Here is a 56,426-nt window from a genome sequence, read left to right on the forward strand (position 1 = left end):
AGCAGCCAGGCCACCCGCAGCGCGGGCGTGAGGATCTTGGACACCGTCCCGATGTACGCCACGCAATCGCGGCCGTCGTCGATCCCGCGCAACGCGGGCAGCGCGGAAACGTCATAGCGGAACTCGCCGTCATAGTCGTCCTCGATCAGCAGGGCGCCGGTCTTGACCGCCCACTGGACCAGCCGGGCACGGCGGCCCACCGGCAACCGCGCCCCGAGCGGATATTGATGTGCCGGAGTGCAATACACGGCCGCATCGGAATCACGCAGCGATCCAGGATCCAGCCCGTCGCCGTCGACCACCACCGCACGTGTTCGGGCGCCGGACATTTCGAACGTACGCCGGGCTTCGTCATAACCCGGTTCCTCGAACGCCACATCGCGCCCGTTCAGTCCGGCCGCCGCGGAGAGCGTGCGCAGCGCAGCGGCCACGCCGGGCACGATGATCAGATCGTCCGCGTCGGTGACGATCCCGCGGGTGCGACGCAAATGACTCGCCAGGGCCGCGCGGAGTTCAGCATGGCCCTGTGGTCCAGCGGCGGCGGCAGGCACGGGTGCGGCCGCGGCCGTTCGCCAGGCCCGCCGCCAGTCGGTCGTGGAGATCAGGCTGGGATCAGGGTGGCCGGGCGTGAGATCCCAGACGGGTGGTGACGGTCTCGGAGCCGCCGGCACCGAGGTCGTGAGGCCACTCGAGCTGACGTGGGAGGCCGCGCCTGCGTGGGCTGCGGCATCGGCACCGGCCGCGACCCGGGTGCCCGACCCGGGGCGGGCGGTGGCGTAGCCGGCCGCGGCCAGTTCGTCGTAGGCGTCGACCACCGACGAGCGGGCAACCGCGAGTTCTGCGGCCAGGCTGCGGGTCGACGGCAGCGCGTCGCCGGGACACAGCCCGCCCAGCCTGATCTGCTCGATGACGGCCGCAGCGATGCGTTGGCGCAGCGGCGCCCCGTCAGCGGGCAGCTGCCAGACCAGGTGCAGCTCGGGTGCATGGCGTGCCATGTCGCCACAATAGTGGTCTGCACACTATTGCCAGTTCTGGATCTTCCGACCAGGCCGGTATGTCCGCAGAATACGTCGTGTGAAGCAGATCAGGAGAGAACGCGAGCGCGCCCGCACCGACCGGCCCGACCTGGACGCGGTGCTCGACGCCGCCGCCGTAGGCACCCTGGCGACAGTGTTGGATGGACAACCGTGGGTCGTACCGATGCTCTACGCCCGGGACGGTGACCGGATCATCCTGCACGGGTCGACCGGCGCGGGCGCACTGCGGCATGTCGCAGCCGGAGCGCCGGCCGCGTTCTGTGTGACGCTGCTGGACGGAATCGTGGTGGCGGATACGCTTTTCGACTCCTCAGCCAACTACCGGTCGGCCGTCGTGCGCGGCCACCTGACCGTCATCGATCCGTCTGACGCGGCATACGCACTGGATCTGATGAGCGACGCGCTGATTCCCGGCCGCAGCTCTGAGGTGCGGCCCAGCACCACGAAGGAGCTCTCGGCGACACTCGCGATGGCCCTGCCGATCACCCCCGACGGCTGGACGGTCAAGGTGCGGGTCGGGCCGCCATCCCCGCCCGACGAGGCAGCCGACTCCGGCGGATGGGCCGGCGTAGTGCCGTTACGGACCGTGGCCGGCGATCCGATTCCCGCACCGTGGGTCAGTGCGGACGTCGACACTCCCGAGTCGGTTGGCCGCCTGGTCAAGGGCACCTGACGCGGCGCACCGATCCGGCGGTTCTTCGCACTCGCGGCCAGATCAAGCCATACTGGGCAAATGCGATCCATCTGGAAGGGTTCGATCGCCTTCGGCCTGGTGAACGTACCGGTCAAGGTCTACAGCGCGACCGAGGACCACGACATCAAGTTCCATCAGGTCCACGCCAAGGACAACGGGCGCATCCGCTACAAGCGGGTCTGCGAAGTATGCGGCGAGGTCGTCGAGTTCCGCGACATCAACAAGGCGTTCGAGTCCGACGACGGACAGATGGTGGTGATCACCGACGAGGACATCGCCACCCTGCCGGAGGAACGCAGTCGCGAGATCGAGGTGGTCGAGTTCATCCCGGCCGATCAGCTCGACCCGCTGATGTACGACAAGAGCTATTTTCTGGAGCCCGATTCCAAGTCGTCGAAGTCCTATGTGCTGCTGGCCAAGACCCTCGCCGAGACCGAACGGGTCGCGATCGTGCACTTCTCGCTTCGCAACAAGACGCGGCTGGCCGCGCTGCGGGTCAAGGACTTCAGCAAGCGCAACGTCATGATGATCCACACGCTGCTGTGGCCCGACGAGATCCGCGACCCCGACTTCCCGGTGCTGGACAAGGAAGTCGACATCAAACCGGCCGAGTTGAAGATGGCAGGTCAGGTTGTCGAGTCGATGACCGACGATTTCAAACCGGACCAGTTCCGCGACGACTACCAGGAACAGCTACGCGAGCTGGTTCAAGCTAAACTTGAAGGCGGAGAAGCCTTCTCGGTCGAGGAACAGCCGACCGAGCTCGACGAGACCGAGGATGTGTCGGACTTGCTGGCCAAACTCGAGGCCAGCGTGAAGGCACGTGGCGGTTCGGCGAAAGCGCCTGCCAAGAAAGCGCCTGCCAAGAAGGCGGCGACGAAGAAGGCCTCCGCCAAGAAATAGCTCAGCGGCGACAGTCCAGATCCACGTAGACCGTTGTGTACTGCAGATTCTGTCCGGGGTTGAACGACGTGATGCTTGCCGCACCGACAGGTATCTGCGGTGCGGTGACCGTACGGCCTTGCCGGACGGCACTCACCGTGCAGTCGTCCATCGCCTTGGTGCCCACTTTGCTCAATATCACCCGGTAACCCTGGCTTTCGAGTTCGCTGATGGTCTCACTCGCCGACGCGTCGGTCGGTGCTGCGCCGGCCGGCGCAGCCAACGCAGTCCCGAGCCCACACAATCCGACAGCGGCGGCACACGTGCTTGTCAACTTCGGCTTCACTGGATTCAGCCCATCCCTTCGGTTTCGGTGATGTGGGCTAAACCTAGGACGGCGAATTCCGTTGTCGGACAATCTCATACCGAATGCACACCGGTTAACACACAGTGAATACCGCCGCAACACGGCGTTAACATAAGCCCGCCGGGACCGTGGTCAGGCAGGCACGTCGACGCGCAGAGCCTCGTGCTCGTCGAGGATGCGGCGCAGCGCCGCGTCCATCGGGTGGGCCGATTCGAGGTCATGGCTGCAGCGGCGGTCCACCGCGACCACCACGCCAGGACGCAGCGGCGTGTGCTCGATCTGATCGACGAACGCGTCGAACATCGTGCGCGGGGTGGCCAGGTAATACAGGCCGTGACGAGCATCGGCGAACCGGGCGCCGTACATCAGCCCGCATTGGGTGATGACGAACAACTCCGCGGCCGGGTGCGCGCGGCCGGGGTGGCCCAACTCCTCTTCACCCCATACCGAGGCCGCCAGACGGGCCTGAGCCAACCGGTCCTGCAGGTCATCGGTGCAGGCGAGCAAGCGGTGGATGAGGGTGCCGGCCGTCGACGGGTAACGGTCGACGGCGGGGTGGAAATACTCCGCGAAAGCATCGCCGAAGAAGTCGTATCGCTGCTGGGTCATGGCGACTCCCCACCTTGAGCTGACAACTCGATTGTGCTCCCGCCACCAGGGCTGCGGTGGCGATTTGGGCGACCCACCATGTCGGCGCAGTGATCCACAGACCAACTAGAACGTGTTTCAGAAATGCCCCACGAGCGTCTGCTCACCCTGCTAGCGTGGCGCCGAGCAAGCGAACGGAGTGCACGTGATTCTGGATAGATTCCGACTGGACGACAAGGTTGCGGTTGTCACCGGAGCGGGCCGCGGACTGGGCGCAGCCACCGCCCTGGCATTCGCGGAAGCCGGTGCCGACGTGGTCATCGCGGCCCGCACCCAGGCCCAACTCGACGCGGTCGCCGAGCAGATCGCGGCAGTGGGACGCCAGGCTCACGTCGTCGCCGCCGATCTGGCCCATCCCGAGGCCACCGCGGAACTCGCGGCCGCTGCCGTCGACGCGTTCGGGAAACTAGACATCGTCGTCAACAACGTCGGTGGCACCATGCCCGCACCGCTCCTGAACACGTCCACCAAGGACCTGCGCGACGCGTTCACGTTCAATGTGTCCACCGCGCACGCGCTGACGTGTGCGGCGGTACCGCTGATGCTCGAGCACTCCGGCGGCGGCAGCATCATCAACATCACCTCCACCGTGGGCCGCCTGGCCGGACGCGGGTTCGCCGCCTACGGCACCGCCAAGGCCGCCCTCGCGCATTACACCCGACTATCCGCACTCGACCTGAGCCCGCGCATCCGCGTCAACGCGATCGCGCCGGGCTCGATTCTGACCTCAGCCCTCGACATCGTCGCCTCCAACGAGGCGCTGCGCGACCCGATGGAGAAGGCCACCCCGCTGCGTCGCCTCGGCGACCCCGCCGACATCGCCGCCGCCGCGGTGTACCTGTCCTCCCCCGCGGGCAGCTACCTGACCGGCAAGGTGCTCGAAGTGGACGGCGGCCTCAACATGCCCAATCTCGATCTGCCCATCCCTGACCTCTGAGGAGAACAATGACCATTCGGGTAGCCGCGGTCGGTACCGGAAACGTCGGCAAGCACGCCCTGGCGCAGCTCGTCACCAATCCGGACTACGAACTGACCGGTGTGTGGGTGTCCTCGTCGGCCAAGGCCGGCAAGGACGCCGGAGAGCTTGCCGGCCTTGATGTTTCGACCGGCATCCTGGCAACCACCGACCTTGACGCGATCTTGGCCGCCGAGCCGGACTGCGTGGTCTACACCGCGCTCGCCGACAACCGGCTGCCCGAGGCACTCGAGGATTACCGGCGCATCCTGGCCGCCGGCGTCAACGTGGTGGCCAGCTCGGCGGTGTTCCTGCAGTACCCGTGGCAGGTGCTACCGGCCGAGCTGATCGAGCCGATCGCCACTGCTGCCGAAGAGGGATCTTCGTCACTGTTTGTCAATGGCATCGATCCCGGTTTCGCGAATGACCTTCTGCCGCTTGCCCTTGCCGGCACGTGTCAGCAGATCCAGCAGATCCGCTGCATGGAGATCGTCGACTACGCGACCTACGACAGCGCAGCGGTGATGTTCGACGTCATGGGCTTCGGCAAGCCGATCGACGAGACCCCGATGCTGCTGCAGCCAGGAGTGCTGAGCCTGGCGTGGGGTTCGGTGGTGCGTCAGATGGCCGCCGGGCTCGGTATCGAACTCGATGAGGTCACCGAGGAACACACCCGGGTGCCGGCTCCGGAAGACTTCGAGATTGCGGCCGGGCACATCCCCGCCGGCACGACCGCAGCGCTGCGGTTCGAAGTGCGAGGTATGCGCGACGGCAAGGCCGCGGTGGTGCTTGAGCACGTCACGCGGCTGCGCGACGACCTGTGCCCGGACTGGCCGCAGCCCGCGCAGGAGGGCGGCTCCTACCGGGTGGTGGTGACCGGCGAACCGTCTTACACCCTGGACCTGTGCCTGAGCAGCCCTAACGGCGACCACAACCATGCTGGTCTGGTCGCGACGGCGGCGCGGGTGGTCAATGCCATCCCGGCAGTGGTGGACGCCAAGCCGGGCATCCGGACCACACTCGATCTGCCGTTGATCACCGGCCGTGGTCTGTACGTCGCTGCCGGATAAGTCCTCGGCGGAACGAGCTGCGATGAGGTTTCGCCTCACCCCCTGGAATGATGAGTTTTTCGTCCTCTGACCAGCGCTGACAGTAGCGTTTGGACGTAGACTTACTCCACGATCGGAGTAGGTCATGAGCAACACGGTTCGGTGCCTGGCCGCAGGGCTGGCGGTGGCCTGTTCGGCGATTCTGACGGCCCCGGCCGGCGCGGCCGCGCCGAACTGCACCAACACGTCGCCCAACACCACCCAGTGCCAGACCAATGGCAGCACTGCGATCGTGACCTCCCCGCCGGCGATGAACAACTACGGGCCCTGGTACGGACCGGTCTTCGGGTTCGGAGGCGTCGGCTGGTGACGGTCATGTTCGACCCGCGGCTGACGATCACCACAAGGTTTCGGGTACCCTAACTTTTCTATTCGCACACCCGGATAGAAAGCAGGGGCATTGTTACAGGACACCAAGACGCGCGTGACGCCGAGCTGGCTGCTGCTCGGCCCGGCGTTCGTCGCCGCGATCGCCTATGTCGATCCCGGCAACGTCGCCGCCAACGTGAGCGCAGGAGCCCAGTTCGGCTACCTACTGGTCTGGGTCATCGTGGTGGCCAACGCCATGGCGGGCCTGGTGCAGTATCTATCGGCCAAACTCGGATTGGTCACCGGACGATCGCTGCCCGAGGTCGTTGCCGACCACACCCGCACCCCGACACGGATCGTCTACTGGATACAGGCCGAATTGGTGGCTGTAGCAACGGATCTCGCGGAAGTTGTGGGCGGGGCCATCGCGTTGCACCTGCTGTTCGACCTGCCGCTGCTGGTCGGTGGCGTCATCACCGGCGTGGTGTCGCTGCTGCTGCTGAGCGTGCAGAACCGGCGGGGGCAAGGGGTATTCGAGCGGGTCATCACCGGGCTGCTGATGATCATCGCCATCGGGTTTCTCACCAGTCTGTTCGTCAACACTCCCCCGCCGGCCGAGGTTGCCACGGGTCTTATCCCGCGCTTCCAGGGCGCCGAAAGCCTGCTGCTGGCCACCGCGATGCTCGGGGCCACCGTGATGCCACATGCGGTCTACCTGCATTCCGGTCTGGCCCGCGATCGCCACGGTCATCTCCAACCCGGCGCCGTCCGGCGGCGCCTGCTGCGGATCACCCGCTACGACGTCGGCCTGGCGATGCTGCTGGCCGGCGCGGTGAACTTGGCCATGCTGCTCGTCTCGGCCACCAACCTGCAGGGACGCGACAACACCGACTCCATCGAGGGCGCCCACGCCGCGGTGCGCGACACCTTGGGCCCCACGGTTGCCCTAATGTTCGCCATCGGATTACTGGCCTCCGGCCTGGCATCGACCTCCGTCGGCGCGTATGCGGGCGCGATGATCATGCAGGGATTGCTGCGTCGTTCCTACCCGTTGCTGCTGCGGCGGATGGTCACCCTGATCCCAGCGCTGGTCATCCTGGCCATCGGCGTGGACCCCAGTCGCGCCCTGGTCCTGTCCCAGGTGGTGTTGTCCTTCGGCATACCGCTGGCACTGATACCGCTGGTGCGGTTGACCAGCAAAGCGAACCTGATGGGCGAGGACGTCAACCACCGGTTCACCACCGCACTGGGCTGGGGAGTTGCCGGGTTGATTAGTGTGCTCAACGTGGTATTGATCTACCTGACCGTCACGGGCTGAATGCTGCACCCGTACTTCGCCTACGGCTCGAATCTGTGCGTGGCACAGATGGCCCGGCGCTGTCCCGGGGCGGTCGATCCCCGACCGGCCCGCCTCGACGGCCACAATTGGCTGATCAACCAGCGCGGTGTGGCCACGATTGAACCTCTCGACATGACCGCGGTGCACGGTGTGTTGTGGCATGTCACCGACCACGATCTGGCCGCACTCGACAGCGCCGAGGGAGTCCCGGTGCGCTATCGCCGGGACCGGCTGACCGTGCACACGGACGGCGGCCCCGCGCCGGCCTGGGTCTACATCGACCATCGCGTCGAGCCAGGTCCACCGCGGCCGGGCTATCTCGAACGCATCCTCGCCGGTGCGGTGCACCACGAACTTCCGCACACCTGGGTTGATTTCCTGCGCCGCTGGGCGGTTTAGTCACTGGTCACCGCTGACGCCAATTCGCGGATCACATCGGCGATTTCGTTGCGTCGGCGCCAGGCCCGTCGCTGCCGCATCGCGCCGTTACCCTCGGCGGCGATACGTGCGATCTCACCGTGCACCATCTCGTATTCGCCCAACACCTCCAGCGCGGGCCGTACCGTCTCCAGATATCGGTCCAAGAGTTCGCGCACTGAGACTGTCGACTGGTCTCCCAGCAGGTAGATGCCGTCGCCTTCGAGCCCGTCGCGGGCGGCCTTCCAGTGCGCCGCCCGGACCGCGTAATCCGCCAGGACCGGAACGGATTCACCCTCGGCGCGCAGCTGCAGCGCGGTCATCACCCCGGCCCGGATCAAGGTGGCGAGCAGCACCGTCTCGGCCACCGTCGCGGGTACGTCGGAGACCCGCACCTCCACGGTCGGGAAATTCGCCGACGGACGCACATCCCAATAGATCATGCCGTCGTCCAGGGCGGCCCCGGCCCGTTGCAGCATGTCGATGCTTGCCTCGTAGTCCGCGGCCGAATCGAAGTGCGGTGGCGGACCCGAGCACGGCCAGCGCGACCACAGCACACTGCGGAAGCTGGCGTAGCCGCTGTCGGTGTTGCGATAGATCGCCGAGTTGGCGGTCAGCGCCAACAACACATGCAGCCAGGGCCGCAGCCAGTTGCTGACATAGATGGCATGCGGCCGGCTGGGTACCGCGACGTGGACGTGGCAGCCGCAGATGCCCTGCTCATGGGCGACCATGCCGAAGCGGTGGGCGATCCTGCGGTAACGCGCGGTCGGTGTCACCGGGAATTTGTGCGGCACGGTCGGCGGCAGCCCGACCGCCAACAGCTGTGCCCCGTTGGCCGCGGCAGCCTCCGTGGCGATACGGCGCAACCTGGTCAGTTCGCGCCGTAGCGCACTGCTGGTGCCCATCACATCCGTGGTGGTTTCGACCTGACAGCTGGTCAGCTCCAGTTGCAGGTCTACGCCGTGCTCGGCGGCACACGCCGCGACCTGTTTGTTCCGGGCGATCGGCTCGCCGCTCTGCGGGTCGATGAGCAGGAACTCTTCCTCCACGCCCACCGTCGGATGACTTGTCACGGCTCAGAATTGCCCGCCGCCGACGCCCCCAAACCTGCCGGCGCCATGCCTAAGATCGGGTGATGCCCAACGATTTCCGTTTTGGTGTCAGCCTGCGCGCCACCGGATCCCAATCGCAGATCGCCGACGTGGCACGCCGGGCCGAAGATCTCGGCTTCGACGTCCTCAACGTTCCCGACCATCTCGGTGCACCGGCCCCGTTTCCCACTCTGACAGCGGTGGCCGCGGCCACCAGCACACTGCGCGTCGGGACGTTCGTGCTCAATGCCGCCTTCTACAAGCCGGCACTGCTGGCCCGCGACGCCACCGCCCTGTGGGATCTGTCCGAGGGACGCTTCGACCTCGGCCTGGGCGCCGGCTACGTGCGCGAGGAGTTCGAAGCAGCCGAACTTCCGTTCCCCAGCGCGCGCGAGCGCGTCGACTATCTACGCCACACCACCGAGTACCTGAACGAGCACGCGCCCGACATTCCTATCCTCATCGCGGGCAACGGCGACCGGCTGCTGACGGTGGCCGCTCAGACGGCCGACATCGTCGGCCTCACCGGCGGCGACCACGTCGACGGCGACCCACTGGCCGAGCGGATCTCGTTCCTGCGCAAGGCCGCCGGCGACAGGTTCGGCGACCTGGAACTCAATATCGCCATCACGGCGATGCCCGCCCCCGGCACCGAGATGCCGATTCTGAATGTGCCACGCCATTTCCTGCCGGGGCTCAGCGACGACGAGCTGCTCCGCCACCCCGGTGTGCTGTCCGGATCGGTCAGCGCCATGGCCGACCGAATCCGCGGCCTGCGCGCACAGTACGGGATCACCTACATCATCGTGCAGATCGCCCACGCCGAGGCGTTCGGGAAGGTGATCGCCGAACTCCGGTAAAAGTCCTTCCCATCCGGGCCGTGCCCGGCTCCGAATACCGGGTGTGGAGCACACTCATCCTGGCGAGCGCGCCATTGCGGTGATCGGTAGCGGTGTTGCCGGCCTGACGGCTGCCCATGTCCTATCCGCGCGTGACCGTGTCACCCTGCTGGAAGCCGACAGCCGCTTCGGCGGCCACGCCCATACCCAGCAGGTCATAGCAGACGGCCGCACCATTGCGCTCGACACGGCCTTCTTGGTGCACAACGACCGTACCTATCCGACTCTGTGCCGGCTGTTCGACGAACTGGGGATCCGTACGCAGGAGACCGACATGTCGATGTCGGTACGCGATGAAGGAACCGGCCTGGAATACGCGGGCGCGCGGGGCTTGGGCGGGTTGTTCCCTTCCTTGTCCAACCTGACGCGGGCACGCTACCTGTTCATGCTCGCCGAGATCACTCGATTCCACCGGCTGGCAACCCAATTGCTGCGGCGGCCGGCAACACAAGGCGAGGTGACCTTGGACGCGTTCCTCCACCGGCACGGGTTTTCCCGGTATTTCACCGAGCGATTCATGACTCCGCTGGTCGCCGCGGTGTGGTCCTGCCCGCCGGGTGAAGCGCTGCGCTACCCGGCGCGGTATCTGTTCGTCTTCCTGCAGCACCACGGCATGCTTTCGGTGTTCGGCTCGCCGAGATGGCGCACGGTGGTCGGCGGGTCGGCCAACTACGTCGAGGCCATCGTGTCCGGGCTACCCGAGGCGGTCACCGGCGCGCACGTACGGTCCGTGCGGCGGTGCGCCGAGGGCGTTCTGGTCACCGTCGACGGACACCCTCCCCGGAGGTTCGATGCCGCGGTCATCGCCACCCATCCCAATCAGGCGCTGATGATGCTGGACCACCCGACCGAGGCCGAACGGAGCATCCTCGGGGCCATCCCCTACAGCGTCAACCAGGCGCAGTTGCACACCGACGAGTCGGTACTCCCACGCCTGCCGAGAGCGCGCGCTTCCTGGAATTATCTGATCGACCCGATTGATCACGCCGTCACCGTCACCTATGACATCACCAGGCTGATGAGGCTCGGCGGCACTCGGCGCTATCTGGTGACCCTCGGCGGCGCCCACCGCGTGGACCCGTCGAAGGTCCTGGCCGAGATGGTCTATGACCATCCGGTCTACACCTCCGAATCTGTTGCCGCGCAGCAGCTTCTACCTGCGCTCAGCGATGACCGCGTCGTGTTCGCCGGCGCTTACCACGGCTGGGGCTTCCATGAGGACGGCGCCGCCTCGGGACTGCGGGCCGCCGAGCGCCTGGGTGCCCGATGGGCCGAAGGCACGGTTGCGGAGCCGGCGGCATGCTGAGCCCCGCGCTGTACCGCACTGAAATTACCCATGTCCGGCTCGCACCCGTGCGTCATCGCTTCAGTTACCGCGGCTACAGCTGGTTTGTCGATCTCGACCGGATGCCGCGATTGCCGCGTTGGCTCACACCTTTCGCCCGATTCGAGGCCGAAGACCACTTCGCGGGCAAACCGAAAGACTCGCTGCGCCAACGTGTCGACACGTTTCTGTCGACGCACGATGTGGATCTTCGCGGGGGCAGGGTGACCGCGTTGCTGCAGGCGCGAGTGTTCGGATACGTATTCAACCCGCTGAGCCTGTACTGGTGCCACGATGCCGCAGGCACGCTGCGCTGTGTGATCGCCGAGGTTCACAACACCTATGGCCAGCGGCACGCCTATCTGCTGCCCGCCGGACAACCCGCATGCGTGTCCAAGCGCTTGTACGTCTCGCCCTTCAATGACGTCGACGGGCACTACCGCGTCCGCGCACCACAGCCTGATGAACATCTTGACGTGACCATTTCCCTGCACCGCCAAGGGCATCCGGCGTTTGTCGCCACCCTGCGGGGCGAGCGCATGGTGGCGAACGCGCGGCAGTTGCTCCGCCTGCAATTCGTCGCACCGCTGGCCCCGCTGGCCGGGGCCCTCGCAATCCGGGTCGAGGGAATCAAGTTGTGGCTGCGTCGGGTCCCGCTGGTGCCCCGACCCACCGACGAAGCCGTTGAGTTCGTCACCGAGCACCGAGGAAGGGCACTGTGAGCACCCGGACCGGGACCTATCCCGCCATCGACCCGACCCGCTGGCCCGACGTGGCCCATCCACCGCGCGGACCGGTGGCCGCGATCTCCGGCGCGGTGGCCGACCAACTACTGCGACGGGCCGCCGCGACATTGCCGGTACGGCTGGCGTTTCCCGACGGCACCGTGATCGGGGCGGCTGATCCGACCTTGCCCACCATGGTCATCGAACGGCCGGGGGCCGTGGCTCGGCGGATCGGCTGTCACGGCCTGATCGGGTTCGGCGAATCGTATATGGCCGGTGAGTGGCACTCCACCGACCTCGTCGGGTTGCTCACCGAGTTCGGCAGGTCGATGGGCGACCTGGTTCCCGCTGCGCTGCAACGCTTTCGTACTGTGACGCTGCCCCGATCACCACGGTCAGCCCGCAACAACCCGGCGCAGTCCCGGCGCAACATCGCGGCGCACTACGACCTCTCCAATGAGCTGTTCTCGGAGTTTCTCGACGAGACGATGACGTACTCCAGCGCGCTGTTCCCTGAACTTCCGGGCACGGCAGCCGGCCTGGCCGACGCCCAGCGCCGCAAGATCGACCGACTGCTCGACTCGGCGGGCGTGGGGCCGGGCAGCCGCGTCCTGGAGATCGGCACCGGCTGGGGTGAGCTCTGCATCCGCGCCGCACAGCGTGGGGCGCGCGTCCGCTCGATCACCCTGTCGTCCGAACAACAACGGCTGGCCCGGCAACGGGTGGCGGCGGCCGGCCTGTCAGACCGGGTCGGTATCGACCTGCTCGATTACCGCGACGCCGACGGCTGCTACGACGCGGTCGTGTCGGTCGAGATGATCGAAGCCGTGGGATATCGATTCTGGCCCACCTATTTTCGAACACTCGACCGGCTCGTCACTCCTGGAGGCCGGGTCGCGATCCAGGCCATCACCATGCCGCACGATCGCATGCTGGCCTCACGCGGCACACACACCTGGATCCAGAAGTACATCTTCCCCGGCGGTCTGTTGCCGTCGACCGAGGCGATCATCGGACTGACCGAGCACGGAACCCGGCTGCGCACAGTCGATGTGATGTCGCTGCGGCCGCACTACGCCGAGACCTTGCGGCTGTGGCGAGAACAGTTCGTCTCGCGCAGTGACACGGTGGCAGCGCTCGGTTTCGACGATGTATTCGCCCGCATGTGGGAGCTGTACCTGGCGTACTCCGAAGCCGGGTTCGCCTCCGGCTATCTCGACGTCTACCAGTGGACATTCGCACCGATCGGAGGGCACCGGTGAACGTGCTGATCGTTACCGCGGTGTCGCTGGCCGCACTCGCCGTGGTGCACGGGGTGACGTTCCTCATCGGCCGAAGCCTCGGGCGGTACAACGTCGTCGACGTGGCCTGGGGCATCGGGTTCATCGCGGTCGCCGCCGTCAGCGCAGTTCTCGGTGCCGGCGATCTCTTCCGACGCATCCTACTGTTGGTGCTCATCACCGTCTGGGCGGGCCGGCTGTCCTGGCACATGGTGCTCAAGTCCGCGGGCAAGGGCGAGGATCCTCGCTACGAGGAGCTCTTGGGTGGCGACTATTCGGCCGCTCACGTGCTGCGCAAGGTGTTTGTCATCCAGGGGGCGGCAACCTGGTTCGTCGCACTGCCGGTGCAGCTGTCGTCGACGTTGGGGCCGACTCCGAGCGTGCTGCGACCGGTCCTGATCGCGGGCGTGCTGATCTGGGTGGTCGGGCTGGTGTTCGAGGCGGTCGGAGACCATCAGCTGCGCCGGTTCAAATCCGACCCGGCCCACCGGGGAGTGATCATGGATCGCGGGTTGTGGGCCTGGACCCGCCATCCCAACTATTTCGGCGACAGCTGCGTCTGGTGGGGGCTGTGGTTGGTGACCATCTGCGGCTGGCTGTCACTCGCGACGGTGCTGTCCCCGGTCTTGATGACGTACTTCCTGGTGTACGCGACCGGCGCCCGATTGGCCGAGAAGCATATGGCGGGCCGACCGGGGTTCGAGGAATACCGTTCGCGCACTGCGTTTTTCATACCGATGCCACCGAGATCTGGATAAACATGACGGCGCACGCCCCGGTCGCTAGGCTGCTGTGGGTGACCGCCGAACTCGACGCGTTGCTGCGGCGGGTGGCCCGACGCGATGTCGACGCCTTCGCCGAACTGTACGACCATACGCGGTCGCGGGTGTTTGGCCTGGTCACCCGGGTTCTTCGGGACCGGGGATACAGCGAGGAAACCACCCAGGAGATCTACCTGCAGGTGTGGCGCACGGCCGACAGCTACGACCCGACCGCAGGATCTCCGATGGCGTGGCTGATGACACTGGCCCACCGGCGAGCGGTGGACCGGGTCCGCGCCGAGCAAGCTGCCGGCCAACGTGAGTCCCGTTATGGGATGACCAGCATGGAACCGGCCGCCGACTACGTCGCGGACTCGGTGATCACCCAGGACGAACAGCGCAGGGTCGCCGACTGTCTGTCCTCGCTCACCGATGCCCAGCGCGAATGCATCCACCTCGCCTACTACGACGGTCTGACCTACAGCCAGGTGTCGCAGCGGCTGGCGGCCAATCTGGCCACCATCAAGTCCCGTATGCGTGATGCTCTCCGCGGACTGCGCAATTGTCTGGGGGCGGCATGACCGAACCGGTTGACTCCGAACTGCTCGAGCTGGCCACCCCGTATGCGCTGCACGCCGTGTCCGACGGCGAGCGCGCCGACATCGAACAGCGCCTGGCCGCTGCTTCTCCCGAGGTCGCGGCCCAGTTCTCCGCCGAGGTGCGCGACGTGCAGGAAACCATGGCACAGGTGGCCGGTGCCACAGCCCTGGAGCCACCGGCAGGTCTACGTGACCAACTACTGGCAGCGGTCTCGGTGCGCGAGCTGCGGCCGGCACCACGCTGGCGTAACGCGGCGCTGGCGGCTGCAGCAGCCATCGTCATCGCCCTGGCCGGCGTCGGCATCGGCTTCGCACTGAGGCCCAGCCCACAGACCACGACGGCCGAGCAGATCTTCGCCGCCCCCGACGTCCGGACCGTGTCCGGGTCGATTCCCACCGGCGGTACCGCGACTGTCGTCTTTTCCCGCGAACGCAACGCCGGGGTGCTGGTGATGAATGGCGTCACGCCCCCAGAAACCGGCACGGTTTATCAAATGTGGCTGCTACGTGGGGACGAGGCCGAATCGGCAGGCACCATGGATTCGGCAGCCGTCGCGCCGTCGACCACCGCGGTGCTCCCCGACCTCGGCGACGCGTCGGCACTGGCGTTCACCGTCGAGCCTGGCAGTGGTTCGACGACGCCGACCACACCTGTCTTCGCCGAGCTGCCGCTGCGGTGACACGCGTGAGGTCGCTGAACGCCGGGTACTACTGACCTCACCGCACCGAGTCGGGAATAGGAAGTGGTGAAAACCATGTCACAAGCAGCAGACGACCTCAGCAAGGCACCCACACCGGATCAGGCCGAGTACAACGCGTACTTCCCGTCGCCCTACTCGTTGAGTCAGTACACCGCGGCCAAAACCGACTTCGCCGGCGTCGAACACGCAGGTGCCTACACCGAGGGCCGGTGGAAGGTACTGATGATCGCTACCGAAGAGCGATATGTCTTGTGCCAGAACGGAAAGATGTTCTCCACCGGCAACCATCCGGTGGAGATGCTGCTGCCGCTGCACCATCTGATGCAGACTGGGTTCGACGTCGACGTCGCGACCATCTCCGGGTACCCGGCGAAGCTGGAATTGTGGGCCATGCCCCACGAAGACCAGGCCGTTCTGGCGACCTACGAGACCCTCAAGCCCAAACTCAAAGAACCTCTCAAGCTCACCGAGGTCGTCGCGGACCTCAAGGCGGCCTCCGACTATCTGGCGGTCTTCATTCCCGGCGACCATGGCGCCGTCGTCGGATTGCCGGGCAGCGAGGCGGTAGGTCAGACCCTGGACTGGGCACTGGATCACGGCCGGTTCATCATCACCCTGTGCCACGGACCGGCCGCCCTGCTGGCCGCGAGCATCGGCAGGGACCAGTCGCCGTTGGCCGGATACTCGGTGTGTGTTCCCCGACTCGCTCGACGAGGGACCCAACATCGACATCGGTTACCTGCCCGGGCGCCTGCAGTGGCTGGTTGCCGACCTACTCGCCAAGCAAGGACTCACGATCGTCAACGACGAGATGGCCGGCACCGTGCACCAAGACCGCCGTCTGCTCACCGGCGACAGCCCGCTGGCCTCCGACGCGCTGGGCAAACTGGCCGTCAACTGCATGCTCGACGCGCTCGGGCGGGAGCACGATGCCTGACCGATCGGCCGGCTCGATCACGGGAGCCGCCGCTTCAGGCGCGCACTCCTGAGGATCTGCAACGCCATGTTGGTAGAGGTGATCATCGGAAAGACGCCGAGAAACGTGCGCTCTGACGGAGTGCGTCCGTGCAGTTGTTCGAGGCTGCCGAAGACGTAGAAGCATCCGATGCAGAACAGCGTGGCCGGAACGGCGAGCGCCAGGATGCTGCCGCGGTCGGCGAGCACCTGCCGGGCCAGGGCCAGTTCGTCTTCCGTGAGCGCTTCGCGTTTCCGGACCTTGCGCAACGTTGCCGACAGGGTGCCGATGGCGAGCTTCGAGGTGACGTGGGCGTGGCCCCTCATCTTCCTCGTGAACACGAAAGCCACGACGGCGAACACCCAGATCAGCGCGAAGAAGACGATCGACAGGATGCCATACAGAGTCGAGGTCGTCACGTCACGCCTCCACGCGCTGGTGCTGGGGCAGTGGCTGCCGCAGCGGCCGCTGCCGGATGAATGTAGGCCACCAGAACCACGGACCCAGGAAGCGCAACAGGCACGGCACCACGAACGACCGCACGACCAGCGTGTCGAGCAGCAGGCCGATACACACTGTCGAGCCCACCTGGCCGATGGTGCGCAGATCGCTGATCAACATCGCCAACATGGTGAACGCGAACACCAGACCGGCAGAGGTCACCACGCCGCCGGTGCTGCCGAGGGCACGGATCAGCCCGGTGTTCAGGCCCGCGCCCGACTCCTCCTTGACCCGCGAGATCAGCAGCAGGTTGTAGTCCGAGCCGACCGCCACCAGGATGATGAAGGTCAGCGGCAGTACCAGCCAGTGCAGGTGCAGCCCGATCAGGTGCTGCCACACCAGGATTGACAGTCCGAACGCGCCGGCATACGAGAACGCCACCGTGCCCGGAATGACCATGGCCGCGACCAGGCTCCGGGTCAGGTACAGCATGATCAGGAAGATCAGGACGAACGCGGCGATCGCCACGATGAGCAGATCCGAGGCCGCATAGGCCTTGATGTCCTTGTTGTTCGAGCCCGCGCCGCCGATGTAGATCTTCGAACCGGCCAGCGAGGTCTCCTTGAGCGCAGCCTTGATCGCGCCGGGGAACTGTTCGACGTGGTCGATCCCTTCGGGCCCCATGGCGTTTCCCTCATGAGTGACGATGAAGCGGGCGGCCTTGCCATCCGGCGACATCATCAGCTCCATGCCGGTCTTGACGTCCTCGTTGTCGAAGGCCTCCCTGGGGATGTAGAAGAAGTCGTCACTGCGGGATTGGTCGAAGTCGTTGCCCACGTTGATCAGGTCGTAGTACGTCTGGTCGGTCTGGGTGGACTGTAGATGCGCCGGGCCGTAGTTGTTGGTGATGACGCCCAGCAGCGAGCGGCTGTCGGCCATCATGTGTTCCAACTGCGAGATCATCTGTGGCAGCAGCCGGTCGATGGCTTCGAACGAGGTTACGGCGTCGGCGATCTGAGCGTCGAGGCTGTCGATGCCGTCGAGCGAGTCGAACAGCGATCGCATCGCCCAGCACGCGGGGATGTCGAAACAGTGCGGTTCCCAATAGAAGTAGTTCTTCAACGGCCGCAGGAAGTCGTCGAGGTTGGAGATGCCGGCGTTCATGTCGTCGGTCACCTGTTTGAGGTTCTCCAAGGTCAGCACCGTGGAATGCAGTTCGTCGGCCATCTGCTGGGTCAGCCCGATCACCTTCTGCAGCACCTCGACCGAACGCGCCTGGATCTCGGCCTGCTTATCGGTGTTCTCGTTCTGCTGCTCGTTGAACGGCAACTGCTGGCCGCTGCCACTGCCCTGGGTGGTGAACAGGTAGGGAATCGTGGCGTGCTCAAGCGGCCGGCCCAGCGGCCTGGTGATGCTCTGCACCATGGCGACACCGGGGAGCCGGATCAGGCTCTTGGCGACACGGTCCAGCGAGATGAAGTCGGCCGAGTTGCGCATGTCGTGGTCGCTCTCGACCATCAGCATCTCGCTGAACAGTTTGCTCTGCGAGAAGTGCCGATCAGAGGCCTCGAAGCCGAGATTGGCTGCGCCATCGGCAGGTTGGTAAGCGCGATCGTCGTAGCTGACCTTGAAGGTGGGTACGAAGATCGCGCCGATCATCACGACGGCGGCACTTGCGACGAAGACAGGTTTGGGCCACCGCACCACGCTTGTCGCGATCCGGCGGTACAGATGCCCCTTGGCCATCCGCTTCGGATCGAACAGCCCGAACAGGCTGCCCAACGTGAGCAGCGCCGGCGCGAGAGTGAGGGCCGCAGCGATGGTGAACAGCATGCTGATGGCGACCGCCGGTCCCATCGTGTGGAAGTAGTCCAGCCGAGCCAGGCTCAGGCAGTAACAGGCGCCGGCGATGGTCAGTCCGGAGCCGATGATGATGGGGGCGACACTGCGATAGGCGGTGTAGAACGCGTCTTCGCGACTCTCGCCGTCCTGCCTGGCCTCCTGGTAGCGGCCCAGCAGGAAGATGCCGTAGTCGGTGCCGGCCCCGAGCGTCAATGCCACCACGATGTTCACCGCGAACGACGACAGCGGGATGACGCCCAAGTGCCCGAGGGTCGCGATAACGCCCTTGGCGACAAGCATTTCGATCAAGACGCTGACGAGAGGAACCAGCAGGTTGGCGACCGAGCGGTAGACCACCAGCAGCATGATCACGATCAGGATGATCGTCAGGATTGTGATGTTGTTGAGGCTGGAATTGGCGATCGTCAGGGTATCCGATGCCAGCGGCGCCGCGCCGCTCACGTAGACCTTGAGCCCGGGCGGCGGCGTGTCGTCGGCGATGATGTCGCGCACCGCGTTCACCGACTCGTTCGCCTGGAGTTGCCCGATGTTGCCGGCCAAACGCAACAGTACGAAAGTTGCCTTGCCGTCCACGCTTTGGGCACCAGCCGCGGTGATGGGCTTGCCCCACAGATCCATCACGTACTGCACGTGCTCGGGGTCCTGCTTGAGCCGGTTCATCAGGTCGTCGTAGTACCGGTGATCGCCATCGTCGAGGGGCCGGTCGGCCTCGAACACCAGCATGGTCAGGCTGGTCGAGGTGGATTCCTGGAACTTCTCCCCGATGCGCAGCATCGCGACCTGGGACGGGGCGTAACTCGGGATCATCGAGCCCGCCAATTGTTCGGCGACGTGCTCGACCTGTGGGACGAACGTGTTGGTGGTGACGGCCAGCAGCGCCCAGAACACGATGATCGGCACGGCGAGGACGCGCACGGATCGCGCGACGAAGGGCCGGCTCGCCCGGTGGCTGCTCACGCGGACTTCACCCGGCACGTGACGTCGGCTTCTGAGTGAGTGGATGACTGTTCGTCGCGCACAACGCCATTGACCAACATCCGGCAACCCACCTCACCGCCGTTGACCTGTGCCGACATGCTGCCGGACACGACAGTGAGCGTTGTCGTCTCGGTGTGCGTCCACGGCAGCTCGGCGAGATCCACCCGGTGCGGATGTCCGTCGATGTCGACGTAGCTCACGAGCCCACCGTTGCCGATGGTTCCGAACAGCTCATACGTGAGCTGTTTGGGAGTGAACTGTTCAGGAGCCTGCGCGGCGAGCACCGTCGGCACCGGTCCCGGCTCTGACAGCTGATGCACCTTCCAGACCCCGAGCCCGCCCACACCGACGGCGATAACCGTCACCAGCGGGAGCCATCCCTTCTCCAGGACGGTCAGGCTGCGCGGTTTGCGACCCACCCTGCGGAGTTCTCGACCACGTGCGTTCGTGGGTTGCTCCCCGATCATGACGGACATATATATCGCATATAGGAATCATTTCTCAAGGCACCCACCACCCATCCCTCACATTCACAGCAGTCTTACAGGCAGATTCCGGCGCTTCTACGAAACCTTCGGCGCGCATGATTGCTATTTTATTTCCCGTTAGTGATATAAATGGGCCGTGGCCAGCACACCCACCGACAGCAGCGTGGAAGCGGTTTCGGCGATGCTCGTGGCGAGCGCCGACCTGATGTGGCGCCATCTCGCCGACCGCAAGGGGTTGAGCGCGAGCGCCACGCTGGTTCTGGTCCGCCTCAACCGGGAGGGCCCGATGCGGGTCACCGCCCTCGCCGAGGCAGAGGGCGCCAGCCAGTCGGGCATGACGCAATTGGTGCAACGCCTGGAAAGCCAAGGGCTGCTGGAGCGTTGCAGCGATCCCGACGACGGCCGGGCATGCTTGGTGAAGGTCAGCGAGGGCGGCAGGCAACTGTGGGAGGAACGTGCGGTTGTCCGCAAGCAACGCATCGCCGAGTTGCTGGCCGGATTGCCCGAAGAGGACCAGACGACGCTGTGGCTGGCCGCGCAGGTCTCGGCCCGACTGGTCGATCAGATGCGCGAGATCGCCGACTCCCCCGACGGCACCGGCGGCTAGGGTGATGCCCGAGACCTGCACCCGTCGACAATCACACCGGCCACCATCGCTGCGAACCCCGGGAAACACGTAGTCCCGGCCCCCACCGGTGCTACGTTGACGCCGACCCAGGAGGCGCACAGATGTCCATGGAAGGCTCGGTAACCGTGCGGATGTCCGCACCGGCGGACCGCATCTGGGAACTCATCTCCGACGTACGCAACACCGGGAAGTTCTCGCCGGAGGTGATGGAGGCCGAATGGCTGGGCGGTGCGACCGGCCCTGCAACCGGCGCCCGGTTCCGCGGACACGTCAAGCGCAACGAGATCGGGCCCGTCTATTGGACGACCTGCGAGGTGACCGCCTGCGAGCCCGGGCGTGAGTTCGGCTTCGCGGTGCTCGTCGGCGACCGGTCGGTCAACAATTGGCACTACCGGCTGGAACCCGCCGGAGCCGACACCGATGTCACCGAATCCTTCCGGATGACCCCAGGAGCGTTCACCACAGTCTTCTCACTCCTTGGCGGGCAACTCCGCACCCGCCGCAATATTCGCGACATGCGCAAGACGCTGGAACGCATCAAGGCGGTCGTCGAGACCTCAGGGCAGTAGCGGTCCGCGCCCGACGTGGGCGCCGTGGCCGCACCTGTGCGCGAGCTGTGTATCGATGAGAATCCGGCCAGACGTGCCGGGCGGCTATGGTGACGCCGGCTGGAATTTAGTTATGCTTAATTTTGCTTAGGCATATATACGGGCGTCGTTCATCGACGCCCGAACATCTGGAAATCACGCGGTCGGGAGCGATGTGACCAGGTCACTGGTCGTCATCAAGGAGGTCGACATGACTGCACTCATCCCCCCACCCGTGGACCTGAGGTCCCTGCAACCCGCCGAGCCACTACCGCCGCGCCGCAGATTCGTCCCCCGGTCACGCCGAGGCAAGGCCGCCATCGCCTCCGGATTGGTCGTGCTGCTCGTCGCCGGACTGCTCGGTGCGACGTACAAGTCCTCACCGGGCGGCACCTTGTGGGGAGTGCAGAAGGCGATCTTCCCCGACCATGCGCAAGACGTTGCCCTGACCGCCGTCGTCAACGACCTGAAGAAGGCACAGGACATCCTCGGGAGCGGGCAGCAGCCCACACCGGATCAGCTGACCGACGCGCGCACCGCACTCAACCAGGCCAAGCAAGGCCTGGACCACGTGTCGCCGTCACCTGAACGAACCAGTTTGCAGAATCTCTATCTCCAACTGACACAACAACTTCTGCAGTACACGCCCGATTCGGTGCTCCGACTCGCACCGTTGCCCGCCCCGCCTCCGGCACCACCGGCCGCCGCTCCTCAGCAGCCGGACGCTGTGGCACTGACCAGCGCAGCCGCGCCCACTTGGGGATACGGCGCACCCGACGACTACATCCCGGCACCGGCCGGCATTCCGGAATCCCCGATAGCCGATTGGCCGCAGCCCATCGACCCGCCGATGACGCCCAACCTGAACAACCTGGGCTACTACGACCCGTCTTGGGGCCGGCTCTACGGCTACAACCCCGGCGGTTGGTACAACTACGACCTCGGCGGCTACAACCGGTACGGCTTCGATTTCCTCGGCTTCGACCGCTGGGGTTACGACCGCTGGGGTTACGACCGCTGGGGCTATGACCGCTGGGGGTACAACTGGGCCGGGTACAACTGGGCCGGCTACGACCGCCACGGTTGGGACCGCAATGGCTGGAACGAATGGGGCCAGCGCCGCAACCACCCAGGTGACCCACGCAGACGGGACTGGTACGACCGCCACCACCCGTACCGGCTGTACTACCAGTGGAAGTTCCACCTACACAATCCGGTATACCGCCGCGCACAGTGGGATCGGGCCCACGGGTTCAACCCGGATCGGTACCGGGACTGGAACCGGCACCGGGATTGGCACAATCCGCGCAACCGCGACTGGGCGCCGCCCGCCCCAAACCGGGGCATCAAGGTGGATATTCGCCTCTCGTCCCCAGTGGTGAACCTGAATGCCTCACTGACGCAGTTCATCTCGAACGACAAGGTGAAACGTGTCTCCGGGCCGCTGATGAAGGACCTCGCGGACAAATCCGCCCGTGACTTCACCAAAGAACTCACCCGTCCGGTCACCGTCCTCACCGGGCCGCCTCAGCTGTCGACGCTCAAGGACAAGTCCGACACACTCAAGACCAGAAACGAAACATCCATTGCACCACCGGCATTGACCGCACCGGCGCCGGCTACGCCGCCGTCGAAGGTGAAACCCGGGTTCACCGCGCCCAAACTGGACCCGGCGCCCGCCTACACACCACCCGACGCCGACAAGCCGCGGGAAAATCGGTTGCCGAAACCGGACAACGTCACCCCGGGATTGGGCCCCGACAGGTCCCCCGGGCAGATACCCGGCGACCCGAAGAAGGACGCACCTGACCGTGCCGGGGCTCCGCCGTCCGAGCTGAGACCGGATCACCCTGCGGTGACGCCACCGGCCGATCCGAAACCGGCGAGTCCGCCCAGCCCCGAGGTGGCACCGCCCCGCGAGGACTCGACACCACGCCGGGACAACCCTGTTCGTGAGGCACCGGTGCAGGAAGCACCGGCACGGGAAGCGCCCGCGCAGGAGGCGCCGGCCCGCCGGGAACCGGCGCAACAGCGCCCCGAACCGCAAGCACCGCGGCAGAAGCCCGCTCCGGAACCGCCGGCGCAAACACCTGCCCCGGCACCTGAGGCCCCGGTGCGTCAGGCTCCGGCTTGGCAACAACCCGAGCGGCAGGCACCGCCACAACGTGAGGCCCCGGTTCGCCAGAAGCCTGAGCGGCAGGCCCCGCCACAACGCGAGGCTCCGCGAGCTGATTCGGGCCCCCGTCAGGCGCCCGAACGGCCAAAGACAAAGGGACCCAAGTGTTCGTCATTCCCGATGTGCTGAACGCCCTCGTCGAGGCCACCGACGTTCACCGCGTAGCCTCGACCGCTTCCGGCAGGCCGTTTACCTCCCAGCCGGTAACACACGCCCAGGAACCTCCTCGGCGGGCGCCCCGATGCCACCAGTTGGCCCTTGGCCAACTACCATGAAGCGTCCCTATGGGTTTTTCGACACCTATCTCGATAGGTCACCGCCCCCGGGGACCTGTCGAGAACCCCCGACGATGCAGGTCGGGGCGCGCCGGATGGGGCGTTCCGGAACGCGCAGGGGCGGATTCCGGAACGCGGGGACGGCGGGACAGTTTCGGTGAGGGGAGAGCACCGTGGGCAACGAACAAGTAAAACTGAACCTCGGGTCCCTGGACCAGATGATCGCCGAGCTGGCGAGTTTCGACAGCGAAATCGAGCAGCAGATCGCCGCGCTGGAAAGCCGGGTCGCCAGTCTGCATACCCGGTGGGAAGGTGACGGCGCCGTCAAGCACGCACAAGCCCAAGCCGAGTGGGCCAAAGGCGCACAACTGCTCTCCGACGGCATCAAAGGTCTGCATCACGCCTCCGCCGCGGCCCATCGCAATTTTCAGGAGGCCATCGCAGCCAACAAGGCGAGGTTCTCATGAGCCTGAGGGTCACCGCCGACGAACTCGAGCAGCACGCGGTATTCGCCGACTCGGTAGCCAATCAGTTGATCGATCGGCACATGAAACTGGCCGGACGGATGACCGATCTGCTCAGCAGCGGGTGGACCGGCGCGGGCGCCGATGCCTGCCAAGCCGCCTGGGATGAGTGGAACGAAGGCTTCCGGTTGATGATTCAGGGCTTGACCGACGAGGCCCAAGCACTGCAGCTAGCCTCCACGGCCTACCGCAACAGCGATACCGACGCCGCCACCCGCCTCCACGACGCCGGCACGCAGCTCTAGCGGCCGGTAGGAGGTCGGGGCTGTTGGGATAGTCCGTTGAGCGCGGCCATCTCCCGGTTGAACCCGTTGGCGGTGTCAGCATCGACCTGCTGCACCGAGCGGGCCGAGGCGACGACTTGTTCGCCGTTGTGAGCCAATTCGTCGACAAACCCGTCCATTTTCGAATGCAGGGTCTGCGCGAAAGCCGTCAGCGCAGCACCCGCGGAGAATCCGGGATTGCCGGCCGCTGCCGGCCCCTGCGACGTGAAATATGTCGCGTTCTGCGTCTTGGCTGCCGTAGCCAAATCGGTCAACCGCTGGCCACTGGAGGCCACGGCACCGGGTTCGATGTTCAGGTCATCGTCACTCATGAATCGGTGTCTCCTGAAAGCAAATGAACAACCCCGTCATAGATCTCTGTGTGCACATGCTTATCCGGATGCTGGACACAGCGGCCCCCCGGCGCTGCCGCTGACGGTATATCGATCGATCTCCTGGGTGGCGTCGGTATATCCCATGGCCATCACCACCAGTGCCACCAGCAAAACGCATATCCCCGCCAGCGTCACAACAGCCTTCACCCAGATCCTGCGCTGGCCAGTGAGGAAAAGCACCAGCCCGATGATCAAGCAAAGGACGGCGGGAATCGCGAGACAGACCGCGGTCCATCCGATGCCACCAAGCTCGGGAACGCGAGGCCACGGCGGGAGGCAATCCGCAGCTTCAATTGTGCTCACCCACTGCGAGATACGCCGCGAGCCCAGATATATCGTCACCAGAGAACCGCCCAGCAACAACCCTGACGCCACAAACCACCAGCGCGGATGGCGTAGCTTGGACAGATGGCGTGTTGCTGAGGCGTTCACCAGGTCTCCTTCGGCCGAACGATCGTCACGCCTGCCCCACCCTCTTCTTGCGCCCTGACGGGCAACCGGCTCTCGTAGCCGTAATTCAGTGCACCCGGGGTGTGCTGGGTATACAGCACCTCCCCATCGGGCAAAACAGCAGTCACTACTGCTGTGTGGTGGCTGACCTCGCCGTTATGCAGCTCAGGGTCGGCCCAATTGAAGTAGATGACGTCACCGGGTCTCGCCTGGGGCAGCGAGACCTCCGACCCACCGTTGTGCAAGAAGAAGTCTCGCTGTTGGTCGGCGTTGTACCAGGACGTGGTGTAGCGCTGGCCGTCAAGGTCCTTGCCGTTCAACCCGGGGATATCGGGCACGGGGTTCAGCCAGTCCCGCTTGCTCCACTGTCCGTCTTTCTCGTCCAAGCCCCCAGCACGCAACGCCTCGGAAGCGAACAACGTGCAGTTATTGTCCAGCCTGTCCAGTCCGTCGTTGTGAGCGTTATCTATCGCCCACCTGACTGTTTCGACAGGGTTGTAGCCGCGGCCATCATTGGCCAACTGTGACTTCACTGATTCCGGGATGCCTTCCAAGTCGGACAGCTCGACCGGCACCGCACGCTGAAGGTCGAATTGCTCTTTCGGGGTCAACCCGTTCCACCATGCCGCAACCTCAGATGGAGATAGACCATCAGGCAACGTGTTGCGGATCTCCTCCAGAGCCCGCTTGACGTTTCCGCTCTGCACTTCCTGCGCCTGCTCCACAGTGGTCTCTGGATTGGCAGCGTTTTCGTTGGCTGCTCGCAACGCATCCGAGCACAGGTTGTCGGCTTGGGTGGCCGCCTCGATCGCATCGTCGATGAGCCCCTGCGCCTTACTCATGGTCATCAACATGGCCACCGGGTCTGCTTCTGCGCCCAGAGATCTCGGCAGCGACACCTTCCCGCTGACCGGATCGACCTTCAGACCATTTGACTCGGCCAGGTGAATGCCGTTCTCCAACTCGCTCTGCGCCGTGAGCACCGCGTTGGCGAGCGCATCGACAGGTTCAACGCCAGCACGGGCCAGCACCGAAGTTGTCTGGGCTTTCGTTGCATTATTCTTCAACACCTCGACCGCGAGTTGACCCACATGATCTGCCCAACTCTCCTTGAGCGGTTGGACACCGTTGTCGTAGATATCGCCGACGACCCGCTCGCACTGCTGAGCGGCCTTGCGCAGATCTTGAGCAGCGGTACTCCAGAGCTGCGGCTTGGCATCACGCAAGTCAGCGAACGTCACCACAATCGATCCCCCCAACGCGGCGAACGAAGACATCGGTACGGTACACCGCAGGACACAGACCCCTCTCGACAGCAACTGGACGCCGCGGACGCGAGATCCGCCGGGCGCCGACCTCGGCGACCAGTCCCCACGATGGCTCATCACTCGCCGGCAGAGTTGCCGGTATCGTTCGGAAGACTCCACCTTCGGACAACGCTGAATACTCGGCAACCGAGGCCCTTCGGATCGGTTCCGGCGACAAATCTCTGTCGAGAACGTCAGCACCAGTTTGCTTCAGGATACGGCGGACCAAGCCGGTGAACCTTGGGCTACGGGGCGCTGCGGCACAGATGACACCATGCGGCGTTTGGCAGCGTCGACGGGGAGACCCTCTACCCGATCAGATTTGCCTCGGAACCTGCGTGTTGTGGGACATGTTGGCACATGTCCCGGGTCACCGAGTTGCCTGCAATTTTCAGCCGACCGATGTCACCGACCCGACACCTTCCCGACGTCATAGGCGCTCTGCGAGAGCGGTACGTGTGCCCTCACAACCCCGGGCGTGCAGAACCAATGGCAAGACCGCACGAAACACGAATTCGACGCCCCGGAGATTCGGCCTCAGGGTTTTCATCCACGATTCCAACCGGTCCCGCGCGCATGCAACAACACCCTCGACCGCACGCTCTACGGCGGCCGCATCACCGCACGCTCCGCCACCCGACAACGCAGCGTCACGATCGGATTCGTCCTGTGCCGCAACGTAATCGCCAACCACATTCACCAACGACGCCAACAATCTCCAGCCGCCTGAGCCACCCCGATGGGACAGTTCAACGCTCGGCGCCGCCACACCCATCCCGCCGGGCACACCAGCCCCGTCAACCGCACCGGCACCACGCCCAGGAGACCCGATACCGCCGAATCCACGTCGTCCGACTACCATGAGTCGTCCCTATGGGTTTTTCGACACCTATCTCGATAGGTCACAGCCCCCGTAGCTCAGGGGATAGAGCACGGCTCTCCTAAAGCCGGTGTCGCAGGTTCGAATCCTGCCGGGGGCACTGAATTGCCGTATGACCTCGGTTGAGGTTCCGCGACTCCCCGATCTTGTCGGCCCGCCCCAGTAGCGTCATCAGCAGATCGACGTTCAGGGGGATGGCAGTGAACCGCACGGTGCAGTATTGGCGGCTGTTGCAGCCGGACGGTGCGGCCCTGCCCGGTGAGTTTCCAGCCGAGCAAGTGGTTCGGCGTCTCAGCTGCGCTGAGGCCGAGGACCGCAACCGCTACCGCCGCTGCCCCGACGGGATGCTGCTGATCGCCCACGGCACGCGTGACGACCGGATGCTGATCCTGGACAAGGTACGGCGGGAGAACCTGCCCAGTATCGGCAGCGCCGCCGGCGCTCGGCGCGCGATCGGGCTGACCCCGGATGAGGGCCTGCTGGAACCGACGTATTGCCTGTTCGGTGAGCGCAACATCGTTGCCATGCTGACAAGCGGTGACGGCCCACGGGCCCGGCGGTTGGCCGATTATCTCGAGCACAAGCTCGAGATCGCAGTCGGCATCGAGCCGGTGCTCACCCAGAACCTCGACCAGGCGCTCGACGAGATGAGTGTGTCGCGGGTGGACGTCGCGATCCCGGCCGATCGCATCAACCGCGAGCTGGTCGGCGGTGACTGGGTTCAGGCGCTCGACGGTGCCCGCGCGCTGGCCCACGATGGCGTCGTCCGCATCGGGATCTCGGTGGGCCGCCGAGGCACCGGAACACAGAAGGAGGCGATCCGCCGGCGGATCCGCGAACTGATCGACGCCCTGCGGGGTTCGGGAGCGCTGTCGGAGTTCGAAAGTGCACGTGTCGTCGGATCCATCAGCGGTACCCCGCAATCGGTCGACCTGCTCGAAGACAAGTTCGTCGAGAAGACCCGCGTCGATGCCGACCGCTTGAACGATCCGGAGCGATCAACCGCATATGCGCGAGAGCTGTTGCGGCAGTCGCTGACCCGCAACCGTGACTATCTGCTGTCGGCTGTGCCGGCCGTTCCGGGTGTGCCCGCGCACTATGCCGACACGCTGATCGAGGTTCCCGGTGATGAACGCGAATAAGCGCCCCGTCCTGCAGTTCAGCATCCGGGAAAGGCTGCAGCACAACTGGGTTCGTCATCAGTGGGCGGACTGGCTGCTCGCCCTGGCGGTGGTCGGCGGTTGGCTGCTGCTGGGCCGGGCCGGTTGGCTGCCATGGGCGCTCACAGAGGTTCCCCATGACGCCCGCCGTACCGCATACCAGATCCTGGCGACCGTGGCCGCCACGATGGGCGGGTTCACCCTGACCAGCATCTCCATCCTGGTGAACCTGCTTCGAGCACCGATGACCACGGTGGACAAGCTGTTGCCCGCCGACGACAAACGTCGGGTGGGTGCCGCATTCGTCACGGCGTTGCCGACCTTGTTCGCATTGTTCATCGCAGCGCTCGTCGGGCTGACGACCGACGCCAACGTCCACAACGGCTACTGGTGGCTACAGGCGATCATCATGTGGGCGGCCTTCGCCGCCGTGGCGTCGCTTGCGCGGGTCGTGTGGATCCTGCGCCGTCTGCTCACCCTGTCCTCGGACGGATAACTGCACAGACCGACTCAGTTGCCGACGAGCGGACGACCACTGGCCTGCCAGGCTTTCATTCCACCGTCGAGTTCGACGACATCGGTGTATCCCAACGACTTCAGCGTTGTCGCGGCCGTTGCGCTCATGGGTCCGGTGCGGCAGTAGATCGCAATCATGGCATCGCGATCTGTGGGCAACCGATCGGATTGCTCGACGATCCGATCGAATGGAATCGACAGATCCGTACCCGGGATGTCGCCTTGGTACGGCACGTGCACGTTGATCGTCAGTGTCTCGGATTTTCCGATGGTGGTGGCGAATTCGTCGACGCCGACCAGTCGATGATCAGCGACCTCCACCACGCCGGATCCGGCGGGAGCAGCCGCCGGCGGACCGGTCGATGCAGCGCAGGAGGCCAGGGACGTCGAGACGATTGCGGTCAATGCCGCGTCGCGCATCCGAGTGAACATGGCGCCAATCATACCCCTAGGGGGTACTTGCACACCCGAGTTCGCCGATGTTACGGTCGCTGCGTCATATACCCCCTGGGGGTATTCAACGGAAGGAGCGGGATCGATGACGACTTCGTCGACACAGGTCGATTGGCATTTGCGCGGAGAATGGTTCGACGTGTGCAGCTGCAAGTTGCCTTGCCCGTGCAGCTTCGCCCAGGAGCCCACGCACGGAGATTGCTTGTTCACCTTGGTGTGGCACGTTCGCGAAGGGCATTACGGCGACACCGATTTGGCGGGTCTCAGCGTGATCGCGCTCGGTGAGTTCGCCGGCAACATGTGGATCGGCGACCCGAACGCCACCATGAAGCTGATGTTCTACATCGATGAAAAGGGCAATGCCGCTCAGCGCGATGCACTCGAACGCATCTTCACGGGCAAGGAAGGCGGCTGGCCGGCAGAATTCGGCAGCCTGATCGAGGAGATGCGCGGCATCGAATACGCCCCGATCAGATTCGAGGCCGCCGATGACCTTGCCTACTGGCGCGCTGAGATTCCCGGCAAGGTCGACCTGTTGGTGGAGGCCCTGACCGGCCCGACGGCTGACCCGAACCGGCGGGTGACCACGATCAATGCGCCGGGCGCCGAGGTCGGGCCGGGCCAGGTCGCCACGTGGGGCGTGGTCAAGGAGGACCACGCTGTGGGCTTCGACTGGTCACATGAGCACAGTGGCGGTTCGAGCAAGCACTTCCCGTTCGACTGGCGCCCCGGGACAGAGACCGCGGATTCCGGTGACGCGAACGGGGAAGCGCAGCTTTCGTCGTCCTGCACCTGCGGCTGCTGAATCGGTCACCGAGACCGGGCGGAGGCACCTGGGACCTCCGCCCGGTCTCGATCAGTACTGTCAGTTCAAGCCGTTCGACAGGATCATCGACTCCCCGGTCTTCAGTCGGCCCCGATCCGAGACCAGGTAGAGCACGGCATCGGCGACGTCTTGCGGCTCAAGCAGACCCGGCCGCGGCCGGCCTTGGGCGAACATCTCCTCGACATCGTCGAGACCCGGATTCTCCAGGTCCGGCCGGATCACCTTGTAGGTCGCCGGGTTGTGGATCATCGGCGTGTTCACCCCGGACGGCAGCACCGCGTTGACCGTGATGCCGTACTCGGCAACCTCGTATGCCACCGACTTCACCAGCGCCACCACACCGGCCTTGGTCGCCGCGTAGTGACCAGAGTTGGTGGCTCCGGTGCCCGCCACGATCGACGACGTGGCCACGACGCGCCCGGACCGACGCTCGATCAGATGCGGCAGCACGGCGCGGAACGTGTTGAACACACCGGTGAGGTTGATGTCGATCATGGTCTGCCACCGACCCTCAGACATGGTCGCGATCGGCCCACTACTGGCGATCCCGGCGTTGGCCACCACCACATCGACGCTCCCGAACTCGGCGACCGCGCTGTCCACCAGGGACTGCATGGCAGACAGGTCGCGGACATCGGCAATCACCGCCGTGCAGCGCCGGCCGAGGGCGGACACCTCCTTTGCGGTGTGTTCCAAGTCGGCCGGCGTAGGCAGCGGATAGTCCACCGATGCGACGGGAGCCGCGATGTCGCACACGACGATGTCGGCGCCTTCGCGCGCCAATGCGTTGGCATGTGCGCGACCCTGCCCGCGCGCCCCTCCAGTTATCAGAGCCGTTTTCCCGTCCAGCGCACCCACGAGTCCCCCTTCTGTCGTGCGGTCCTTAGATGGAGACCACTGCAGCGGGCAAAACTCGTCGAGCCCCCCGGCCACACCATGCGACGCAGCTGTCACACCGGCCGGCTGGCAACACTCCGAGGAGCCCCTTGTCATCACAATTTCACTTGGCAAATAAATTCAATAGCCTGACCGGGAAGAGCTTCGTGAGAGCAAATCTGCTGTATGACGACGTCCCAGGCGATTCCCAGGAACATGATGAGTTGTACTAATGTTATCTACAGACGGGGGTCTTGAGCTCGTACACAGCTAACAAACCCGGAGGCAAGAAAGATGCGTTCGAAACTGAAGAGGGTGGCGGCAATCGGGCTGGGCACGCTGGCGGTGCCGGTCGGCGTGGCGGTCGCGGCTGCCGCTCCGGCGTCGGCGGGTCCTGAGATCTGTGCGACCGGACCGTACGGCTACGTGCAGGCGTGCGTGGAAGGTCCCGGCTGGGGCCGCTGGCATGGTTGGGACAACGGCTGGCGTGGCCGCGGGCACGGCCACGGACACGGCGGCTGGGACGACTGATCCGCCTTTAACCACGGGTAACGCCGTGGCGGGAATCCAACTCGGATTTCTGCCACGGCGTTATTTGTTTCAACCGCTCTAGTCACTCTCTTAGTTGTAGTAGCGTCGCCGGCCATGGAGGATGTCTGGATTCTGGGCGGCTACCAGAGCGACTTCGCCCGCAACCTCTCCCGCGAGCAGGTCGACTTCGCCGGGCTGACCCGCGAGGTCGTCGACCACACCTTGGACAGCGCCAGAATCGAACCCACCGGCATCGGCGTCGTCCACGTCGCAAACGCTTTCGGTGCACTGTTCACCGGTCAAGCTCACCTGGGCGCCATGCCGGCCACGGTCCATCCTGGCCTCTGGGGCATACCTGCCTCCCGCCACGAGGCCGCATGCGCGTCGGGCAGCATCGCGATCCTCGGAGCCATCGCCGACTTGCGTTCCGGCGCTTACGACAGCGCCCTCGTCATCGGACTGGAGCTGGAGAAAACGGTGCCCGGCGACACCGCTGCAGCACACCTCGGCGCCGCGGCCTGGATCGGCCATGAAGCCGAGGAGGCCAAGTTCGTCTGGCCATCGATGTTCTCCCGGGTAGCCGACGCCTACGACCAGCGCTACGGCCTGGATGCCGAGCATCTCCGGGCCATCGCCGCATTGAACTTCTGCAACGCCCGAGCCAATCCCAACGCCCAGACTCGCGACTGGACGGTACCCACTCCGATTTCCGACGACGCGGGCAATCCAGTGGTGGAAGGTCGGCTGCGCCGGTTCGACTGCAGCCAGATGACCGACGGCGGGGCCGGGCTGGTGCTGGTCAGCGACTCCTATCTCCGTGCGCACCCGACCGCGCGCCCGGTCGCTCGCGTCGGCGGTTGGGGTCACACCACAGTCGGCCTCGGACTGCGCCAAAAGCTCGACCGGAGCGCGACGGATCCGTATCTACTGCCGCACGTACGCCAAGCCGTGCTGGACGCGTTCGGCCGTGCCGGGGTGAGCCTGGAGGATCTCGACGGGTTCGAGGTCCACGACTGCTTCACTCCCAGCGAGTACCTGGCCATCGACCACATCGGGTTGACCGGTCCCGGTGAATCCTGGAAGGCCATCGAGAACGGCGAGATCGAGATCGGCGGCCGGCTGCCGATCAACCCCAGCGGCGGGCTGATCGGCGGCGGCCACCCGGTCGGTGCAACGGGTGTGCGGATGTTGCTCGATGCCGCCAAGCAGGTCAGTGCCTCCGCCGGCCCCTACCAGGTGGAGGATGCAAAGGCCTTCGGCACCTTGAACTTTGGCGGCAGCACCGCAACCACTGTCAGCTTCGTCGTGACGAGCAAGGAATAGACATGCACACCGAGATCGTGACCAAGTTCCTGTCCACGCTGCCCGAGGATGACGCCCACCCCTACCGGACCGGGGCCTGGCGGCCGCAGACCACCGAATTCGACGCCGACGATCTGGCAGTCGTCGACGGCGAAATTCCGTCCGACATCGACGGCGTGTACCTCCGCAACACCGAGAACCCGCTGCATCCGGCGTTTCAGACCTATCACCCGTTCGACGGGGACGGGATGCTGCACATCGTGGGGTTCCGGGAGGGAAAAGCCTTCTACCGCAACAGGTTCATCCGCACCGATGGGTTCCTGGCCGAAAACGAGGCCGGCGGCCCGTTGTGGCCCGGTATCGCCGAGCCCGTCGAACTGGCCAAGCGGGACCGCGGCTGGGGTGCCCGCACGCTGATGAAAGACGCCTCCAGCACGGACGTGACGGTGCACCGCGGGGTGGCGCTCACCAGCTTCTACCAGTGCGGCGACCTGTACCGCGTCGATCCCTGCACCGGCGACAACCTCGGCAAGGAGGACTGGGGCGGGGCCTTCCCTGCCGAATGGGGCGTATCGGCACATCCCAAGGCCGATCACGCCACCGGCGAACTGCTGTTCTTCAACTACGGCAAGCAAACGCCGTACATGCACTACGGCGTCGTGGACGCCGACAACCGACTGGTGCACTACGTCGACGTCGAACTGCCCGGGCCCCGGCTACCGCACGACATGGCGTTCACCGAGAACTACGTGATTCTCAACGACTTTCCGTTGTTCTGGGATGCCGAGTTCCTCAAGAAGAACGTGCACCTGCCGAAGCTGCACCGCGACATACCGTCCCGCTTCGCAGTGCTCCCCCGCCGAGGAACCGCCGGCGACGTCAAATGGTTCGAAGCCGACACCACTTACGTGCTGCACTTCACCAACGCCTACGAAGACGGCGACGAGATCGTGCTCGACGGGTTTTTCCAGGGCCATGCCGCACCGGCCTTGGCGCTGGACAAGATGCAGACCAGGCTGCACCGCTGGCGGTTCAACCTCGTCACGGGCCAGACCCGCGAAGAGCAATTATCCGACAGCATCACCGAATTCGGCATGATCAACCCCGGCTACGCCGGGCGCGACTACCGCTACGCCTATGCCGCCACCGGCAAGCCCGGCTGGTTCCTGTTCGACGGGCTGGTCCGCCACGACCTGCACACCGGATCGGAACAGCGCTACGCCTTCGATGACGGTGTGTACGGCAGCGAGACCGCGATGGCGCCTCGTGTGGGCAGCCGCAGCGAGGACGACGGCTACCTGGTCACCATCACCACAGACATGAACGACGACGCGTCCTACTGCCTGGTGTTCGAGGCCGCCAGGGTCGCCGACGGGCCGGTGTGCAAACTGGCTCTGCCGGAACGAGTTTCCAGCGGAACCCACTCCACCTGGGCGCCAGGTGACGAGCTGCGCCGATGGCTGGTGCGTGACTGACCTCCCGGCCGGAGACACCAACGCCGTCGGACAGATGCTGGGTCTCGTCGGCGACGAGTGGACGCTGCTGGTGATGCAACAGGCCTTGTTGGGCGCCACCCGCTACGGGCAGTTCACGGCGCGGCTGCCCATCTCAAACTCGGTGCTGACCCGCCGCCTGCGCTTCCTCACCAAAGAAGATCTGCTGCAACGTCACCGGTATCAGCAGCGGCCGCCCCGCGACGAATACCTCGTCACACCGCGCGGACGAGCGCTGTGGCCGGTGCTGGTGTCCATCTGGGCGTGGGAACGCCACTGGGTGCCCGAACACCGCGAGCCCTTGCCCGCGATGCACCACTTGAGCTGCGGTGCGGATTTCTCGCCAGTGCTCTGTTGCGGCGGATGCGGAGACCCGACGGCGGCCGGCGACGTGACCGCCGCCTGGGGGCCGAGCGGAGGCTGGTCACGGTCGCTGCCCGCGGTGACGACCCGGCGCCGCTCGGTCGACGATCGGCGCGACTCCCCGTCCGGCCTGTTCCCTCAGTCCATGAGCGCGCTGGGCAACCGCTGGGCATTCGCGATCCTGGTCGCTGCGTTCACCGGCACCTCCAGGTTCGCTGAGTTTCAGCGGGCGCTCGCCGCCCCGCCGGGATCGCTCGCCGACCGCCTGAAGACGTTCCGGGACAACGGGATTCTGAGCGCCGATGCCGAGGACCCGCAGTACCGGCTGACACCGAAGGGCGCGGCATTCCTACCCGTGCTGGTTACGGCGCTGGCCTGGGCACAGCGGGCGTTCCCCGCTCCCGAAGGCCCGGCGGTGCTCCTCACGCACACCGGCCACGGGCACGCTTTCTCGCCTGTTCTGAAGTGTGATCGATGCGGCGCGGAGCTCACCGGAACCACGGTGTCGGCAGCCTGACCGGCTCGGACGTCGCGGTTGCTACGCGCCCCTGTTCTGTACCGCGGCCGTCGCTACGGCAGCATCGGCGGGCCCCGCTCCACGCTCGATGGGATCCGCCGCTCGGGGCGGCGTTGAACCCTGCGCATATTTCACGGTCCGGGGTTGTGCTGTTACGAGCGCCGCCACCGTAGCCACGAGGCTGACATGCACAAACCGCCACAAAATCACTTCAAAAATTTCTGGCACTCCCCTATGTCGAGTGCTAATATCGGCGGTGCACAGTGATTGGCTGCCTGCCAGGGTGGCGGGCTCTGAGATCGTACGGGAGGTGAATTGCTGTGCTTCGTTTTGATCCGTTCAGCGACCTTGATGTTCTGACCAGGAGTTTGCTGTCAGGTGATTCCGGGTCGACACGCACACCCAGGTTCATGCCGATGGACCTCTGCAAAATCGGTGACCACTACGTCTTGACGGCCGACCTACCCGGGGTGGATCCGGGGTCGGTGGACGTCAATGTCGACAACGGAACGCTGACCATCTCAGCGCATCGAACCGCCCGTTCGGAAGAATCCGCGCAGTGGCTCACCAATGAGCGGTTCTTCGGCAATTTCCGGCGTCAGTTGTCGCTCGGCGACGGAATCGATTCGTCGGCGATCTCGGCCACGTACGAGAACGGTGTCCTCACCGTCACGATCCCGATGGCCGAACGTGCCAGGCCCCGCAAGATCGAAGTGGCGCATGGCGCCGACCGCAAGTCGATCGAAACCACCACTGTCGATGCGGACTAGGTGATCCCGCCGCGGCGGTCCAGCCTGAACTTCAGGTTGGACCGCACCGCGGGCCACTCGATGTCCAGAATCGAGTAGACGACAGTGTCACGACGTGACCCGTCGGCCAACAGTTGATGGCTGCGCAGGACACCGTCGAGCTTGGCACCGAGCCGCTCGATCGCCGTGCGGCTGGCGAAATTGAAGAAGTGCGTCCGGAATTCCACTGCAACGCAATTCAACTCATCGAAAGCGTGGCCCAGCATCAACAGCTTGGTTTCGGCATTCACGCCGGTGCGCCGGGCATCGGCGACATACCAGGTGTGCCCGATCTCCAGTCGGCGGTTGGGCGCGTCGACGTTGAGATAACTGGTGGAGCCCACCAACCTGCCGTCGAGGGTGCGCACGGCGAAGCTGACGCCGTCGTCGGCCTTGCGCAGCTCGAGCAGGTGGCGCACCCACTCGGCTGCGGCCCCGGGCCGCGGTGGCGCGGTGTACCAGAACGACGCCAACTCACCGTCGGAAGCAGCAGCGTCGATCTCCGGGACGTGTCCGGTCGTCAATGGTTCCAACCTCACCCAACGCTGCCCGGTCAGCTCCACGGGCGACACGAATGCGCTCATCTTTGCCCCAACGTCGACACCAGAGACCACACGGAGCACAGGGCGGCCAGCACCGCCATCGCGCCACCGAGATAGAGCCCGTACCCCGCGGCCACCGGTCCCTGGACGTTGAGCGTGTAGTACCACACCGTCAACGCCACCAGGGCGAGCGAAATCGTCAGTCCCGCAGCCGAAGCCCAGCGCTGCGACAGGCCACGCCCGGCCATGGCACCGGCCACGATGAGCCCGGCGCCGAGCAGGACGATCAGCTGCCCGGCACCGAATCCGTGTGGCAGCACGATGCTGCCCACCGCGCCCCCGATCGCGTTGGCCCGGCCGCCGCCATTGGCACTGGTGGTCAGCCATGGCAACCAGGCCACCACCACGAGGACAGCGGCACACAGGGCTACCAGCCACCCCGGGGCCACGCGCCAACCTGGACGCAGACGAACCATAGCGACGAGACTATCGGGTGTGACCGAATTACCCGACTGGGCCAGACAGCTCGATCTAGCGCCTCATCCCGAGGGCGGCTGGTATCGCGAGACGTGGCGGAGCGAACTGACGGTAAGCCAGACCTCGCTGCCGTCGGGCTACTCGGGGCCGCGCAGCGCCGGGACCGCGATCCTATTTCTGCTGATGCCCGGCCAACAGTCCGCCTGGCATACGGTCCGCAGCGCCGAGCTGTGGTTCCACCATCGGGGCAGCCCGCTGGTGCTGGAGATCGGTGCGGACAAAGACACCGCGACAGGCCTTCTGCTGGGTCCGGACATCGCCGCCGGGCAGCACCCGCAACTGCTGGTGCCGCCCGGCTACTGGCAACGCGCCAAGCCGCGTGACGATGAGCCCGCCCTGGTCAGCTGTGTGGTGGTGCCGGGCTTCGACTTCGCCGACTTCGCGCTCAGCCCTGCAACGACGACAGATTGAATCCGGCCCCGGTCGGGTCTGCCACCGCGGCCAGCCGTCCGTAGGGGGTGTCCTCGGCCGGCCGGACCACCGAGCCGCCATTGGCGACGATGAGCTCGATCGTCTTGTCCACGTCCTCGGCACCGAAGAAGGTGGTCCACGCCGACGGAGCCCCCTCGGGAATGAACGCCGATCCATCCATCACCCCGACGAGCGCCTCACCGTCGAAGTTGGCAGTGCTGTAGCGGAATTCATCGGAATCCGACACGACTTCGGTGTCCCAGCCGAAGACCGCCCGGTAGAAGTCCAGCGCCTTCGCGTAGTCACTGGTGGTCAGCTGGTGATACACCGGTGCGCCGGCCTCGTTGAAAACCGCGAAACCGTCATGCCCGCCCGGCTGCCAGATGCCGAAGAACCCACTTGCGGTATCGGTCATCATTGCCATCCGCCCCTTGGCCGGGATGTCCATCACGCCACCGCAGTTGCTTCCGCCGGCCGCTATGGTGGCCGCCACCGTGGCGTCGGCGTCAGCGGTGTGCAGGTAGGTGGTCCACGCATCGGGCGCGTTCCACTGCGGGTCGTTGCGCATCAGGCCGGCGACCACTTGGCCGTCGACCGAGGCGGTGACGTAACCGCCGTACTCGGGGCCGCCGGTCTCGTACGTCCAGCCGAACACGGCACCGTAGAACCGCTGGGCGCGCTCCAGGTCGGACGTGGCCAGGTCGATCCAGGTGGGGGCGCCCAGCGGGGCGCTCTGACGGGTAACCACGATTATTGCTCCTTCACCGAATGGACAGTCGCTAAGTCTGACCACCCCCGTGCGGAAAACTCATCGCACCCCGCCGAGCAGACGCAAACTCGCACTGTTTGGGCCTGAAAAGTGCGAGTTTGTGTCTGCTCGCGGGGCTAGTGGTAGCGCTGCGCGACCTCGGCGCGGTGTTCGGCGGGCGAGCCGTAGAGCGAACGGTTGAGCGCGGCCCGCTTGAGATAGACGTGCACGCCGCTCTCCCAGGTGTAGCCGATGCCGCCATGCAACTGCATGGCCTTGCCGGCCACCTCCACGGCCGCCTCGGTGACATAGGCCTTGGCCATCGAAACCGCGCGTGGTCCAGGTGTCGCGACGGCCGCGTTCACGAGCTGTCGGGCCACCGAGATCCGCACCAGCATGTCGGCGCAAGCGTGCTTCACCGCCTGGAACGAGCCGATCGGACGGTCGAACTGTCGGCGAACCCCGGTGTAGGACACCGTGGTGTCGAGCATGGCCTGCGCGACGCCAAGGCTGTCACACGCGACGGCAAGCGCGCCACGCTCGGTGAGCGCACGCAGGCACGCCTCGGCGTCGCCGTCGAACCGCCACACCGCATGCTCATCGACTTCCACGCCTTCGGCCGTCACGGTGGCCAGCCTGCGGGTCTCGTCGAGCACCGGCTGGTCGGCGACCGTCAGCCCGGACGCCTGGGCAGCCACGTCGACCAGCACCGCGACCCCGTCGGCGTCACGCGCGGGGATCAGCAACCGCTCGGCGCCGGCCGCATCCGGTACAAAAGATGCCTGCCCGTGTACCCGCCAGCCAAGCCGGGTGATGGCCAGATCGAAGGGCGCCGCTTCGCCTTCCCCTGGCAGTGCCAGTGCGGCGCGGGTGTCCCCGGCAACCACGGCCCACGCGAGAGCGTCCCGGGACTCGTTGGGCTGCAATGCGTTCAACGCGCCGATCGCCAGCACCGCACCGCCCAGGTAGCCGGTAGAGGCAGCGGCTCGACCCAACTCCTCACAGATGACTGCAACCTCGGCGAACGTCGCGCCGGCGCCGCCGGTCGTCTCGGGGGCGTCCAGTCCGACCCATCCCGCCGAGACCAGCAGCGGCCAGTCGATGCTGTCTTTGGCCAGCAGATCGGCTGCCACCGAACGAAGTTCGTCGTGTAGGTCTGAAAAATCTGGGAGGTCGCTCATCACACCGCACTCGGCTCTCGGGGCAGGCCCAGACCGCGCTCACCGATGATGGTGCGCTGGATCTCGCTGGCTCCGCCGGGGATGGTCCATTCCCACGATCCGATGAAATCGAGCATCCAGGCGCCCGACTCCCAGCCGCTGGAGGCCGGTTTGGCCAGCACGGTATGGGCGGCCAGCCCTCCGAGCTCGGCACCGAATCCGGTCATCCGCTGCAACAACTCGCTGTAGTAGAGCTTCACGATCGAAGCGTCGGCGGGGCCGGCGCGCCCTGCCTCGCTGCGTTCCACCAGATCCCGGCACAGCCCGCGCAGTCCGGTCAGTTCAGTTTCGAACCGCGCCAATTGGTCTGCCACCACGGGGTCGTCGAGGGGCGCAGCTTCGAGTAGCCACCTGAAGCCCGCATTGCCCAACCGCTCCGACAATTCCAGCATGGTCATGCCACGTTCGGCACCGAGCGTCGCCTGAGCCACCTGCCAACCCTTGTTGAGCGGGCCGATCAGGTTGGCCGCGGGCACCGCGACGTCATTGAGGAAGATCTCGCAGAAATGCGAGTCCCCCACCGCGTTTCGGATCGGCCGCACATCGATGCCGGGTGTGGTCATGTCCATCAGGAAGTACGAGATCCCGTGCCGTTTGGGCGCGTCCGGATCGGTGCGGGCCAGCAACAGACACCAGTCGGCGTGCAGAGCGCCACTGGCCCACAGCTTCTGGCCGTTGACGATGAAGTTGTCCCCCTCGGCGCGGGCGGTGGTGCGCAGGGCAGCCAGATCCGATCCGGCCTCCGGCTCGGAGAATCCCTGGACCCAGATCTCTCCGTCGAGGATGGCGGGCAGGTGGCGTCTGCGTTGCTCGTCTGTGCCCGCGGCAAGCAGCGTCGAAGCCGCGTGGTGGATACCGACGAAGGCCAGCACCAGCCGCGGCGCGTCGTGCGCAGCCAACTCCTGGTACAGCACGATCTGCTGGGGCACCGACATACCGCCTCCCCATTCGGCGGGCCAGTGCGGGACCGCGTATCCGGCGGTGTGCAACTCAGCGAACCAGGATTTCTGGAACGACACGAATTCGTCGTCGCCGACGCCGGTCTGGTTGGCGCGCCAGTCTTTCGGGACGTGCGCCGCACACCAGTCCCTTACGGTGGCCCGGAATTCCTCGAGCTCGCTCACGAGAACAACCCGGTGAGTCCGCGCCGGCCCAGCCGGGCAGTCAGCGTGTCGCGCGTTGTGGACACCCCGAAGGGCAAGCGGCGCAACGGCTGGCTGTAGCGCGACAGCCAGGACAGCGTGGTTTCATCGCAGAAGCCGACGGCGCCGTGCAACTGATGGCACACCCGAAAGACCACCTCGGCGGCTTCGATCGCGGCCAGCCGCAGAGCCAGCGCATCGTTGATCGCTTCGTCGGCCGGGTGGGTACCGAGGCTCCACAGCGCGTGTTTGGCCAGCATGTCGACCCCACTGCGTTCCACCTCGGCGTCGGTCAGCTGGAACTGCACCCCCTGGAAGGACGACAGCGTCTGGCCGAACTGCTTGCGCAGGCTGACGTGCGCGACGGTCAGATCGATGGCCCGGTCCAGCATGCCGAGCAAGGTCCACGACGGCAGTGTCAGGGCCAGCGCCACGTCATCCAGGCCTGAACTGTCCGCGGCGGACAGCTCCAGTGCGGTGGCGAACGACGGACCCGGCGCACCGGTCTTGGTCACCGTGCTGCGGTTGCCACCCAATGTGACGGTGGCCCAACGGTCGTCCAGGCCCTGCAGCGCCGCTTCCGGAGCATCGGCGTCGATGACAACCAGCCCGTCGACGTCCAGATCCGCCGGGCGCGCCAATCGCTCGGCAACCGGATACGGCAGGGCCCAGTAGCCGGCACTGCGGCACACAGCCGCGGCGGCCTCCAATGAGTCCGCGTCGCTGCGTGGTTCGAGCTCGAACACGCCGAGGCCGTCCAGCACCGGCATGACCAGCCCAGTGCGGGTATCCGGTTTGGCGTCGGCCTGGGCCAACAACTGATCTCCACCGGCGGCTTCGAACGCCTTCAGGGCCTCGCGGCCATACTCTTGCGCGTCATCGCTGAGATCCAGAATCATTTGCGTCACGCCTTTCCGGCCAGCATGGTCCGAGACAGCAGGATGCGCTGCATCTCGATGCTTCCCGAGGACACCGTGGACGCCTGTGAGTACCGCCAGTGGTCCTCGACCTCGGCGCGGAAGTACTCGGCTTTCCTGCTGCCGCCCCTGGGGAGCGCCGCGGCAATCTCCATCAGCACCTCGGCGCTCTCCTGGTCCAGCCGCGTCACCGCGATCCGATATGCCGCGGAGTCACCGGGATTCACCCGCCCGGTGGCTTGCATCGAAACCACCCGGTAGGCCATCAGCCGGGCCCGGCGGCAGTGCGTGAGCATCCGCGTCCACCGGCCGCGGAGTTCAGCGGGCAGGTGCTCCCACTTGTCGCCGAGCACCTCGGGAGCCGCTTGCAGCAGCCGCTCACAGCGGGCGTAGCGGGCGATGCCGACACGCTCGAAGGACACCACGTCCTGCACGATCGACCACCCCTGATCGACCGTTCCGAGCACATCGGCCTCGGTGACCTTGAGGTCGTCGAAGAACACCTCGTTGAGATGATGCGGCCCCATCATGGTGCGGATCGGGCGCACCGTGATCCCTGGAGAATCCATCGGCACCAGGAAGATGGTCATGCCCTGCTGCTTCTTCTCCCCTTTGGAGGTGCGGGCCAGCAAGAAGATCCACTGCGCCATGGTGGCGTACGAGGTCCAGATCTTCTGACCGTTGACCCGCCAGCCGTCGTCCTCTCGACGGGCGGACGTCCGCAGTGAGGCCAGGTCCGAACCTGCCTCGGGCTCGGAAAAGCCTTGGCACCAGATCACTTCACCGTTGGCGATCGGGGGCAGGTGCTTGCGCTGCTGCTCTTCGGTGCCGTGCCGCATGATGATCGGGCCCACCCAGTTGACCCCCATGTACTGGGCGCCGCGCGGCTCGTGGTGCGCCCACATCTCCTCGCGCACCACGGTCTGCTCCCATACCGACGCGTCGCCGCCACCGAACTCCTTCGGCCACGACATGCACAGCAGGTGCCGCTGTGCCAGCGTCCGGCAGAACTGCTGGGCCACCGCCAGGTCCGCAGGGTCATCGGTGAATGCGCCGAGGAAGTCGGCGGGCACCTCGTCGGCGATCAGCGCACGCAGCTCACCGCGGAGCGTGTCGGCCGCCTCACCAAAATCGAAATCCACTCCTGGCCTTTCTATTCCGCCCTGGCGGCGTCCAGCTCGGCAAGCACCTCGGCGGTGTCCGCCCCGAGCTCCGGCGCATATCCGGCGATGTGGCCCGGGGTTCGGGAGAACCAGGTCGGCACACCCGGCATCCGCACCCGGCCGTGCGGGGTGTCGACGGTCTCGAACAACCCGACCGCGTTGAGGTGCTCGTTCTCGAACAACTCATCCGGCGTGAGCATGGGCGCCGCCGGGATCTCCAGTTCCGCGAACAGATCCAGCCACTCCGCGGTGGTGCGTTCCTTGAGGGTTTGGGCCACCAGCCCATACACGGTGTCGATCTGGTGGGCCCGCTGTTCGAGGGTCGCGTACTCGGAACTGTTCCAGGTGGGCTGCACGCGATCGATGAAAGCGTTCCAGTGCTTGTCGTTGTAGACAAGGGCGGCGATGTGGCCGTCCTTGGTCTCGTACGGCCTGCGGTTGGGCGTGACCGCCCGCGGATACACCGCCGGGCTCAGCGGTGGGTCGAACATGGCGCCATTGGCATGCTCGACGAGCATGAAGGAGGCCATGGTCTCGAACATGCTGACCTCGACCTCCTGGCCTTCACCGGTGCGTTCCCGGTGGAACAACGCCATCGTCGTGGCGTACAGCGCGGTCAGGCCGGCCACCTTGTCGGCCATGATGGTGCCGACGTAGGAGGCCTCACCGGTCAATTGCTGTTGCACGGCAGGCAATCCGCACTCTGCCTGGATGGTGTCGTCGTAGGCCGGGCGGTCGGCGTCCGGACCGCGCCGGCCGTAGCCATAGCAGTTGGTGTAGACGATGCCCGGATTGATCGCCGCCACATCGTCGTAGCCGAAGCCGAGCTTGCTGATGGCCTTCGCGCGCATCGAGTGGATGAACACGTCGGCGTCGGCGATCAGGGCCCGCAGGTCCGCCTTGCCCTGCTCGGATCGCAGGTCCAGCACCACACTGCGCTTGCCGCGGTTGACATTGACGAACACCCCGCTCATCCCGGGCGCCGGGCCCACCGAGATATAGCGGGTGTTGTCGCCTGCCGGGGTCTCGACCTTGATGACGTCGGCACCCATGTCCGCCATGATCTGAGTGCAGTACGGCCCCATCACCATCGCCGTGAGATCGACGACCCGAACTCCCTGCAGTGGACCGGCTCTCATGAACTGACCCCCTCTGCCGCGCGCGCAAAGCTATAACGGATGTGGTCAGCGTGACCGTCCGGAACCACCGGGAAGATCACCGGCTCGCTCACGTCACGGATGTGGTCCATCTGCTCCCCCACCTCTTCGACCGTCCACGACGGTTGGTACACCCCCGGTGACTCGGCAACGACGGCGCGGGCAATCCGTCCGGCGATCGCCACGAAGAATTCGCCTGTGACCGAACAGGAGTCATGCGTCAACCAGCCCACCGCCGGGGCGACCAGATCCGCGCCCATCGGCGGATAAGCCGACGTGTCCAGCCCTTCGGCCATCCGGGTCACCGCGCCCGGAACGATCGCGTTGCACAGCACACCGTCGGCGGCACCCTCCAGTGCCACGACATTGCACAGCCCGAGAATCCCGGCCTTGGCCGCAGCGTAGTTGGCCACCTCATGGTTGCCGTAGAGTCCGCCGATCGACGAGGTCAGCACCACGCGCCCGTACCCGGCCGCGCACATGTACGGAAATGCTGGGCGCACAACGTGGAACGCTCCACGCAGGTGCACGTCGAGCACCGCGTCGAAATCGTCATAGCTCATCTCCTTGAGCGATGCGCGCCTCACCGTGCCGGCGTTGTGGATCAAGATGTCGACACGGCCGAAGCGCTCGACGGCGGCGTCGATGATGGCCTGACCGCCTTCTGCCGTTGCCACCGAATCGGTGACGGCGATGGCTTCACCACCGGCTGAGACGATTTCATCCACCACCTGCTGCGCCGGGGCGGTGTCGGTGCCATCTCCCGTGAGACTGCCCCCGGGGTCGTTGACGACAACCTTCGCGCCCCTCGACGCCAGCAACAGGGCGTACTCGCGGCCCAGTCCCCGCCCGGCACCGGTGATGACGGCGACACGATCGTCGAATCTGAGAGTGCTCAAGCGAAGGGCTCCTCGCCCTCGAGCTTGGTGCGCTGCAACAGCCGGCCGGACATCGGGTCATAGGGCGTGGCCCGGTGCATGGTTCCGGTGTTGTCCCAGATCACCAGGTCACCGACTGTCCACTTGTGTCGGTAGGTGAACTCCGGCTGGGTGGCCCAATCCCGCAGCCGCACCAGCAGTTCGGCGCTCTTGCGGAAGTCGATCGGGCCGTCGGCATCGACGATGTGGCGAGCGGTGGCACCGAGCACGAGCGACTTGCGGCCGGACTGATGGGTCCACACCAACGGCAGTTCCCGATCGCCGATGGCCATCATGCGGCGCAGAGCCTTGGCGCTGGGTTCCGGGTCGTAGTAGAACATCGTGTTCCACGCCGAATGCATGGCCTGCAGGCCCTCGATCTCAGCCTTGTCCTCGTCGGACAGGTCCTCATAGGCGGCGTAGGTGTTGCAGAACTCGGTGTCACCCTCCTCCGGGTTCCCCAACGCCACGCTCTGCAGCAGTGAGGCCAGGATCGGGACCTCGTTCATCGTCCCGTCGATGTGCCAGTACAGCGAACCCTTGAGATAGTCGGCCTGCGTGTTCACCTCGGTGTCGAGGGAGACCTTGTACAGCTTCTCGCCGTGGTGCTCGGGAGCGAACGTGCCGAGGGTTTCGGTGAACGCGATCTGCTCGTCGTCGGTGAACCCGATCTGCGGGAACACCAGCACCCCCCGCTGCTCGAGCAGTTCGCGGATCCGCCCGGCATGTTCGCCGGAGAGCAGCGTGCCCTTGTCGGTCCGGATCTCGGTTCCGATGCGCGGCTTGATGTCCCGGGTGTCGAGCGCAGTTGTCGTCGTCATGTGGTGAGCTCTAATCCGTCGAGATCGCCCTTGGCCCGCCATTCCGCGATCAACTCGTCGAAGGCGTAGAACCCGGGCGAGTAGAAATCGCCGAGGAACGCCCCATTGCGTTCCTGGCCGCCGCGGCCCTCGTTGTTGTAGTAGCCGGGCGTGCACGACAGTTCGAACGCGGAGTTGTCGATCGCCAGTTCGCGAACCGTCGAGACCCAGGTGTTCTGGCCTTCTTGGCTTGGCTCGACCGTGGTGGCGCCCCGGTTCTGCGCCTCGGCGACGATGTAGGCGATGTGCTCGGCCTGTTGTTCGAACATCGCCGTGGTGTTGGCCGAGACGCCGCCCTGGATGAAGCCCATGAAGAACTGGTTGGGGAATCCACGGCTGGTCATGCCGTGCAGTGTCTTGTAGTCGTTCTGCCAGTAGTCGAACAGCGACAGCCCGTCACGGCCCACGATGCGCTCGATCGCGAACCGGCGGCTGATCTCGGTGGAGATCTCGAATCCGCTGGCGAAGATCACGCAGTCGACCTCGTATTCGACCCCGTCGGCGACGATTCCCTTCTCGGTGAGCCGTTCCACGCCCTTGGATGCCGACACGTCGACCAGGGTCACGTTGGGGCGGTTGAACGTTTCCAGATAGTGCTCACTGGACGTCGGCCGCTTGCACATGAAGCGGTAGTACGGCTTCAGCGCCTCGGCCGTCGCGGGGTCCTCGACGATCTCGTCGACGAGACGGCGCAGCCGCTCCATGATCTTGAAGTCTTCTTCTTCACGGAAGGCCATGATCTGCTCGATGGTCACCTCGGCCGGATTCTCGCTGGCCGCGATCCGGGCGGTCAGGTTGCGTCCGAGCTCGGTCCAGAAGTCGCAGACCAGGTCTGGTTCGCCGAACACCACACCGACGAAGGGCGACCAGTTGTGGAAGTTGCGCTTCCGCTCTTCCTGCCAACCGGGTTGCAGGGACGCCGCCCACACCGGATCGGTGGGCGGGTTGGTACGCGCGTCCACCGATGACGGGGTCCGCTGGAAGACGAACAACTCCTTGGCGTCGCGGCCGAGGTGCGGCACCAGCTGGATGCCGGTCGCGCCGGTGCCGACCAGCGCCACGCGTTTGTCGGCCAACTTGTCCAAGCCGCCGTCGGCGTCTCCACCCGTGTAGTCGTAATCCCAACGTGCGGAGTGGAAAACGTGCCCTTTGAAGTCCTTGATTCCGGGGATCCCGGGCAGCTTCGGACGGTTGTAGGAGCCTTGCGCCATCACCACGAACCGGGCCCGGATCTCGTCGCCGCGGTCGGTCGTGATCTGCCAACGCTGCGTCGAGTCGTCCCAGAGCAGTTCGCGCACCTGCGTGGAGAACAGGGCGCCGTCATACAGGCCGAAATGCTTGCCGATGTTGCGGCAGTGCTGGAAGATCTCGGCGCCGTCGGCGAACTTCTTGCTCGGCATGAAGTCGAGCTCTTCGAGCAGCGGGATGTAGCAGTAGGCGTCGTTGTCGCACTGGATTCCCGGGAATCGGTTCCAATACCACACCCCGCCGAAGTCACCGGCCATCTCGATGACCCGGATGCCCTCGACGCCGGCCTTCTTCAGGTACGCGCCCGCCAGCAGGCCGGCAAAGCCACCACCGAGGATGACGACGTCGGAATCCTCGCTGATCGGATCCCGTTCGGTCACCGTGGTGTACGGGTCAACCTCGTAGAAGTCGGCGAATTCGCCTTCCAGTTCCAGGTACTGGTCGGCACCCTCGGGCCGTAGCCGCTTGGCCCGCTCGGCGGCGTACTTCTCCCGGATCGCGTCGACGTCGATGTCGGTGGGAGTGTCGGTGGGCCCGCAGGTGTCCGGCTGGGTCATGCGTTGGCCTTCTCGGGCAGTGCGGCGGCGTGCAGTGGGGCGGGCATGTCGTGCACCGCGGGCAGCACCTCGGCGGCGAACAACTTGGTGGATTCCATCGCCTTCTCGTACGGCATGGTGCCGAACTGCGGGACGATGGTGACCTCGCAGAACGAGCACGCCTCTTGCGCGGCCTTGAGCTTCTCGAACACCGTCTCGGGGGTGCCGATCAGTAGGTTGGACGCGTGGTATCCGGGCGGGCCGCCCTTCTTCTGGTTGCCGACCTCCGAGGCCAGCACCGCCGTCGCGCTCGCCTCACGAGCGGCGTACGCCTCATAGCCCTTGACGCCCTTGAAGTTCGACGCGTCGGCAAAACCGTAGTGCACGTTGACGTCGCGGTTTGCGGTCCAGATCCACTCTTCAGTCTGTGCCACCTCGTCCTCGGAGCCCACGCAGTACATGAACATCACGTTCTTGGGCTGACATGGCCCCAGACCTTCTTCCGCGCGGAAGGTGTTGACCTTGCGCACCTCTTCGCCGGCATCGGTGATCGGCTTGTTGCCGACGAACAGTGGGACCATGCCGCGCCGGGACAGGATCTCCAGCGACTCCGCGGTCGAGGACGAGCTGTAGATGCGGTCGAACAGGTCGGTGCTGATCGGCTCGGGTCGCAGCGACATCTCGGGGAAGCTGAAGATCTTGCCGTCGTAGGAGAACCGCTCACCGGAGAAGGCCAGCTTGAGGATGTCCAGCGTCTCGTTGAAACGGTCGCGGCTCTCCTCGCGCGGCACACCCACCGCCGCGAACTCGCCCTTGGACACCCCGCGGCCCAGACCGATCGTGGTGTAACGCCCGTTGGAGACGATGTCGAGATAGGCGATCTGGGTGGCCAACCGAATCGGGTTCCACCACGGCACCACCGCCACGAATGTGCCCAGACTGACCCGCTCGGTGCGTCCGGCGAAGTAGGTCAGGGCCTGAATGGGGTTGGGCGTCATGCCATATGGCGTGCCATGGTGCTCGGGAAACCAGATCCCGTCGAAGCCGAGCGGCTCGGCGAGGTCGCCGAGGGCCAGCGCGTCCTGCACGCACTTGTAGTCCGGTGTAGCCGGCGGGGTGCTGAAGTCGCCGGCGAGCACACGCTCCCAGTCGTGGGAGTTCTGCGCTCCCGTACCCAGATTGACCTTCATGTTCGCTCCTTATTGGGCGATTTGTGGAGTTTCAGCCGTGTCCGGCACGGCTGAGACTCCACAAATCACTGGATGTCGGTGGGCTCTCCGGTGCCCATGTACTTGGAAAGTTGGTAGTGCAGGTTGACCGTGCTGCGTTCGCGGTAGGGGTTCGGCAGAGTTCCCGGGAAGCCTGCCGACTTCATCCCCTGCTGCACCGCCGCCATGTTCGAGAAGTCCTGTGGCAGCACCGACAGCCAGTTCGGTGAATCCTTCGGGGTGTAGGCCCACTCGGTCTGAGGCTCTTCACCTTTCGGGTACAGCTCGAAGACGGCGACCTCGAAGATGCACTTGTCCGGGTTGTAGCTCGGATCCGGGCGCGCGCTGTAGCACAGCGCGCTGGTCAGACCCTGCCCGACTTGGAAGTTCGGGAAGATCTGCCACGCCGTGCCGCTCTGCCCCAGGATGTCCGGCGGGATGGTCGGCCAGACCACGCCACGCGCCTCGTCATCGCGGCGGGCCGAGGCCAGCCAGTGCTGCAGCACCTCGTCGGCGGGGGTGCCCTCGGGCAGTTCGTCGACCAGCCGCTTGGCGGCGTTCACCAGGGTCTGCGTCGTCGTCGCGTTGGTCTCTTCCATGGTGTACACCTGCATCTCGGCGGTGGAGATGCGCGGATCACCGGTCCCCAGACGGATCTTGGACTTGGTCTCGTCCATACCTTTGGGCGCGTCGTAGCCGATGTTGCTGTGCTTGCCCTGCGCCTTCGCCCAGCCCTTGAACTCGCCGAACTGGTTGAACTCCGGGTGCGTGGTGAACACGTGGTAGGTCTCGTTGAAGGCCTCCATCGCGACCTTCCAGTTGCAGTCGAAGTACAACCACTTGCGCCACTTGTAGCGCATGTTCTCCAACCCGAACGGGTCGAGGATCTTGGCCGCCGGGTACAGGTAGTCGACCAACGGCTCGCAGTGCGGGTCCATGTTGATGAACAGCCACCCGCCCCAGGTGTCCACCTGCACGGGCGCCAGGTGCGTGTTGCGCGGAGTGAGCTTGCCCTGCCAGTCGTCCTGTTCCCGGATGTGGGTGCAGGCTCCGTCGAGGCCGTAGGTCCAGCCGTGGAATCCACACACGAAAGACTTCCGGGCCCGGCCGGTCGCGTTCTTGGCACCCTCGGGGTTGTCGATGAGCTTGCGTCCGCGGTGCATGCATACGTTGTGGTGCGCCGTGAATTCGTTGGGGCCCGTACGGACCACGATGATCGAGTCGTCGAGGATGTCGTAGGTCAGGTAACTGCCGATTTCGGGGATCTCCTCGACCCGGCCGACCTGCTGCCACACTTTGCGCCACAGCCGATCCCGTTCAGCGCGTGCGTATTCCGTGGAGATATAGGCCTCGACCGGGATGGTGGTCGGCTCAGACAGGTCCTCGGCGATGACTCCGGTCGAGTCGTCCGGTTCGGCGTCGACCTCCATCGCGGCGTCGAGATCGGTTTCGGTGTGCGCCATTAGATCCTCCTGATGGCTTCTCGGAAGTCGTCGTCCTTGAGGAACAGCGAGGTGTTGTCGGCGCCGAGGTGCGTCCAGCGCAGGTTCAGCCCGCCGTCGACCAGGATGGTCTGGCCGGTGATGTAGCTCGACAGATCCGAGAGCAGGAACAGGATGGCACCGGCCTGTTCCTCTGGGGTACCGCGCCGGCCCATGGCGATTGCCCGCTGGTCACGTTCGGGGTCGGCGTCGACATAGGTTGCCGAGGCGGCGGTTTCGGTGACACCGGGGGCAACGGCGTTGACCCGAATGCCTTCTGCGGCAAGCTCTGCGGCCATGGTTCGGGTGGCTGCCACGATCGCGGCCTTGGCGGTGCCGTAGGCGACGTGATACGGCGCGGTGTTCATCCCGCTGATCGAGGACACCGACACGATCGAACCCGAGGTCCCCTGGCTGCGGATCTCCGCGGCCACCGCCTGGCTCATGAAGAACATGGTTTCCAGGTTCGCCGTGAACAACTCGCGCCAGTCGGCCCGAGAAACCCGGGTCGCCGGCATCCAGGTCCACGGCGCCGCGCCGCCTGCGACATTCACCAGCCCGTACAACGTCCCTTCGGCGCGACGCGCCGCGTCCAGCACCGCGGCGATGCCCTCATCGGTCGAGGCGTCGGCGGCCACCGTCACCACGTTCAGTCCCTTGTCGGCCAGCGGCGCAACGTGCGTGTCGAGGTTGTCCTGCGATCGGCTCACCGCCACCACCGTGGCCCCGGCCTCGGCCGCCATCCGCGTGACCGTGGTGCCGATGCCGCCACCACCGGCGCCCGACACCACCACCACCCGGCCGTCCAAGCTCAGGGAACTGTCCATTCGCAACCCTTGCCGCTTAATTGTCCGGACAACAAATGAGGATCTTCATATTGGAGAACAATATTCCCCAGCATTTATTCAACCGTCAAGGGCCGATACGAGGTTTTCGGCGGCTATTGTCTGGACTACGACGAGTTGCTAACGTCCGAGGTCATGAGCGCCCCTCTGGTGTCTGACGCGAGATACTCCGCAAACCCGACCGTGGCTGAGGACTGGACGCTGGAGCAGGTCACCGGGCCCAGCCGGTTGTTCGGCGCGAATGGCCTGCGCACCGGCCCCGACGGCCGGATCTACGTCGCACAGGTCACCGGCAGCCAGATCAGCGCACTCAACCTGGACACCGGACAGCTGGAAACGGTCAGCGCCAAGGGCGGCGACATCATCGCTCCCGACGACGTGGCCTTCGATCCGGAGGGCAACCTCTACGCCACCGAGGTGATGGACGGCCGCGTCAGCGTGCGCTCGGCCGACGGCACCACCCGCGTTCTGCGCGACGACATCCCCTCGGCCAACGGCATCACCTTCCATCAGGGCCGGTTGTTCGTCGGAGAATGCCGCGAAGGCGGCCGCCTCATGGAGTTCGACCTGGCCGGCGGTGCCCCGCGCATCCTGCTGGAGGACGTGCCCTCGCCCAACGCGATGGAGGTCGGCCCCGACGGGCTGCTCTACTTCCCGGTGATGGGTGCCAACGAGATCTGGCGCATTGACCCCAACGGCGGCGAGCCGCAGGTGGTGGCCGGCGGGCTCGGGGTACCGGACTCGGTCAAGTTCGACGCCGACGGCTACATCGTCTCCACCCAGGTCGCCAGCGGCCAGGTGCTGCGCATCGACCCCCGCAGCGGCGAACAGACGCTACTGGCCCAGCTGACCCCCGGCCTGGACAACTGCACCTTCGTCGACGGCCGGCTGTTCGTCTCGAACTTCACCGGCGAGATCACCGAGATCCTGGCGGGCGGCAGCCAGGCGGTGCTGCCGGGCGGCTTGAACTGGCCGCTGGATCTGACCGTCGGCCCCGACGGCAACCTCTACGTCGCCGACGGCACCTACTTCTACCGGGTCGGCCCCGACGGGGACCTGCAGACCGTCGCAATGCTGTTCTCCCCCGGCTATCCGGGTTTCCTGCGCGGTGTGACCGCCTCGGGCCCGGGCGAATTCATCGTCACGACCGCCGCCGACACCGTCGCACGCTTCCACCCCGGGACAACCGACGACGAGGTGAGCCAGATCCTCGCCAGTGGCATCGACCAGCCCTACGGCGTGGCGCAGGCTCCCGACGGTTCCGTCGTAGTCGTCGAACAGGGTGCCGGACGCCTGCTTTCGGTGCGCGACGGCGCGGTGAGTGTGCTGGCGTCCGGCCTGGACACCCCGGTCGGTGTGGTGATCGGACCCGACGGCGCACCGCTGGTGTCGGTAGCCGGCGCCGTTCTCCGGGTGACCGACGGGACGGCACAGCCTCTGGTCGACGGATTGCACACGCCGCACGGCATTCTCGTGCGCGACGGCGTGCTCTACGTCGTCGACTCCGGCAGCAAGGAGCTCGTCGGCTACGACCTGAACGATGCGGGCCGCACCACGATCGCCACCGGGCTGCCGGTCGGTCCGCCGCCCGGAGTGACCCCCAAGCCGCTCAAGGGCATGCCGCCGTTCTCCGGGCCGCAGGGCCCATTCGCCGGGATCACCGCGGGAACCGATGGGACGCTCTACATCTCAGGTGACGGCGATGGCAGCGTGCTGGCGCTGCGCCGGAGCTGACACCATGACCATCACGCCGGCCGACCACCGCTACCTGCAGGTCGCGCGCACCCTGCGTAAGGAGATCGTCGACGGGGTCTATCCGGTGGGCTCGCAGTTGCCGACCGAACACGAACTGTGCGAGCGCTTCGAGGTCAGCCGCTACACCGTGCGCGAGGCCCTGCGCCGCCTGCGCGACGACAACCTCGTCACCTCACGTCCGCGGGCCGGAACCACGGTGGCCCAGCGGGCAGCGACCAATACCTATGCCCAGGACGTGGTCTCGATCAACGACCTGCTGGCCTTCGCCACCGGCGCCCAGTTCACCATCGAGTCCAATGCCATGGTCACCATCGACGGCGAATTGGCCGAACGCACCGGGCTTCCGCTCGGCGAGGAGTGGCTGGCGGTCCGCGGCTACCGGCAGGCCGATGACGATCCGGCACCGGTGTGCCGTACCGAGTACTACATCAACCGCAGCTTCGCCGCCGTCGGGCGTCTGCTGCAGCGTCATTCCGGTCCGATCTTCCCGCTGATCGAGGATCTCTTCGGAGTCAGCATTGTCGAAGTGCACCAGGAGATCTCGGCGATCGTCACTTCGCCCGAGCTCGCCGCGGGCCTCAAGGTCAGTCCCGGCTCCGCGGCCCTGCAGATGCAGCGCACCTACACCACCTCCGACGGAGAAATCGCCCAGGTCACCGTCAACACCCACCCGTCCGACCGGTTCCGTCATTCCATGACGATGCGCCGGGTCAAGGGCTGAGGAACGGTGCGAAATCTGGTGCGACGGGACGAGGCCCGTGCGGCCGACGCCTACGCCCGCGGGCTATGGGTGTCCACCACCCTGGTCGACGCCCTGGCCGATGCGGCGCGGGACACCCCCGACCGGGCATTGGTGATCGACGGCGGCATCACGCTGACGGCCGGCGAACTCCAGGACCGGGCAACGGCTCTGGCGCTGCAACTGACCGAGTGGATGCCGACGGGCAGCGTGGTGTCCTTCATGCTGCCCAACTGGCACGAGGCCGCGATCATCTACGTCGGCGCCACGCTGGCCGGTATGGCGGTCAACCCGATCCTGCCGTCACTGCGTGACCGGGAACTGTGCTTCATCCTCGACGATGCGCAGAGCCGGGCGATCTTCATCCCCGCCGAGTTCGGTGGTCACGATTACGCAGCGATGCTCACCCGGGTGGTCAGCCAACTGGCCACGCCGCCGGAAGTGGTGGTGCTGCGCGGCGATCCTGGCCCGCACCACGCCTTCGACTCCATGCCGGCCGCACCGGACCGCGAACTACCCACGCTGGACCCGGACGACGTCCGGATGATCATGTACACCTCGGGCACCACCGGCCGCCCCAAAGGGGTACTGCACAGCCACAACTCGATCAACGCGCTGATCCGCCAGCTGCGCGAGCACTGGATGATCGACCCAGGCGACACCTTCCTGGTGCCTTCGCCCATCGCGCACATCGGCGGCTCCATCTACGCCTTCGAATGCCCGCTGCTGCTGGGCAGTACCGCGGTGCTGATGCAGCGCTGGAACGCCGAGGACGGCGTGGCACTGATGACCGAGCACCGGTGCACCCACATGGCCGGGGCCACGCCCTTCCTGGAGCAGTTGCTGGGAGCCGCCGAACGATCCGGTACCCGGTTGCCCGCTCTCAAGGTGTTCATCTGCGGTGGCGCATCGGTACCGCCATCGTTGATCCGGCGGGCGTCGGGCTACTTCGACCGCGCCGTGGTCAGCCGGGTCTACGGCTCCACCGAGGTTCCGGTCACCACCGTCGGATCGCTGACTCCCGGAGGCGTCGAGCACGCCGCCGAGACCGACGGGCGCCCCGGGATCGCCGAGATCCGGCTGGTGTCCGGGGAGATCCGCGCCCAGGGTCCCCAGATGCTGCTGGGCTACCTGCATCCCGAAGACGAGATCGAATCCTTCGACGAGAGCGGCTTTTTCCGCACCGGCGACCTCGGCCGGTGGGTGGACGGCGACTACCTGCAGGTGACGGGGCGGGCCAAGGACCTCATCATCAGAAACGGCGAGAACATCTCCCCCAAGGAGGTCGAAGACCTCCTTGTCGGTCAGCTCGGCATCATCGAGGCGGCCGTGGTCGGCCTGCCCGACGAGCGCACCGGGGAACGCGCCTGCGCGGTGCTGGTCACCACCGACGGCAGGCGCCCTGGCGTCACCGACCTGGGTCGGCTCCTGGCCGAGCACCGGCTGGCCCGGTTCAAAGCCCCCGAGCGGGTGGAGATCTGGGATTCCCTGCCGAAGAACGACGCGGGCAAAGTGTTGAAGCATCAGATCCGAGCGACGCTGAAGGGGCACGACTAATGCAGGTTGCGATCGTCACCGGAGCCAGCAGCGGCATCGGATTCGGCTGTGCCACCGCACTCGCCGAGGCAGGCATGGCAGTGCTCGGCACCGGCCGTGACGAAGACCGGCTCACCGAACTCGAACAGGCCGTAGGCGACCCGGAGCGCATCGCCACCGTGGCCGTCGACCTCACCGACGATGACGCCCCACAGCGCATCGTCGAAGCCGCGTTGACCCGCTGGGGCCGCATCGACTTCCTGGTCAACAATGCCGGCATCGGCAGCCCCAAACCCCTGCACGAGACCGACGACGAAACCCTCGACCGCTTCCTGGGGATCATGCTGCGGGCACCATTCCGGTTGGCCCGAGATGTGCTGCCGCACATGTCGCCCGGATCGGCGATCATCAACGTCACCTCCACGTTCGCCGTCGTCGGCGGATTGCGCGGCGGCGCGTACTCGGCGGCCAAGGGCGGTCTGACGGCGCTGACCACCCACATCGCCTGCCAGTACGGTGCGCAGGGCATCCGGTGCAACGCGGTCGCACCCGGTGTCACCGTCACCCCTATGGTCGAGCAGCGACTGAACGATCCCGGCTTCCGCAAGATGCAGACCGAGATGACACCGCACACCCGGCTGGGCCGGATCGAGGACATCGCCGCCACCGTGGCCTTCCTGTGCTCGGAGGGCGGCAGCTTCATCAACGGGCAGACCATCGTCGTCGACGGCGGCTGGAGCTCGACGAAGTACCTGTCCGAATTCGCGCTGAAGTCGGAATGGACTGCCCCATGAATATTTTCGCGGTGCTCGATCAGGCCGCGGCCCGGTTCGGCGATCGGGGCGCGGTGTTCCTGGGCGAGCGTCAACTGCACACCTGGGCGGAGTTGCGCGACCGCGTGTTGAGGCTCGCCACCTCGTTGAAGTCGCTCGGTGATCGCGGCACGCGCGTCGCCGTCGCCAGCGAGAACCGGCCCGAGATCGTCGAGCTGATGTTCGCCATCTGGGCCGCCGAATGCGTGTTCGTGCCGATCAACTACAAATTGCATCCCCGTGAGATGGCCGACATCCTGGCCGATTCCGGTGCGGCCCAGGTCTTCGCGTCGGCCAAGATCGCCGACGACCTTGCCGCCACCACCGACGTGCCCGTCGAGACCATTGGCGGCCAGGCCTACTCCGGCAGGTTCGGCTCCGAACCGGCCGACCCGCCGACCACCGATCCAGGCGCCCTGGCCTGGCTGTTCTACACCAGCGGCACCACCGGAAAATCCAAGGGCGCCATGCTGTCCC

At 65.8% G+C, this 56,426-nt stretch carries 58 protein-coding genes, 1 tRNA gene and 2 pseudogenes (2 of these 61 cut by a window edge); 35 read left to right on the plus strand and 26 right to left on the minus strand.

Annotation, left to right across the window (positions count from 1 at the left end):
- A protein-coding gene (pdxR, locus tag BKG60_RS16935) for a MocR-like pyridoxine biosynthesis transcription factor PdxR (protein ID WP_070944831.1) crosses the window boundary here: on the minus strand, positions 1-995 show its 5' portion. The gene continues 433 nt to the left of window position 1, outside the view; 995 of the gene's 1,428 nt are visible here — the first part of the coding sequence; its start codon is at positions 993-995; its stop codon lies beyond the left edge, outside the window.
- Between the two features lie 79 nt (positions 996-1,074).
- Between pdxR and BKG60_RS16940 the strand changes: the two genes are divergently transcribed.
- On the plus strand, positions 1,075-1,710 hold the full coding sequence (locus BKG60_RS16940; protein ID WP_070944830.1) for a pyridoxamine 5'-phosphate oxidase family protein: 636 nt from the start codon (positions 1,075-1,077) through the stop codon (positions 1,708-1,710).
- Positions 1,711-1,770: 60 nt separating this feature from the next.
- The gene (ku, locus tag BKG60_RS16945; RefSeq protein WP_070944829.1) at positions 1,771-2,634 is read left to right on the plus strand and encodes a non-homologous end joining protein Ku; all 864 of its coding nucleotides are present in this window, start codon (positions 1,771-1,773) and stop codon (positions 2,632-2,634) included.
- 1 nt (position 2,635) lies between these two features.
- On the opposite strand, the gene BKG60_RS16950 is transcribed toward ku, so the two are convergent.
- Positions 2,636-2,959, minus strand: coding sequence for a hypothetical protein (locus BKG60_RS16950; RefSeq protein WP_239252145.1), 324 nt, complete (start codon positions 2,957-2,959; stop codon positions 2,636-2,638).
- A gap of 153 nt (positions 2,960-3,112) precedes the next feature.
- Complete coding sequence (locus BKG60_RS16955) at positions 3,113-3,589, minus strand: glucose-6-phosphate dehydrogenase (RefSeq protein WP_070944828.1); 477 nt, start codon at positions 3,587-3,589, stop codon at positions 3,113-3,115.
- Positions 3,590-3,773: 184 nt separating this feature from the next.
- On the opposite strand from BKG60_RS16955, the gene BKG60_RS16960 reads away from it, so the two are divergent.
- From BKG60_RS16960 to BKG60_RS16980, 5 genes and pseudogenes are all read left to right on the plus strand, one after another.
- Complete coding sequence (locus BKG60_RS16960) at positions 3,774-4,565, plus strand: SDR family oxidoreductase (protein ID WP_070944894.1); 792 nt, start codon at positions 3,774-3,776, stop codon at positions 4,563-4,565.
- Between the two features lie 8 nt (positions 4,566-4,573).
- Positions 4,574-5,653, plus strand: a complete 1,080-nt coding sequence (locus BKG60_RS16965) for an NAD(P)H-dependent amine dehydrogenase family protein (RefSeq protein ID WP_070189201.1) — start codon at positions 4,574-4,576, stop codon at positions 5,651-5,653.
- A gap of 124 nt (positions 5,654-5,777) precedes the next feature.
- Entirely contained in the window at positions 5,778-6,002 is a 225-nt protein-coding gene (locus BKG60_RS16970) for a hypothetical protein (protein ID WP_070189202.1), read from the plus strand.
- Positions 6,003-6,092: 90 nt separating this feature from the next.
- Positions 6,093-7,319, plus strand: a complete 1,227-nt coding sequence (locus tag BKG60_RS16975; RefSeq protein WP_070944827.1) for an Nramp family divalent metal transporter — start codon at positions 6,093-6,095, stop codon at positions 7,317-7,319.
- Positions 7,320-7,730 (plus strand): annotated as a pseudogene (locus BKG60_RS16980) (gamma-glutamylcyclotransferase family protein); the annotation flags it as partial.
- A gap of 5 nt (positions 7,731-7,735) precedes the next feature.
- Here BKG60_RS16980 and BKG60_RS16985 read toward each other — a convergent pair.
- Positions 7,736-8,833, minus strand: coding sequence for a glutamate--cysteine ligase (locus tag BKG60_RS16985; RefSeq protein WP_070944825.1), 1,098 nt, complete (start codon positions 8,831-8,833; stop codon positions 7,736-7,738).
- 62 nt (positions 8,834-8,895) lie between these two features.
- On the opposite strand from BKG60_RS16985, the gene BKG60_RS16990 reads away from it, so the two are divergent.
- From BKG60_RS16990 to hchA, 8 genes and pseudogenes are all read left to right on the plus strand, one after another.
- Complete coding sequence (locus tag BKG60_RS16990; RefSeq protein ID WP_070944824.1) at positions 8,896-9,711, plus strand: LLM class F420-dependent oxidoreductase; 816 nt, start codon at positions 8,896-8,898, stop codon at positions 9,709-9,711.
- A 43-nt stretch (positions 9,712-9,754) separates the two neighbouring features.
- On the plus strand, positions 9,755-11,056 hold the full coding sequence (locus tag BKG60_RS16995) for an NAD(P)/FAD-dependent oxidoreductase (RefSeq protein WP_070944823.1): 1,302 nt from the start codon (positions 9,755-9,757) through the stop codon (positions 11,054-11,056).
- Positions 11,050-11,796, plus strand: a complete 747-nt coding sequence (locus tag BKG60_RS17000) for a DUF1365 domain-containing protein (RefSeq protein ID WP_070944822.1) — start codon at positions 11,050-11,052, stop codon at positions 11,794-11,796. The genes BKG60_RS16995 and BKG60_RS17000 overlap by 7 nt, the downstream gene beginning before the upstream one ends.
- On the plus strand, positions 11,793-13,061 hold the full coding sequence (locus BKG60_RS17005; RefSeq protein ID WP_070944821.1) for a class I SAM-dependent methyltransferase: 1,269 nt from the start codon (positions 11,793-11,795) through the stop codon (positions 13,059-13,061). The genes BKG60_RS17000 and BKG60_RS17005 overlap by 4 nt, the downstream gene beginning before the upstream one ends.
- An 8-nt stretch (positions 13,062-13,069) precedes the next feature.
- Entirely contained in the window at positions 13,070-13,837 is a 768-nt protein-coding gene (locus tag BKG60_RS17010; protein WP_075909799.1) for a DUF1295 domain-containing protein, read from the plus strand.
- Between the two features lie 2 nt (positions 13,838-13,839).
- Positions 13,840-14,421 (plus strand): sigma-70 family RNA polymerase sigma factor, encoded by a 582-nt coding sequence (locus BKG60_RS17015; protein ID WP_070944819.1) that lies wholly within the window; start codon positions 13,840-13,842, stop codon positions 14,419-14,421.
- The gene (locus BKG60_RS17020; protein ID WP_070944818.1) at positions 14,418-15,119 is read left to right on the plus strand and encodes an anti-sigma factor; all 702 of its coding nucleotides are present in this window, start codon (positions 14,418-14,420) and stop codon (positions 15,117-15,119) included. The genes BKG60_RS17015 and BKG60_RS17020 overlap by 4 nt, the downstream gene beginning before the upstream one ends.
- A 75-nt stretch (positions 15,120-15,194) precedes the next feature.
- Positions 15,195-16,077: pseudogene (gene hchA, locus BKG60_RS17025) on the plus strand (glyoxalase III HchA).
- A 17-nt stretch (positions 16,078-16,094) separates the two neighbouring features.
- On the opposite strand, the gene BKG60_RS17030 reads toward hchA, so the two are convergent.
- From BKG60_RS17030 to BKG60_RS17040, 3 genes are read right to left on the minus strand one after another with little or no spacing between them, the layout of a single operon-like run.
- Positions 16,095-16,514: a hypothetical protein gene (locus BKG60_RS17030; protein ID WP_070944817.1), complete on the minus strand. Its 420-nt coding sequence runs from the start codon at positions 16,512-16,514 to the stop codon at positions 16,095-16,097.
- Between the two features lies 1 nt (position 16,515).
- On the minus strand, positions 16,516-19,356 hold the full coding sequence (locus tag BKG60_RS17035) for an MMPL/RND family transporter (protein WP_374243095.1): 2,841 nt from the start codon (positions 19,354-19,356) through the stop codon (positions 16,516-16,518).
- Positions 19,353-19,844 carry an MmpS family transport accessory protein gene (locus BKG60_RS17040; RefSeq protein ID WP_083339248.1) on the minus strand — a complete coding sequence of 164 codons (492 nt, stop codon included), beginning with the start codon at positions 19,842-19,844 and terminating at the stop codon, positions 19,353-19,355. The genes BKG60_RS17035 and BKG60_RS17040 overlap by 4 nt, the downstream gene beginning before the upstream one ends.
- Positions 19,845-20,001: 157 nt before the next feature.
- Here BKG60_RS17040 and BKG60_RS17045 point away from each other — a divergent pair, with 157 nt between their 5' ends.
- From BKG60_RS17045 to BKG60_RS17065, 5 genes are all read left to right on the plus strand, one after another.
- The gene (locus BKG60_RS17045; protein WP_120764941.1) at positions 20,002-20,472 is read left to right on the plus strand and encodes a MarR family winged helix-turn-helix transcriptional regulator; all 471 of its coding nucleotides are present in this window, start codon (positions 20,002-20,004) and stop codon (positions 20,470-20,472) included.
- Between the two features lie 128 nt (positions 20,473-20,600).
- Positions 20,601-21,062, plus strand: coding sequence for an SRPBCC family protein (locus tag BKG60_RS17050; protein ID WP_070944815.1), 462 nt, complete (start codon positions 20,601-20,603; stop codon positions 21,060-21,062).
- A 229-nt stretch (positions 21,063-21,291) separates the two neighbouring features.
- Positions 21,292-23,385: a hypothetical protein gene (locus BKG60_RS17055; RefSeq protein WP_131823379.1), complete on the plus strand. Its 2,094-nt coding sequence runs from the start codon at positions 21,292-21,294 to the stop codon at positions 23,383-23,385.
- Between the two features lie 319 nt (positions 23,386-23,704).
- Positions 23,705-23,998 (plus strand): WXG100 family type VII secretion target, encoded by a 294-nt coding sequence (locus tag BKG60_RS17060; RefSeq protein ID WP_070944813.1) that lies wholly within the window; start codon positions 23,705-23,707, stop codon positions 23,996-23,998.
- Positions 23,995-24,300, plus strand: coding sequence for a WXG100 family type VII secretion target (locus tag BKG60_RS17065; RefSeq protein WP_070944812.1), 306 nt, complete (start codon positions 23,995-23,997; stop codon positions 24,298-24,300). The genes BKG60_RS17060 and BKG60_RS17065 overlap by 4 nt, the downstream gene beginning before the upstream one ends.
- Here the strand turns inward: BKG60_RS17065 and BKG60_RS17070 are convergent.
- Genes BKG60_RS17070 through BKG60_RS17080 form a run of 3 tightly spaced genes read right to left on the minus strand, consistent with a single transcriptional unit; the run spans position 24,297 to position 26,440 of the window.
- Positions 24,297-24,650, minus strand: a complete 354-nt coding sequence (locus tag BKG60_RS17070) for a hypothetical protein (protein WP_070944811.1) — start codon at positions 24,648-24,650, stop codon at positions 24,297-24,299. The genes BKG60_RS17065 and BKG60_RS17070 overlap by 4 nt on opposite strands.
- 60 nt (positions 24,651-24,710) lie before the next feature.
- Positions 24,711-25,145 carry a hypothetical protein gene (locus BKG60_RS17075; RefSeq protein WP_131823378.1) on the minus strand — a complete coding sequence of 145 codons (435 nt, stop codon included), beginning with the start codon at positions 25,143-25,145 and terminating at the stop codon, positions 24,711-24,713.
- On the minus strand, positions 25,142-26,440 hold the full coding sequence (locus BKG60_RS17080; protein WP_165617772.1) for an amidase domain-containing protein: 1,299 nt from the start codon (positions 26,438-26,440) through the stop codon (positions 25,142-25,144). The genes BKG60_RS17075 and BKG60_RS17080 overlap by 4 nt, the downstream gene beginning before the upstream one ends.
- A 937-nt stretch (positions 26,441-27,377) precedes the next feature.
- On the opposite strand from BKG60_RS17080, the gene BKG60_RS17090 reads away from it, so the two are divergent.
- The 3 genes from BKG60_RS17090 to BKG60_RS17100 all read left to right on the plus strand — a co-directional run bounded on the left by BKG60_RS17090 (position 27,378) and on the right by BKG60_RS17100 (position 29,006).
- A tRNA-Arg gene (locus tag BKG60_RS17090) sits at positions 27,378-27,450 on the plus strand.
- Positions 27,451-27,544: 94 nt separating this feature from the next.
- Entirely contained in the window at positions 27,545-28,492 is a 948-nt protein-coding gene (locus BKG60_RS17095) for an oxidoreductase (RefSeq protein ID WP_207549564.1), read from the plus strand.
- Positions 28,479-29,006, plus strand: coding sequence for a hypothetical protein (locus BKG60_RS17100; RefSeq protein WP_070944808.1), 528 nt, complete (start codon positions 28,479-28,481; stop codon positions 29,004-29,006). The genes BKG60_RS17095 and BKG60_RS17100 overlap by 14 nt, the downstream gene beginning before the upstream one ends.
- Before the next feature lie 14 nt (positions 29,007-29,020).
- Here the strand turns inward: BKG60_RS17100 and BKG60_RS17105 are convergent, their stop codons facing one another.
- Positions 29,021-29,458 carry a rhodanese-like domain-containing protein gene (locus tag BKG60_RS17105; protein ID WP_070944889.1) on the minus strand — a complete coding sequence of 146 codons (438 nt, stop codon included), beginning with the start codon at positions 29,456-29,458 and terminating at the stop codon, positions 29,021-29,023.
- 106 nt (positions 29,459-29,564) lie between these two features.
- On the opposite strand from BKG60_RS17105, the gene BKG60_RS17110 reads away from it, so the two are divergent.
- Positions 29,565-30,284 (plus strand): DUF1326 domain-containing protein, encoded by a 720-nt coding sequence (locus BKG60_RS17110; protein WP_070944807.1) that lies wholly within the window; start codon positions 29,565-29,567, stop codon positions 30,282-30,284.
- Between the two features lie 60 nt (positions 30,285-30,344).
- Here BKG60_RS17110 and BKG60_RS17115 read toward each other — a convergent pair whose 3' ends face one another.
- Entirely contained in the window at positions 30,345-31,163 is an 819-nt protein-coding gene (locus BKG60_RS17115) for a mycofactocin-coupled SDR family oxidoreductase (RefSeq protein ID WP_075909788.1), read from the minus strand.
- Between the two features lie 312 nt (positions 31,164-31,475).
- Here BKG60_RS17115 and BKG60_RS17120 point away from each other — a divergent pair, with 312 nt between their 5' ends.
- The 5 genes from BKG60_RS17120 to BKG60_RS17140 all read left to right on the plus strand — a co-directional run bounded on the left by BKG60_RS17120 (position 31,476) and on the right by BKG60_RS17140 (position 36,157).
- Positions 31,476-31,712: a hypothetical protein gene (locus BKG60_RS17120; RefSeq protein ID WP_070944805.1), complete on the plus strand. Its 237-nt coding sequence runs from the start codon at positions 31,476-31,478 to the stop codon at positions 31,710-31,712.
- Positions 31,713-31,826: 114 nt separating this feature from the next.
- The gene (locus BKG60_RS17125) at positions 31,827-33,035 is read left to right on the plus strand and encodes an acetyl-CoA acetyltransferase (protein ID WP_070944804.1); all 1,209 of its coding nucleotides are present in this window, start codon (positions 31,827-31,829) and stop codon (positions 33,033-33,035) included.
- A gap of 2 nt (positions 33,036-33,037) precedes the next feature.
- Positions 33,038-34,489: a carotenoid oxygenase family protein gene (locus tag BKG60_RS17130; protein ID WP_070944803.1), complete on the plus strand. Its 1,452-nt coding sequence runs from the start codon at positions 33,038-33,040 to the stop codon at positions 34,487-34,489.
- Between the two features lie 34 nt (positions 34,490-34,523).
- A complete protein-coding gene (locus tag BKG60_RS17135) occupies positions 34,524-35,387 on the plus strand; it encodes a winged helix-turn-helix transcriptional regulator (RefSeq protein WP_070944888.1) in 864 nt (287 codons plus the stop codon).
- Between the two features lie 320 nt (positions 35,388-35,707).
- A complete protein-coding gene (locus tag BKG60_RS17140; protein WP_070189226.1) occupies positions 35,708-36,157 on the plus strand; it encodes an Hsp20/alpha crystallin family protein in 450 nt (149 codons plus the stop codon).
- Here BKG60_RS17140 and BKG60_RS17145 read toward each other — a convergent pair.
- A complete protein-coding gene (locus BKG60_RS17145) occupies positions 36,154-36,759 on the minus strand; it encodes a GNAT family N-acetyltransferase (RefSeq protein WP_070189227.1) in 606 nt (201 codons plus the stop codon). The genes BKG60_RS17140 and BKG60_RS17145 overlap by 4 nt on opposite strands.
- Positions 36,756-37,193: a hypothetical protein gene (locus tag BKG60_RS17150; RefSeq protein WP_070189228.1), complete on the minus strand. Its 438-nt coding sequence runs from the start codon at positions 37,191-37,193 to the stop codon at positions 36,756-36,758. Before BKG60_RS17150 ends, BKG60_RS17145 begins: the two co-directional genes overlap by 4 nt.
- Before the next feature lie 19 nt (positions 37,194-37,212).
- Here BKG60_RS17150 and BKG60_RS17155 point away from each other — a divergent pair, with 19 nt between their 5' ends.
- Positions 37,213-37,665 carry a cupin domain-containing protein gene (locus BKG60_RS17155; RefSeq protein ID WP_070189229.1) on the plus strand — a complete coding sequence of 151 codons (453 nt, stop codon included), beginning with the start codon at positions 37,213-37,215 and terminating at the stop codon, positions 37,663-37,665.
- Here the strand turns inward: BKG60_RS17155 and BKG60_RS17160 are convergent.
- The 12 genes from BKG60_RS17160 to BKG60_RS17215 form a co-directional block, all read right to left on the minus strand.
- Positions 37,640-38,413 carry a VOC family protein gene (locus tag BKG60_RS17160; RefSeq protein ID WP_070944802.1) on the minus strand — a complete coding sequence of 258 codons (774 nt, stop codon included), beginning with the start codon at positions 38,411-38,413 and terminating at the stop codon, positions 37,640-37,642. The genes BKG60_RS17155 and BKG60_RS17160 overlap by 26 nt on opposite strands.
- A 137-nt stretch (positions 38,414-38,550) precedes the next feature.
- Positions 38,551-39,594, minus strand: coding sequence for an acyl-CoA dehydrogenase family protein (locus BKG60_RS17165; RefSeq protein WP_070944801.1), 1,044 nt, complete (start codon positions 39,592-39,594; stop codon positions 38,551-38,553).
- Positions 39,594-40,757 carry an acyl-CoA dehydrogenase family protein gene (locus BKG60_RS17170; RefSeq protein ID WP_070944800.1) on the minus strand — a complete coding sequence of 388 codons (1,164 nt, stop codon included), beginning with the start codon at positions 40,755-40,757 and terminating at the stop codon, positions 39,594-39,596. Before BKG60_RS17170 ends, BKG60_RS17165 begins: the two co-directional genes overlap by 1 nt.
- The gene (locus BKG60_RS17175; protein WP_070189234.1) at positions 40,754-41,674 is read right to left on the minus strand and encodes an acyl-CoA dehydrogenase family protein; all 921 of its coding nucleotides are present in this window, start codon (positions 41,672-41,674) and stop codon (positions 40,754-40,756) included. The genes BKG60_RS17170 and BKG60_RS17175 overlap by 4 nt, the downstream gene beginning before the upstream one ends.
- Before the next feature lie 5 nt (positions 41,675-41,679).
- The gene (locus BKG60_RS17180) at positions 41,680-42,834 is read right to left on the minus strand and encodes an acyl-CoA dehydrogenase family protein (RefSeq protein WP_070944799.1); all 1,155 of its coding nucleotides are present in this window, start codon (positions 42,832-42,834) and stop codon (positions 41,680-41,682) included.
- Positions 42,835-42,845: 11 nt separating this feature from the next.
- Positions 42,846-43,994 carry a CaiB/BaiF CoA transferase family protein gene (locus BKG60_RS17185; RefSeq protein ID WP_070944798.1) on the minus strand — a complete coding sequence of 383 codons (1,149 nt, stop codon included), beginning with the start codon at positions 43,992-43,994 and terminating at the stop codon, positions 42,846-42,848.
- Positions 43,991-44,911: an SDR family NAD(P)-dependent oxidoreductase gene (locus BKG60_RS17190; RefSeq protein WP_070944797.1), complete on the minus strand. Its 921-nt coding sequence runs from the start codon at positions 44,909-44,911 to the stop codon at positions 43,991-43,993. Before BKG60_RS17190 ends, BKG60_RS17185 begins: the two co-directional genes overlap by 4 nt.
- Complete coding sequence (locus tag BKG60_RS17195; protein ID WP_070944796.1) at positions 44,908-45,750, minus strand: TauD/TfdA dioxygenase family protein; 843 nt, start codon at positions 45,748-45,750, stop codon at positions 44,908-44,910. The genes BKG60_RS17190 and BKG60_RS17195 overlap by 4 nt, the downstream gene beginning before the upstream one ends.
- A complete protein-coding gene (locus tag BKG60_RS17200) occupies positions 45,747-47,594 on the minus strand; it encodes a flavin-containing monooxygenase (protein WP_070944795.1) in 1,848 nt (615 codons plus the stop codon). Before BKG60_RS17200 ends, BKG60_RS17195 begins: the two co-directional genes overlap by 4 nt.
- On the minus strand, positions 47,591-48,763 hold the full coding sequence (locus BKG60_RS17205; protein WP_070944794.1) for an LLM class flavin-dependent oxidoreductase: 1,173 nt from the start codon (positions 48,761-48,763) through the stop codon (positions 47,591-47,593). Before BKG60_RS17205 ends, BKG60_RS17200 begins: the two co-directional genes overlap by 4 nt.
- 65 nt (positions 48,764-48,828) lie before the next feature.
- Complete coding sequence (locus BKG60_RS17210) at positions 48,829-50,244, minus strand: aromatic ring-hydroxylating oxygenase subunit alpha (protein WP_070944793.1); 1,416 nt, start codon at positions 50,242-50,244, stop codon at positions 48,829-48,831.
- Entirely contained in the window at positions 50,244-51,089 is an 846-nt protein-coding gene (locus tag BKG60_RS17215; RefSeq protein ID WP_070944792.1) for an SDR family NAD(P)-dependent oxidoreductase, read from the minus strand. Before BKG60_RS17215 ends, BKG60_RS17210 begins: the two co-directional genes overlap by 1 nt.
- Before the next feature lie 153 nt (positions 51,090-51,242).
- On the opposite strand from BKG60_RS17215, the gene BKG60_RS17220 reads away from it, so the two are divergent.
- The 5 genes in view from BKG60_RS17220 to BKG60_RS17240 are tightly spaced (at most 18 nt apart) and all read left to right on the plus strand, a layout consistent with a single transcriptional unit that may run on beyond the window.
- Positions 51,243-52,841 carry an SMP-30/gluconolactonase/LRE family protein gene (locus BKG60_RS17220; RefSeq protein WP_070944791.1) on the plus strand — a complete coding sequence of 533 codons (1,599 nt, stop codon included), beginning with the start codon at positions 51,243-51,245 and terminating at the stop codon, positions 52,839-52,841.
- 4 nt (positions 52,842-52,845) lie between these two features.
- A complete protein-coding gene (locus BKG60_RS17225) occupies positions 52,846-53,583 on the plus strand; it encodes a GntR family transcriptional regulator (RefSeq protein WP_070944887.1) in 738 nt (245 codons plus the stop codon).
- An 18-nt stretch (positions 53,584-53,601) separates the two neighbouring features.
- Complete coding sequence (locus BKG60_RS17230; protein WP_070944886.1) at positions 53,602-55,158, plus strand: AMP-binding protein; 1,557 nt, start codon at positions 53,602-53,604, stop codon at positions 55,156-55,158.
- Complete coding sequence (locus tag BKG60_RS17235) at positions 55,158-55,931, plus strand: SDR family NAD(P)-dependent oxidoreductase (RefSeq protein ID WP_070944790.1); 774 nt, start codon at positions 55,158-55,160, stop codon at positions 55,929-55,931. The genes BKG60_RS17230 and BKG60_RS17235 overlap by 1 nt, the downstream gene beginning before the upstream one ends.
- Positions 55,928-56,426 carry the 5' portion of an acyl-CoA synthetase gene (locus BKG60_RS17240; protein WP_070944789.1) on the plus strand. 980 nt of this gene lie beyond the right edge of the window, so 499 of the gene's 1,479 nt are visible here — the first part of the coding sequence; the start codon lies at positions 55,928-55,930; its stop codon lies beyond the right edge, outside the window. Before BKG60_RS17235 ends, BKG60_RS17240 begins: the two co-directional genes overlap by 4 nt.

The sequence above is a fragment of the Mycobacterium syngnathidarum genome, assembly GCF_001942625.1.
GTDB classification, from domain to species: Bacteria; Actinomycetota; Actinomycetes; order Mycobacteriales; family Mycobacteriaceae; genus Mycobacterium; species Mycobacterium syngnathidarum.

Coding starts and splice junctions, on each gene's coding strand:
- BKG60_RS17080 (WP_165617772.1), bottom strand. CDS start 26,440: ATGTCTTCGTTCGCCGCGTTGGGGGGATCGATTGTGGTGACGTTCGCT.
- BKG60_RS17050 (WP_070944815.1), top strand. CDS start 20,601: ATGGAAGGCTCGGTAACCGTGCGGATGTCCGCACCGGCGGACCGCATC.
- BKG60_RS17135 (WP_070944888.1), top strand. CDS start 34,524: ATGCTGGGTCTCGTCGGCGACGAGTGGACGCTGCTGGTGATGCAACAG.
- BKG60_RS16965 (WP_070189201.1), top strand. CDS start 4,574: ATGACCATTCGGGTAGCCGCGGTCGGTACCGGAAACGTCGGCAAGCAC.
- BKG60_RS17015 (WP_070944819.1), top strand. CDS start 13,840: ATGACGGCGCACGCCCCGGTCGCTAGGCTGCTGTGGGTGACCGCCGAA.
- BKG60_RS17040 (WP_083339248.1), bottom strand. CDS start 19,844: ATGATCGGGGAGCAACCCACGAACGCACGTGGTCGAGAACTCCGCAGG.
- BKG60_RS16970 (WP_070189202.1), top strand. CDS start 5,778: ATGAGCAACACGGTTCGGTGCCTGGCCGCAGGGCTGGCGGTGGCCTGT.
- BKG60_RS17105 (WP_070944889.1), bottom strand. CDS start 29,458: ATGTTCACTCGGATGCGCGACGCGGCATTGACCGCAATCGTCTCGACG.
- BKG60_RS17100 (WP_070944808.1), top strand. CDS start 28,479: ATGAACGCGAATAAGCGCCCCGTCCTGCAGTTCAGCATCCGGGAAAGG.
- BKG60_RS17110 (WP_070944807.1), top strand. CDS start 29,565: ATGACGACTTCGTCGACACAGGTCGATTGGCATTTGCGCGGAGAATGG.
- BKG60_RS17145 (WP_070189227.1), bottom strand. CDS start 36,759: ATGAGCGCATTCGTGTCGCCCGTGGAGCTGACCGGGCAGCGTTGGGTG.
- BKG60_RS17150 (WP_070189228.1), bottom strand. CDS start 37,193: ATGGTTCGTCTGCGTCCAGGTTGGCGCGTGGCCCCGGGGTGGCTGGTA.
- BKG60_RS17065 (WP_070944812.1), top strand. CDS start 23,995: ATGAGCCTGAGGGTCACCGCCGACGAACTCGAGCAGCACGCGGTATTC.
- BKG60_RS17185 (WP_070944798.1), bottom strand. CDS start 43,994: ATGAGAGCCGGTCCACTGCAGGGAGTTCGGGTCGTCGATCTCACGGCG.
- BKG60_RS17125 (WP_070944804.1), top strand. CDS start 31,827: ATGGAGGATGTCTGGATTCTGGGCGGCTACCAGAGCGACTTCGCCCGC.
- BKG60_RS17130 (WP_070944803.1), top strand. CDS start 33,038: ATGCACACCGAGATCGTGACCAAGTTCCTGTCCACGCTGCCCGAGGAT.
- BKG60_RS17200 (WP_070944795.1), bottom strand. CDS start 47,594: ATGACCCAGCCGGACACCTGCGGGCCCACCGACACTCCCACCGACATC.
- BKG60_RS17205 (WP_070944794.1), bottom strand. CDS start 48,763: ATGAAGGTCAATCTGGGTACGGGAGCGCAGAACTCCCACGACTGGGAG.
- BKG60_RS17175 (WP_070189234.1), bottom strand. CDS start 41,674: ATGATTCTGGATCTCAGCGATGACGCGCAAGAGTATGGCCGCGAGGCC.
- BKG60_RS17225 (WP_070944887.1), top strand. CDS start 52,846: ATGACCATCACGCCGGCCGACCACCGCTACCTGCAGGTCGCGCGCACC.
- BKG60_RS16955 (WP_070944828.1), bottom strand. CDS start 3,589: ATGACCCAGCAGCGATACGACTTCTTCGGCGATGCTTTCGCGGAGTAT.
- BKG60_RS17095 (WP_207549564.1), top strand. CDS start 27,545: ATGGCAGTGAACCGCACGGTGCAGTATTGGCGGCTGTTGCAGCCGGAC.
- BKG60_RS17055 (WP_131823379.1), top strand. CDS start 21,292: ATGACTGCACTCATCCCCCCACCCGTGGACCTGAGGTCCCTGCAACCC.
- BKG60_RS17000 (WP_070944822.1), top strand. CDS start 11,050: ATGCTGAGCCCCGCGCTGTACCGCACTGAAATTACCCATGTCCGGCTC.
- BKG60_RS17165 (WP_070944801.1), bottom strand. CDS start 39,594: ATGAGCGACCTCCCAGATTTTTCAGACCTACACGACGAACTTCGTTCG.
- BKG60_RS17220 (WP_070944791.1), top strand. CDS start 51,243: ATGAGCGCCCCTCTGGTGTCTGACGCGAGATACTCCGCAAACCCGACC.
- BKG60_RS17120 (WP_070944805.1), top strand. CDS start 31,476: ATGCGTTCGAAACTGAAGAGGGTGGCGGCAATCGGGCTGGGCACGCTG.
- BKG60_RS17070 (WP_070944811.1), bottom strand. CDS start 24,650: ATGAGTGACGATGACCTGAACATCGAACCCGGTGCCGTGGCCTCCAGT.
- BKG60_RS17210 (WP_070944793.1), bottom strand. CDS start 50,244: ATGGCGCACACCGAAACCGATCTCGACGCCGCGATGGAGGTCGACGCC.
- ku (WP_070944829.1), top strand. CDS start 1,771: ATGCGATCCATCTGGAAGGGTTCGATCGCCTTCGGCCTGGTGAACGTA.
- BKG60_RS16990 (WP_070944824.1), top strand. CDS start 8,896: ATGCCCAACGATTTCCGTTTTGGTGTCAGCCTGCGCGCCACCGGATCC.
- BKG60_RS17195 (WP_070944796.1), bottom strand. CDS start 45,750: ATGACGACGACAACTGCGCTCGACACCCGGGACATCAAGCCGCGCATC.
- BKG60_RS17215 (WP_070944792.1), bottom strand. CDS start 51,089: ATGGACAGTTCCCTGAGCTTGGACGGCCGGGTGGTGGTGGTGTCGGGC.
- BKG60_RS17020 (WP_070944818.1), top strand. CDS start 14,418: ATGACCGAACCGGTTGACTCCGAACTGCTCGAGCTGGCCACCCCGTAT.
- BKG60_RS17235 (WP_070944790.1), top strand. CDS start 55,158: ATGCAGGTTGCGATCGTCACCGGAGCCAGCAGCGGCATCGGATTCGGC.